The following is a 45,098-nucleotide window of genomic DNA, read 5'->3' as shown; positions in this document are numbered from 1 at the left end:
GGCCGCGCATCGCGCGGCTGCTTCTGCTGTGCCGGAGCGGAGAGCAGCCGACCAACGGTCGGCTCTACCTCGGTGGGGCGGCGCGGCGATGTTTCCCGGTAGAGCCGGTGAGGGCGTTGTGTGGCCCCCACCGGTTCGGCTGCGCGTGGCCGCCTGCCGTTATTCCCCGGTGGTCTTCGCCTCATCCGGCTTCACCCGGAACCAGGCCGCGTACAGGGCCGGCAGGAACACCAGGGTCAGCACGGTGCCGACGATCAGGCCGCCCATGATCGAGATCGCCATCGAGCCGTAGAACGCACTGCGCGATAGCGGGATCATCGCCAGCACCGCGGCGAGCGCGGTCAGCACGATCGGGCGGAAACGGCGTACGGTGGCGTCGATGATCGCGTGCCAGCGGTCGTGGCCGGCGTCGATGTCCTGCTGGATCTGGTCGATCAGGATCACCGAGTTGCGCATGATCATGCCGGCCAGCGCGATCGTACCGAGCAGGGCCACGAAGCCGAACGGGGCGCGGAACAGCAGCAGGAACAACGTGGCGCCGATGATGCCCAGCGGCGCGGTGACCAGCACCATCGCCGCGCGCGAGAAGCTGCGCAGCTGCAGCATCAGCAGCGTGGCCACCACGATCAGGAACAGCGGCATGCCGGCCTTGATCGAGTCCTGCCCGCGTGCCGAATCCTCCACCGTACCGCCGGTTTCCAGCAGATAGCCGCTGGGCAGGTCGGCACGGATGCCGTCCAGGGTCGGCAGGATCTGCTGCACCACGTCCAGCGCCTGCATGCCGTCGCCGATGTCGGCGCGCACGGTCACCGTGGGCAGACGGTTGCGGTGCCAGATGATGCCGTCCTCGAAGGCGTACTCCAGGCGCGCCACCTGCGACAGCGTCACCGGGGTACCGCTGCTGGTCGGAATGGCCAGGCTGGCCAGCAGATCCAGCTGGGCGCGTTCGTTGTCCGGCCCGCGCAGCAGCATCTCGATCTGGCGGTTGCCTTCGCGATACGTGCTCACCCGCATCCCCGACAGCGAGCTGCTCAGGAACTGGCCCACCTGGGCACTGCTCACGCCCAGCGCGCGAGCGCGGTCCTGGTCGATCACCAGCCGCACCACCTTGCTCGGCTCGCTCCAGTCCAGGTTGACGTTGATCACGTGCGGATTCTCGCGGACCTTGGCCTCGACCTGCCGTGCGATCGCCTGCACCTGCGCAATATGCTCGCCGGAGACGCGCATCTGCACCGGGTAGCCGACCGGCGGGCCGTTCTCCAGGCGGGTCACGCGCATCTGCACGTCCGGGAACTGCTTGATCACGTCCTTGATCAACCAGTCGCGGGTTGCCTCACGGGCCTTGGCATCGGCAGTGAGCACCACGAACTGCGAGAAGTTGGTGGCCGGCAGCTGCTGATCCAGCGGCAGGTAGAAGCGCGGCGAACCGGTGCCGACGTAGGCCACGTAGTTGGTGATGCCGTCGCGGCCCTTCAGCAGCTTCTCCAGCTTGGTCGCCTGTGCCTGGGTGGCGGCCAGCGACGCGCCTTCGGCCAGTTCGATGTCCACCATCAGCTCGGGCCGGGTCGAGTCCGGGAAGAACTGCTGCGGCACGAAGCGGAACAGCATCAGCGAGAACACGAACAGCGCGATGGTCGCCGCGATCACCCACCAGCGATGGCGCAGGCAGCGATCCAGGAACCGGCGGAAGCGCGTGTAGAACGGGCGCTGGTACGGATCGTGGTCGTGCGCGTGCTCCTTCGGCGCGATCCAGCGCGCGAAGGCCGGGTGGCGGTCGGCCCACTGCACGCGCCGCGCGCGCCAGCGTCCGGCCAGGCTGGTCGGCTTGGGCGGCTGCGGGTTGAACAGGTCCGGCAGCATCTTGTCGCCGAGATAGGGAATGAACAGCACCGCGGCGATCCACGACACCACCAGCGCGATGGTCACCACCTGGAACAGCGAGCGGGTGTATTCACCGGTACTGGACGCGGCCGTGGCGATCGGCAGGAAGCCGGCGGCGGTGATCAGCGTACCGGTCAGCATCGGGAAGGCGGTCGATTCCCAGGCGAAACTGGCCGCGCGCAGGCGGTCGTAGCCCTGCTCCATCTTGGTGGCCATCATTTCCACCGCGATGATCGCATCGTCCACCAGCAGCCCCAGCGCCAGCACCAGTGCGCCGAGCGAGATCTTGTGCAGGCCGATGCCGAAGTAATGCATGACGAAGAACGTCATCGCCAGCACCAGCGGGATGGTCACACCAACCACCAGGCCGGTGCGCAGGCCCAGCGAGAAGAAGCTCACCAGCAGCACGATGACCACCGCTTCGGTGAGCACCTGCACGAACTCGCCAACCGATTCTTCCACCGCATGCGGCTGGTCGGAGACCTTGCGCAGCTGCATGCCGGCCGGCAGCGTCTTCTGCAGGCGCTCGAACTCGGCATCCAGCGTGCCGCCGAGCTTGAGGATGTCGCCGCCGTCCTTCATCGCCACTGCCAGACCGATCGCGTCCTGGCCCATGAAGCGCATTTTGGGCGAGGCCGGGTCGGCGAAACCGCGCTTGACCTCGGCGATATCGCCCAGGTGCAGGGTGCGGTCGCCGGCCTGGATCGGGAACTGGCGGATGTCCTCGATGCTGTTGAACTGCCCGGTCACGCGCAGCTGCACGCGGTCGGTGGGGGTTTCGAAGAAGCTGGTCCCGGTCACCGCGTTCTGGTCGGCAAGGGCCTGCTGCACCTGCTGCAGCGACACGCCCAGCGTGGCCAGCTTGGTGTTGGACAGCTCGATCCAGACCTTCTCGTCCTGCAGGCCAACCAGATCGACCTTGCCCACGTCCGGCACCCGCTGCAGTTCCAGCTGGATGCGATCGGCGTAATCGCGCATCACCGCGTAGTCGAAGCCTTCGCCCGTCAGCGCGTAGATGTTGCCGAAGGTGTCGCCGAACTCATCGTTGTAGAACGGCCCGACGATCTCCTGCGGCAGCGTGGCGCGGACATCGCCCACGCGCTTGCGCACCTGGTACCAGAGGTCCGGAATCTGCTTGGAGCGCAGGCTGTCGCGGGCCATGAAGATCACCTGCGATTCGCCCGGACGCGAGTACGAGCGGATGAACTCGTACTCGCCGGTGTTCATCAGCGCCTTCTCGATCGGCTCGGTGACCTGGCGCGAGACCTGCTCGGCGGTGGCGCCGGGCCACATCGTGCGCACCACCATCGCCTTGAAGGTGAAGGGCGGATCCTCGGACTGGCCCAGGTGCTTGTAAGACCAGGCGCCGATGACGGCGAAGGCGAGCATGGCAAACAGCACCAGCGGGCGGTTGCCCAATGCCCACTCGGAGAGATTGAAGCGGCGCACGGGGTCAGTGCCCCTTGGCCGGGGCGGTCGGCGCGGCGGCCTTGGCCGGCGCCAGCACCGGGCGGTTCTGGCGATCCACCGCCGTCACCGCCTGGCCCTCGCGCAGCAGATGGCCACCGGCGGCGACCACCCAGTCGTTCGCGCCCACCCCCGACAGCACCGGCACCGATTCGGCACCGTAGGCGCCGACGGTCACCGGCACCGCCTTCAGCGTGCCCTTGGCCGCATCCACCACCCACACACTGCCCTTGCCGTCGGCACCGCGCTGCACGGCCGCCAGCGGCAACTGCAGCGTGCCGCTGCGGCCGGCGCTGGCAAACACGCGCGCGCTCTGGCCCAGCTCCACTTCACTCAGCGCTTCGGGTGCCAGACTGACGCGGGTGGAATAGGTACGCGCCTGGGCATCGGCGGCCGGGGCGATTTCGCGGATCGTGGCGGGCAGCAGCTGACCGGGGCGGTTCCACAGCTCGACCTGGACCGCCTGGCCCACCTTGTAATCGCGGATGGTGCTTTCCGGCAGCGCGATCAGCACTTCGCGGCCACCGTCGGCGGCCAGCGTGAACACCGTCTGCCCGGCGCTGACCACCTGCCCGGCCTCCGCCTGGCGGCTGGCGATCACGCCATCGGCCGGTGCGCGCAGCTGCGCGTAGTCGGCCTGGTTGCGCGACACCGCCAGGTTGGCGCGGGCGGCGTTGGCCTGGCCCTGTGCGGCCTTGAAGGCGGCGGTCTGCGCATCCAGTGCGGAACGGCTGACCAGCTGCTGCTCGGCCAGTGCCGCATAGCGCTTCTGATCGTCGCGGGCACGCACCAGATCGGCCTCGGCAGCGGCGAGCTGCGCCTGCGAGGCGGCTGCCTGGGAGGCGTAGTCGGCCGCGTCCAGCTCGGCCAGCACCTCGCCCTTGCGCACGCGCTGGCCGGCATCGACATGGCGCTTGACCAGATTGCCGCCGACCCGGAAGGACAGCGGGCTTTCCTCACGCGCACGCACCTCGCCCGGATAGGCCGCCACACCCTGGCCGTTGACCGTGCCCGGATGCACCACCAGCACCGGGATCGGCGCCACCGGCTCGGCATCCTGTTTGCCACATGCCGCCAGCATCACCGCCAGCAGCCCACCGCCCATCCATCGCAAGTTGTTCATGAGGTCCTGGACCTTGAATACCGGGGAAGCCGCACGGAAGAGACACTCTATTCCATGACGGCCAATAGTGAACCAGCCGGTATAGTATAAATATCGAACCGATTGGTCTAGTATTGTTTGCATGATCGATCCGACGTCTTCTGCTGCCCCGTCCAAGCTCCCCGCCAAGGCCGCCGGACCCGGCCGCCCGAAAGATCTGGGCAAGCGCGCGGCCATCCTGGAGGCGGCCAAGGCATTGTTCGTCGACCAGGGCTACAGCGGCGTCAGCATGGACAGCATCGCCGGCCAGGCGGGCGTATCGAAGCTGACCGTTTACAGCCATTTCGGCGATAAAGAAACGCTTTTCGCCGAAGCTGTGAAGTCCACCTGCAACGAGATGCTGCCCGACGCGCTGTTCGTCACCGATGCCGACGGCGCGCTGCGCGAGCAGCTGGTGGGCATCGGGCAGGCCTTCTTCACCATGATCACCTCGCCGGCCGCCGTGGCCGTGCAGCGGGTGATGATGGCGCCGGACACCGACGACCGGATCCGCGAGATGTTCTGGCTGGCCGGCCCACAGCGCACCAGCGACGCGCTGGCAGAGTTCCTGCGCGCCCGCACCGAACGGGGCGAACTGGAGATCACCGACTTCCAGACGGCGGCGCTGCAGTTCTTTACCCTCATCAAAGGCGAGCTGCATACGCATATGATGTGCGGGCTGCGGCCGGCTCCGGCCGAGTGCGACGCCGACGCCCACGTGGACGCCAGCGTTGCCTTCTTCCTGAGGGCGTACGCCACCCGCCACGGGCGGTGACAACAACATGAATGGACCGGAGGTCGCGGTGACTTCCGGCACTGCGACCCCGGCGCGACGGCAGCGATGCTCTCAGCGCGCCGCCGGCTCCCGGCACCGGTAAAATGGCCGGCCCACTGCGCTGGATTAGAACCTCATGACGATCGATTACGCCCACGCCCGCGAACTGATGGTTGAACAACAGATCCGTCCCTGGGACGTACTGGACATTCGCGTGCTCGATGTACTGGCACGTTTGCCGCGGGAGGCGTTTGTCGCTGAATCGCACAAAGCCCTGGCCTATGCCGACATCGAACTGCCGCTGGGCTTCGGCCAGAAGATGATGAAGCCGGTGATCGAAGGCCGCACCCTGCAGGCCCTGGATCTGCAGCCGGGCGACGAAGTGCTGGAAATCGGCACCGGCAGCGGTTACCTGAGCGCCTGCATGGGCGAACTGGCCCGCGAAGTGCTGAGCCTGGAAATCGAACCGGCGCTGGCTGCCACCGCGCGTGCGCGCCTGGATGCTGCGGGCCTGGGCAACAACGTCCGCATCGAAACCGCCGACGCGCTGAGCTGGGATACCGAGCGCCGCTTCGACGCGATCTGTGTCACCGCCGCGGTGGACACCGTTCCGGCGCGCTTCACCCAGTGGCTGCGCCCCGGTGGCCGCCTGTTCGTGATCCGCGGCCATTCGCCGGTCATGGAAGCGGTGCTGGTCAAGGCCGATGGCAGCATTGATTCGCTGTTCGAAACCGATATCGACTACCTGCGCGGTGCCGCCCCGGCGCCCCAGTTCCAACTCTGAGTCCAAGGAAGCCGCAATGATCCGCCGATCCCTCGCTATTGCGCTGGCCGCCGCCCTGCTGCCGATGACCGCCTCTGCCGCCGACCTGCTGCAGGTCTACGAAATGGCGCGCAACGGCGATCCGCAGCTGTCCGCGGCTGAATCGACCCGTCTGTACGACAAGGAAGGCGCCGTGCAGGCGCGCGCGGCGCTGCTGCCGCAGATCAACGGCGAGGCCGCGCTCAACCGCACCCGCACCGATGACCAGGGCTTCAACACCGGCAGCACCACCAGCAAGCGCCGCACCTACACGGTCACGGGCAGCCAGACGCTGTTCAACTGGTCGCAGTTCGCCAACCTGCGTTCGCAGCGCGAGCTGAGCAAGGCGGCGGACTTCACCCTGGACTCGGCCAACGACGATCTGATCGTGCGCACCTCGGCGGCGTACTTCAACGTGCTCGTGGGCATCGAATCGCTGTCGGCCGCACAGACCAACGAAGCGGCCGCCAAGAAGCAGTTCGACTTCGCCGACAAGCGCCTGGAAGTGGGCCTGGCACCGATCACCGACGTGCACGAAGCGCGCGCCCAGTACGACCAGGCCCGCGCCAACACGATCATTGCGCAGAACACCCTGGCCGACGCCTACCAGGCGCTGACCGAACTGACCGGCCAGCCGGTCACCGACCTGCGCGCGCTGCCGGCCGACTTCCGTCCGGAACTGCCGGCCAAGTACGCCACCGTGGACCAGCTGGTCGGCGAAGCCGTCGCACAGAACCCGGCGCTGAAGGCGCAGGAACTGAAGGTCAGCGCCGCCGAATCCGGCGTGTCGGCTGCACGCGGCGGCCACTACCCGACCCTGTCGCTGGGCGGCAACTACGGCAAGAGCGCCACCTGGGGCGATGCCGGCGTCGGCAGTGGCAGTTCCTTCAACCCGGACCTGCGCACCAACAGCGTCGGCCTGACCCTGAGCGTGCCGATCTTCGCCGGCGGTGCCACCCAGTCCGGCGTGCGCCAGGCCCTGGCCCAGCGCGACATCGCCCAGGACGGTTACGAGCAGCAGAAGCGCGCCCTGGACCGCAACACCCGCAATGCCTACCAGACCCTGGTGGCCGGCATCAGCGAAGTGGAAGCCCGCCGCCTGGCCGTGGTCTCCGCCCAGAGCGCCTACGACGCCTCGCAGGTTGGCCTGGAAGTGGGTACGCGTACGGTGCTGGACGTGATCCAGAACCAGCGCATCCTGTTCTCGGCCCAGCTCGATTACGCCAACGCCCGCTACACCTTCCTGCAGAACCGCCTGCAGCTGGGCCAGGCGATCGGCACGCTGGACATCGCCGAACTGCAGGACGTCAACCGCCTGCTGACGCTGAAGGCGGCCACGCCGAGCACCACCGTCAACTGATCGACGGCGCAGGACGGAACAGAAAACCACCCGCTCGCGGGTGGTTTTTTTTGCGCGCATCGTGGGCAATGGCTTGACCCCTCTGCAGGGGCCGACTATGGTCTGCCCCGCACTGCCTTCCCTTTCCCGCCAGAGACCCCCTCCTTGGACAGTCATAGTCGATCTCGTTGCTGCTCCTGAGCCGACGGACCCACTGACCCCAAGGTCGGTTCCGTCCGCACAGGACGGGGCCCACCGGCGCAGCTGACACGCTCGCCCGCTCCGCATCATCCGTATCGCCGTTCCACCGACCCCAGGAAGGGTGCCGCTGGCGTTTCCGTTTGCCTGGAGATTGCCCATGCACTTTTTCCGTACGTTCGCCCTGCCCCTCGTGGCCGTGGCGATGCTTCCGTTCGACAGCCGCGCCGCCGCCAGCCTGATGGTCGACGATGCCTCCACCACCGATGCCGGCCGCTGCCAGCTGGAAAGCTGGGGGCGCCATACCGATGCGGGAGGTGAGTGGACTGCCGTACCCGCCTGCACCCTCGCCGGTACCGAGTGGTCGCTTGGCATCACGCATCAACAGGCCGCCTCGTCAACGCAGTGGGCGCTGGGGGCCAAGCGCGTGCTGCGCGACATCGATCAGCGTCGCTGGGGCCTGGCGCTCAGCGCAGGCGTGGGCAGCGACCGGCAGCATCTGCGCAGCGACGACTGGGGCATCAACGCTCCGGTCACCATCGCCCTCGGCGCCACTGACCGCGCCCTGCTTCACCTCAACGTGGGCTGGGCCCAGGCCGATGGCGCCCGCGGACGCACCGACGGGATCGGCATGGAGATCGCCACCGCACCCGGCTGGTCACTGCTCGCTGAAACCGCCCGTGATGCAGCACGCCAGCGCAGCAGCCAGTTCGGCATGCGCCGTGAACTCTGGCCAGGCGCCAGCGTGGATCTGCTCGCCGGTCGTGTGCATCACCAGCGCGACGGTCACTGGATCACGCTCGGCGTCAATTTCGCCGCGGCACCGTGATGCCCTGCGTGCGCGCTGACAGCGCTGTTTCCCCGGCGATCAGGCTACCGGCGGCGGCAACTGCGGCGCGATCAGGGCCACAGTGCGCTTCAACGCCCCGCGGCCGTTGCTGACCAGCGCACAGCCGGCGCGGGCCATGTCCTCGCGTGCATCCGGATCGCGCAGCAGCGTCAGCAGCGCGTCGCCCACGCCCTGCGCGTCCTCGGCGATCACCACCGCACCGGCTTCGCGCATGCGCCGGGAAATCTCGGCGAAGTTGTGCAGGTGCGGGCCGGTCACCGTGGCGGTACCCATCGCGGCGGGCTCGAGCAGGTTGTGCCCGCCGATCGCCTGCAGGCTGCCGCCGACGAACGCCACCTGGGCGCAGCCGTAGAAGGACATCAGCTCGCCCAGCGTATCGATCACGAACACGTCGGTATCGGCCTGCGGCCACTGCTGCTGGCGCCGCGTGGCGACCTTCCAGCCCTGCTCGCGGGCCAGCGCGTCCACCCGCGGAAAACGCTCGGGATGCCGCGGCGCCCACAACAGCAGCAGGCCCGGCACGGCCTCGCGCAGGCGGCGGTGCAGATCGATGGTGGCCTGCTCTTCGCCCTCGTGGGTACTGGCGGCAATCCACACCGGGCGCGTGGCGGGCACCAGGTCGTGGAAGCGCGCGATGAAATCCTGCACGTTCGGCGTGGCGATATCGAATTTCAGGTTGCCCAGCGCCTGCACCTGCTCGGGCGTGGCGCCAAGCTGGAGGAAGCGCTCGGCATCGTCGGCCGACTGCGCGGCCACGCAGGTCACGGTGCGCAGCGCGCGGCCGATCAACGGCCGCAGCAGGCGATAGCCGCGCAGCGAACGTGCCGACAGGCGTGCATTGAGGATGTACACCGGAATGCGGCGGTCGCGGCAGCCGAACAGCAGGTTCGGCCACAGTTCGGTTTCCAGGATCAGCGCCAGGCTGGGTTTGAAGTGGCCCAGAAAGCGCCCGACGCTGCCCGGCACGTCGTACGGCAGGTACACGTGGTCCACCGCATCGCCCCACAGCGCGCGCACGCGCTCGGAGCCGGTCGGGGTAATGGTGGTGATGACCCAGCGGATGTCCGGGCGTTGCGCGCGCAGCGCATTGACCAAGGGGGCGGCGGCGTTCACCTCGCCGACCGAGACCGCGTGCAGCCACACCCGCGGCTGGCCACTGGAATGCGGGTAGGACGCGTAGCGCTCGTCCCAGCGCTGGAAATACTCACGCACCCGGAAGCCGCGCCAGACCAGGTGGTACACGGTGATGGGCAGCAGCAGGTACAGCACGACCGAGTACAGGCCGCGCAGGATCCATTCGACAGGGCTTTTACGCATGCGCAGAGGATACGGGAGCCCCCCGCGAAAGACACGCGCAGCGGCCACGTGGACGCACCCGCAAGGGCGTATCCATTAGAATCGGGGCATGTCCGATAACGCGTCCACCGCTACCCGCCCCTCCCTGCGCAATCCCCGCCACTGGCCGATGTTCGCCGTGATGCTGGGCGCCTTCGCCATCGCACGGCTGCCGTGGTGGCTGCAGCGCGCACTGGGCCGCGGCGTCGGCACGGTGGCGTACCGGCTGGCCGGCAGCCGCCGGCGGGCCGCCGAGGTCAACCTGAAGCTGTGCTTCCCCGAAAAGGACGACGCCTGGCGCCAGCGCCTGCTGCGCGACAGCTTCGACGCGCTCGGCGTGGGCATCTTCGAATTTGCCCGTGCCTGGTGGGGCAGCATCGACAGCATCCGGCCGCAGGTACGGATCGAAGGCCTGGAACACCTGCAGCGCATGCAGGCCGAGGGCCGTGGCGTGCTGCTGGTCTCCGGCCACTTCATGACCCTGGAGATGTGTGGGCGGCTGCTGTGCGATCACGTCGACCTGTCCGGCATGTACCGCAAGCACCGCAACCCGGTGTACGAATGGGCGGTAAAGTTCGGCCGCCTGCGCTACGCCAAGGCGATGTACGCCAACGAAGACATCCGCGCCACCGTGCGTCACCTGAAGAAGGGCGGCTTCCTGTGGTACGCGCCCGACCAGGACATGCGCGGCAAGGACACCGTGTTCGTACCGTTCTTCGGCCACACCGCGTCCACCATCACCGCGACCCACCAGTTGGCGCGGATGACCGGCTGCGCCGTCATTCCGTATTTCCATCGCCGTGAAGGCGGGAAGTACTTCCTGAAAATCGGCGCACCGCTGGAGAACTTCCCCAGCGACGACGTGGAAGCCGACACCGCGCGCGTGAACCAGGCCATCGAGGCGATGGTGCGCGAGGCACCGGACCAGTACCTGTGGATCCACCGCCGCTTCAAGCGCCAGCCAGGCGGCCGCAGCGACTATTACCGGTAGAGCCGACCGTACCGTTGGTCGGCTGCTCCTGCCGGGGTCCGCAACAACAACGGCAGCCGACCAACGGTCGGCTCTACCGTGCTCCGGCGTCCGTCTCATCCCGCGCCAGCAGGCTGCCGGCGTACAGCGCCGCGAGCAGCAGGGTCAGGCCACCCCAGAAGGTGGAATAGAACGCCAGGTGGGTGTTGAGCGGAAACACGGTGACCGCCAGCGCCAGCATGGCCGGGCGCGCGCGTTCGCGTGCGGCCTGCGGTGCGAAGCGCCAGGCACGCCACGCCTGGGCGACCGCGGCCAGCCACAGCAGCAGGCCCAGCACACCGGTTTCGGCGAGGATCTCCAGCACGATCTGGTGCGCATGCAGCGCCGGGCCATCGCCCCACACTTCCGGTCGGTCCGGGGTCGGGTTGCAGTCCGGGTAGGCATCGCGGAACCCGCGTGCGCCCACGCCATTGAACGGATGTTGCTGGATCATGCAGCCGGCGGCGCTCCAGATCTGTTCGCGGCCGGACAGGGCCTGGTTCACGCCATCGCCCTCGCCTTCCCAGGCCATTGCGGTGCGTGCGACCCGCTCGCGTACCTGGGTCGATCCCAGGCCAAGCGCCACCGCACCCACCAACCCGACCGCCAGGCATGCCACCAGCGCACGCGCGCCGAGCAGCCGCCAACCGGAGAACACCAGCACCAGGCCATAGGTCACCCACGCCGCGCGCGAACCGGCGAGCACCAGCACCGCACCGACGGCGGCGGCCGCCACCGCCCAGCCCCACACCCCCGCACGCCGGGCGGCGGCGAACAGCAGGAACGGCGACAGGCTGGCCAATACCTGGCCAAATTTCAGGTTGCACGGGCCCAGCACGCCACTGAGCCGGTCTACCGCCGCCATCTCCTGCGGCGAACACAGGCCGTGGCCACTGACCGCCCACTTGAGCTGGTCCAGCGACCAGAACAGCGGACTGGTGCCGAACGCTGCCTGCGCCAGCGCATCGAGCGTCCACACCGCCGTGATCGTGGCGATGCCGCCCAGCGTCAGCGCACGGCGCTGCGGCGACGCCACCGCGATCGCGACCAGCCACATGAAGGGCAGATAGCGCAGGCCGGCTGCGGTCTTGCGCCAGGCCGTGCCCGGATCGATCGCATCGAATGCCGAAAAAGCCTGCGGCAGCCAGTACCCCAGGAACAGGATGCTGGTCAGCGCCCACGCCGGGCTGCTGAGCAGGCGCTGCTTGCCGGCCAGCCGCAGCTGGACCATGCGCACGGCGGCATACAGCGCGCCGAGCACCAGCACGCCTTCGGCGACGCCGGGCAGTGGCCACATCGCCACGAAGGCGATCACCCACCACGGCGCCCAACGGCCCGCGCGGGACGCCGGCGAACCGGGGATCAGGGCCGGCTCAACCGGCGAGGGAGGCATAGAGCTGGAGCGTGTCACGCTGCATCGCCTGCAAGGTAAACGGAATGCGCGACGGCAGCGTGGGCGGCTGCGCCAACAGGTGGCGGGCCTGCGCCAGCAATGCGTCGCTGTCGTGCAAGGGTACCGCGCCGGACGGCTGCAGGTGCTGCAGCAGCTCGCCAACGCCGCCGTGGTTCCAGCCCAGTACAGGTCGCCCCACCGACACCGCCTCGACCACGGTGCGGCCGAACGCTTCGGGTTTGTCGGAGAGCTGCAGCACCAGGTCGCTGGCCGCATAGGCCTGCGCGATCTTCGCGGTGGGCGCGGTGATCAGCACCGCATCGGCCACGCCGAGGCTGCGTGCCTGCTGTTCCAGCTCGGCCACGTACATCTCACGCCCCGGCTCGCGGGTGCCGGGCATCCACAGCCGGGCCGGCACGCCGGCGGCATGCAGGCCGGCCAGCAGTTGCAGCGCATGGCGGTGGCCCTTCAGACGGGTACCGCGCCCGGGCAGCAACAGCAGCGGCGCCTCGCCGGCCAGCAGCGGATGCGCCTGCGCCACGGCCAGCCGCGCGCGGCGGTCCTGGCGCGGCACGCGCGGGAACTGCGCCGGGTCCACGCCACGCGGGATCACCTGCAGGCGCTGCGGGTCCACGTCCGGGTAATGCTGGCGAACGAAGTCACGCACGCACTGCGAGACGCAGATCACCCGCTCGCCGCTGGTCATCACCGCGCTGTAGCGGCCGGGCGAGTTGAGCCCATGCACCGTGGTGACCCAGTGCGGGCGGCGTGCGGCGGGCAGGTTGCGCACCGCGTACAGGCCCAGCCAGGCCGGCAGGCGCGAGCGCGCGTGCACGATGTCCGCGCCGACCTCGTTGAACAGGTTGCGCAGGGTCAGCACGTGGCGCAGCGTCAGCAGCGATTTGCGGCCGATGTCCAGGGTGAGGTGTTCGGCGCCGCTGGCCAGCAGCGGCTCGACCAGGCGCCCGCCGGCAGACACGACGATGGCCCGGTGGCCGGCGGCAACCAGGGCGGAGGCGATCTCAAGGGTGGAACGTTCGACCCCGCCGGAGTGCAGCGCCGGCAGCAGCTGCACCACGGTCATTCGGCGCACGGACGCTGGCGCCGGTCAGTCGGCGAGCACGAACACCGCGCCGCAATACGGGCACGCGGCCTCGCCATTGGGCTCGTCTTCGATCGGCAGGTACACGCGCGGGTGCGAATTCCACAGGGCCATTTCCGGCGTCGGGCAGCTCAGCGGCAGGTCGCTGCGGTGCACGGTGTAACGCTTCTCGGCGTTGGCGGGCGCGGTGGCGGTATGGCTCATGGCGTGGACACACAAAGGAATTGCGAGGCCCGCGATTCTAGCACCTGGAACGCGGCGGGGCCGCTGGCCGCGGTGGCGGATGGCAAGGCGCCGGTGACGGCCGTGACGATCCGACCGACCTTTTTAAATCGATCCAAACCCGCTGTCAACGCTGCACCGATCCGAGTGGAATTCCCGATTTAGATCGAACTAATTTCACTTGTCAGGGCGGGTCCGCCTGTTGCAGCATCGGACCGGTTCCGATCCACCACCCGATCGCATGGCCCGTCCCCCGCCGGACATGCATCGCTTCCTCGACCGCCCCCGTGGCGGCCGGTGCGATGCTGTCTGCCGTGGTCGCCGATGCGGGCCCTGCCTGCCGCCTGCCCTTTCGGGAGACCCTTGCATGACCCTGTCCGACCCCCGCCACGCCCTCCTCCCCCTGGCCCTCGCCGTGGCCTGCGCCGCCGTGGCGTTCCCCGCCGCCGGCCAGGGCCTGCAGACCTCGTTCGAAGCCGGGCAGCCGTCGCCGTCGGCCAGCGCGGGCGCGGGCGCACTGCGCGTGGCGGTGGGCAATGGGCCGCGCGCGCCGTATGCCGCCAAGCCCGGCGTGGGCTACAGCGGCCTGCGGGCGCTGCACTACACCGGCACGGGCGGTGCGGCACGCGCGCGGCTGTTCGCCACCGACCTCACCATCGACGCCGACACCACGCTGTCGTGGCTGGTGCTGCCGGAAATCGTCGACAAGGACACGGTTGCGTCCACCTATGTCTCGCTGGACCTGGTGCTGGACGATGGCCAACGCGTCTCGGCCAGCGCCGCGCGTGACCAGCACGGCGTAGCGCTGGGTGCCCGCGCGCAGGGCGAATCGAAGACCCTGTATCCACAGCAGTGGGCGCGCAAGGCGGTCCGGCTCGGCGATGTCCCCGCACTGCGCGGGCGCCGCGTGGTGGCGCTGGAACTGGAGGTGGCCGCTGCAGACGGTGCGCCGGTGTCCGGCTGGATCGATGACATCGTGCTGGATGCGCAGCCGCGCACGGCGCCGCAGCGACCGTCGGACTGGGTGCTGACCACGCGCGGTACGCAGGCCAACGGCACCTTCTCGCGCGGCAACAATTTCCCGGCCACGGCGGTACCGCACGGCTTCAACTTCTGGACCCCGGTGACCGATGCCGGTGCACTGAACTGGCTGTACCGCTGGAACGAGCAGAACGACGCGGCCAACCGCCCGCAGCTGCAGGCGCTGGCCCTGAGCCATCAGCCGAGCCCGTGGATGGGTGACCGCCAGACCTTCCAGGTGATGCCGTCCACTGCACGCGGCGTGCCCGTCGCCGACCGCGCCAAGCGGGCGCTGTCTTTCTCGCACGACAACGAGCGTGCGCGGCCGTACCGTTACGACGTGCGCTTCGACAATGGTCTGTCCGCTGCGATCGCGCCGACCGACCATGCCGCGCTGTTCCGCTTCGAGTTTCCGACCCAGGGCGACGCCAACCTGCTCTTCGACAATGTCGATGCGCGTGGCGGTCTGACGCTGGACGCCGCCAGCCAGACCCTGTCCGGCTACACCGACACGCGCAGCGGGCTGTCCAATGGCGCCACCCGCATGTACGTGGTGGCCCGTTTCGACCGCCCCTGGCGCAGCAGCGGCCGCATAGAGACCGGCCGCCCCACCGGCTTCATCAAGTTCGATGCCGGCCACGATCGTCGCGTCAACATGCGCATCGCCACCTCGCTGATCTCGCTCGAACAGGCGCACCACAATCTCGCGCTGGAACTGGCCGCCGATGACGATCTGGAGCGGGTGGCCGCACGCGCGCAGGAGGCGTGGGACGCGCGCCTGGCCCCGTTCGACATCGGCGATGCCACCGACGATCAGAAAACCACGCTGTATTCCAGCCTCTATCGTCTCTATCTGTACCCCAACTCCGGGCATGAGAACGCCGGCACCGCCGCCGCGCCCGACTGGCGCTACGCCAGCCAGGCCAGCGCGGCCGACGACAACACCGATGGCAGCGCGGTGCGCAGCTTCGCCCCGGTGCGCGACGGCAAGGTGTACGTCAACAACGGTTTCTGGGACACCTTCCGCACCACCTGGCCGGCGTACGCGCTGTTCACCCCCGACGATGCCGGTGCGCTGGTGCAGGGCTTCCTGGAGCAGTACCGCGCCGGTGGCTGGGTCGCCCGCTGGTCCTCGCCCGGCTATGCCGACCTGATGGTGGGCACCAGTTCGGACGTCGCCTTCGCCGATGCCTGGCTGAAGGGGATCGGTGGCTTCGACCCCGAAGAGGCCTACGCGGCTGCGCTGAAGAACGCCACCGTGGTGCCGCCGGACCGCCATGTCGGCCGCAAGGGCATGGACCGTTCCACCTTCCGCGGCTACGCCAGCGCCGACGTGCACGAGGGCATGTCGTGGACGATGGAAGGCGCGCTCAACGACTTCGGCATCGCCAACATGGCCGAGGCGCTGGCCAAGCGCGCCGGCACCACCGCCGCACGCGAACGCTACGCCACCGAGGCCGACTACTTCCGTCACCGCGCCGGCACCTACGCCACTCTGTTCGATCCGGCCGCCGGTTTCTTCCAGGGCCGCACGGCCGACGGCGCGTGGCGGCTGGATGCCAAGCAATACGACCCGCGCGTGTGGGGCCACGACTACACCGAATCCAACGGCTGGACCTTCGCCTTCACCGCCGCGCACGACGGCGAAGGCCTGGCCGCGCTGTACGGCGGGCGCGACGGGCTCGCCGCCAAACTGGATGCGTTCTTCGCCACCCCGGAAACCGCCGACCCGGCCTTTGCCGGCTCCTATGGCGGCACCATCCACGAAATGACCGAGGCGCGCGATGTGCGCATGGGCATGTACGCGCACAGCAACCAGCCGGCGCACCACATCCCGTGGATGTACCTGTACGCCGGGCAGCCGTGGAAGACCCAGCAGCACGTGCGCGAGATCCTGTCGCGGTTGTACGTGGGCAGCGAGATCGGCCAGGGCTACCCGGGCGACGAGGACAACGGCGAAACGTCGGCGTGGTACGTGCTGGCCTCGCTGGGCCTGTACCCGCTGCGCATGGGTGCGCCGGAGTACGTGATCGGCTCGCCGCTGTTCCGCCACGCGAAGGTGACGCTGCAGGGCGGCGCGGTGCTGACCGTCAACGCGCCGGAGAATTCGCGCGACAACGTCTACGTGCAGTCGCTGAAGATCAACGGCCGGCCGTGGACGAAGACCTGGGTGCCGCACGAGGTGATCGCCAAGGGTGCCACGCTGGACTTCGTGATGGGCCCGGCACCGTCGACGTGGGGAACCGGCCCGGACGACGCGCCGCGCTCGCTGACCGCACGTGGCCAGCGCCCTGCCCTGCTGCACAACCTGCTGGGCACCGGCGCGCGCGCGCAGGCCGCCGATGGCACGGCATTGCCGGCGCTGGTCGATGACGACGCGGCCACCACGGTACCGGTCGGCGCGGGCACGATCGCGTTCACCGGCGTGGCCGACGGTGCCGCCTCGATGTACACGTTGACCAGCGGTACCGCCCCGATCCGCGGTGGCGCGTGGACGCTGGAAGCACGTCGCAGCGGCGGCCGCTGGACCACGCTGGACCAGCGACGCGGCGAAGACTTCGCCTGGGCGCAGCAGACCCGGCCGTTTGCGATCGCGCGGCCCGGCCGCTATGCCGAGTACCGGCTGCGCATCGCCGCGCCGGGGCGGATGCAGCTGGCCGAGGTGGAACTTCTGGCACCGATGGGGGAGCACTGAGCATGGGCATGACCGGTTTTCTGAAGCAGGCAGCGGCCGGCACGACCGTGCTGCTGGCGGCGTTGGTGGCGTTCGATGCCGCCGCATTCGACGCGACCCAGCAGCGTGACGGCGTGACCCTGGCCTACAGCGACCCGTCCGATGCGCTGGCCGCCCCGGTGCGGTCACGCATCATTGAGACGTTCTTCGCGGCCTATGTGCGCGAACGGGCCGACTTCCATCCCGGCGCACCGGCACAGGTGCGCATCGTGATCGATCCCGGTTACGACGGTATCGCCTACGTGGGCGAGAAGGAGAAGGCGGCCACCATCACCATCAACCCGGCCTGGCTGGCCAAGCACCCCGACGACATCGATCTGGTCACCCATGAGGCGATGCACATCGTGCAGGGCTACCCGGAGTACGCCAACGAACGCGTACCGGGCTGGCTGGTGGAGGGCATCGCCGACTACGCGCGCGACCGCTATGGCCGGGAAAATGCGGCCGCGGGCTGGGCGCTGCCGACGACGGTGAAGGACGGGCAGAACTTCGATACCGGCTACCGCGTGACCGGCGCGTTCCTGAAGTGGAGCGAGGCGCGTCACCCGGGGCTGGTGAAGACCCTGGACGGCGCGTTGCGCGACGGCCGGTATACCCCGGCGTTGTGGGAGCAGCACACCGGCCTGGCGCTGCCCGCGCTGTGGGCGCAGTACGCGCGGATCGACGGATGAAACGCAGCTAGTAGCGCCCACCGTTGGGCGATGGGGCGCATCCGCGCGCCAGGGTATCGGTGGCGGTGTGGAGGGCAGCCGACCAACGGTCGGCTCTACCGGTGCGGGGTGGAGGAGTGCGGGCACCCCGCCGGTAGAGCTGACCGTTGGTCAGCTGCTCTCCGTTCCGCCACCCGTCATGCCGGCGAGACCGCATCACCTTCGCCGCGCGTGCGCGCGGCAGCCGACCAACGGTCGGCTCTACCGGGTCAGCGCGCGCCGACCAGGCCGGCGTACAGCGCGAACAGCTGTTTGAGGTAGCGGTGGGTCATTCGATGGCGCATGGCACGGCTCCGGACACTCAGGGGGATCTGGTCGGGCCCAGGGCGGCGGGAGCCAGTAGCCCACCGCCGCGGCCGGGCCGCGTGGGGGTATTGGGCCCTTGGGAGGTTGCAGGGCGGTGACCGGGGTGCGTACGCCTTGTGGCATATGGTCGCGAAGGTCAGATGCAAAACGGGACCGCCGCTGTGCGCCGGTCCCGTTCTTCAATGCCTACCGACCAACGGTCGGTAGCTACCCGATCCGCGTTTCGCTGCGCGAAACCAGAACGCGCCCCGAGGGGCGCGTTCTGGCAACCGGTCGTGAGAAGAACGTCTTACGCGTTCTTCTCCGCCTCCAGCTGCTTGCGGATCTGCGCATCCACGGCCGCGATGGCGGTCATGTTGAGCACGCGGCGCGAGGTCGCGCTGGTGGTCAGGATGTGCACGGGCTTGGCCACGCCCATCAGGATCGGGCCGATCGCCACGCCGTCGGTGAACACGCGCACCAGGTTGTAGGCGATGTTGGCCGCTTCCAGGTTGGGCAGCACGAACAGGTTGGCGCGGCCCTTCAGCGTGCTGTCCGGCAGCAGCTTGTGGCGCAGCGCTTCGTCCCACGCGGTGTCGCCCTGCATTTCGCCGTCCACGTTCAGGCGCGGGTTGCGCTTGAGCAGCAGCGAACGCACGGTACGCATCTTCAGCGCGTCCCTGGAATCGTGGCTGCCGAAGTTGGAGTGCGACAGCAGCGCCACCTTCGGCTCGATCCCGAACAGCTTCATGCGGTAGGCCGCCTGCAGGGTCGCTTCGCAGATCTGCTCGGCGGTCGGATCTTCCTGCACGTGGGTATCCACGAAGAAGAACACGCCCTGCTGGTTGATCACACCGGTCATCGCCGAGGTCGAGGTCACCTTCGACTCCAGCGGCAGCACGCTGCGCACATAGCCCAGCTTCTTGTGGAAGCGGCCGACCACGCCGGTCAGCATCGCGTCGGCTTCGCCGCGTGCCACCATCACCGCCGCGATCAACGTCGGGCGCGACCGCATCAGGTTCTTGGCAGCGGCCACGGTCACACCGCGACGGCCGGTGAGGTTGTGGTAGTACTGCCAGTAATCGTTGAAGCGCGGGTCGTCGTTGATGTTGGTGATGTCGAAGTCGACACCGGCCTTCATGCGCAGGCCCAGGCGCTCGATACGCGATTCGATCACGTCCGGGCGGCCGATCAGGATCGGCTGCGCCAGGCCTTCGTCGACCACGTTCTGCACCGCACGCAGCACCACTTCTTCTTCGCCTTCGGCATACACCACGCGCTGCTTGTCCGAACGCGCGCGGTCGTACACCGGCTTCATCATCAGGCTGGTGCGGTAGACGAACTGGGCCAGCTTCTCGCGGTAAGCGCCCATGTCGGCCACCGGACGGGTGGCCACACCCGAATCCATCGCGGCCTGGGCCACGGCGGCCGACAGCTCCACCAGAAGGCGGCGGTCGAACGGACGCGGAATCAGGTAATCGCGGCCGAAGCTCGGGGTCTCATCGCCATAGGCCGAGCCCAGGTCGCTGGCCTCGCGGCGTGCCATCGCGGCGATCGCGTGCACGCAGGCGATCTTCATTTCCTCGTTGATCGCGGTGGCGCCGACATCCAGCGCCCCGCGGAACAGGTACGGGAAGCAGAGCACGTTGTTGATCTGGTTCGGGTAGTCCGAACGTCCGGTGCCGATGATCGCGTCCGGACGCACCGAACGGGCCACTTCCGGCATGATTTCCGGGGTCGGGTTGGCCAGTGCGAAGATCACCGGGTCCTTGGCCATCGTCTTGACCATGTCCGCGGTCAGGATGCCCGGGGCCGACAGGCCCAGGAAGATGTCCGCGCCGTCGACGATCTCGGCCAGCGTGCGCTTGTCGGTGTCACGCGCGTAGCGCGCCTTCTCCGGGTCCAGATCGCTGCGGCCGGTGTGGATCACGCCGTCGCGGTCGAAGGCGAGGATGTTCTCCTTCTTCAGGCCCAGCGACACCAGCATGTTGACGCAGGAAATACCCGCCGCGCCCATGCCGGTGGTGGCCAGCTTCACCTCTTCGATCTTCTTGCCGGTGACGACCATTGCGTTGAGCACTGCGGCGCCGACGATGATCGCCGTGCCGTGCTGGTCGTCATGGAACACCGGGATGTTCATCCGCTCGCGCAGCTTGCGCTCGACGATGAAGCACTCCGGCGCCTTGATGTCTTCCAGGTTGATGCCGCCGAAGGTCGGCTCCAGGGAGGCGATGATGTCGACCAGCTTGTCCGGGTCGTTCTCATCGATCTCGATGTCGAACACATCGATGCCGGCGAACTTCTGGAACAGCACGCCCTTGCCTTCCATCACCGGCTTGCCGGCCAGCGGGCCGATGTTGCCCAGGCCGAGCACGGCGGTGCCGTTGGAGATCACGGCGACCAGGTTGCCGCGGGCGGTGAGCTCGCTGGCCTGCTGCGGGTCGGCCATGATCGCCTCGCAGGCGTGTGCCACGCCCGGCGAGTACGCCAACGACAGATCACGCTGGGTCAGCATCGGCTTGGTCGCTGCGACGCGGATCTTGCCCGGCGGCGACATGCGGTGGTAATCGAGGGCAGCCTGTTTGAAATCTTCGTTGGACATCGCTTTCTGCAGATGAATGGGCGAGAGGAACAGGGGATCATACCCCCGTTGGCGTGGGCGGACCTGTCGCTACGCTGTCGCGGTCATGCTGCAACCGCACATAATCCAGCGCCGCGCAGGGGCCGTTCGCCGGCGTATGCAGGCAGCCTGCCGCGCGCAGATGACAGCGCGCATCAGGCGTTCGGAACAAAACATGGCCGTGCCGCCCCGGCAGGAACGGCACGACCATGCACCACACACTCAGACCGGCAGGGTCAGTGGGCCGGGGCCGGCAGCGTGGCCGGCAGGTCGTCCACCACCAGCGGCGGCAGCTCCGACTCGCGGCCATCGAGCACCATCGCCAGGCGGTCGCGGTCCAGCGCGTTCTCCCAGCGCGAGACCACCACGGTGGCCACCGCGTTGCCGATGAAGTTGGTCAGCGAGCGGCATTCGCTCATGAAGCGGTCCACGCCGAGGATCAGCGCCATGCCGGCCACCGGCACTTCCGGCACCACCGCCAGGGTGGCGGCCAGGGTGATGAAGCCGGCGCCGGTGACGCCTGCAGCCCCCTTGGAGCTGAGCATCGCCACCAGCAGCAGGGCGATCTGGTGGCCCAGGGTCAGTTCGGTATTAGTGGCCTGGGCGATGAACAGCGCGGCCAGGGTCATGTAGATGTTGGTGCCGTCCAGGTTGAACGAGTAGCCGGTCGGGACCACCAGGCCCACCACGGACTTGCTGCAGCCGGCCTTCTCCATCTTCTCCATCAGCGAGGGCAGTGCCGATTCCGACGAGGACGTGCCCAGCACCAGCAGCAGCTCGGCCTTCAGGTAGCGGGCCAGCTTGAACACCGAGAACCCGCACAGGCGGCAGACCACGCCCAGGATAACGGCCACGAACAGGAAGGCGGTCAGGTAGAACGACCCCACCAGCCAGGCCAGGTTGACCAGCGAACCCACCCCGTACTTGCCGATGGTGAAGGCGATCGCGCCAAAGGCGCCGATCGGGGCGGCCTTCATCAGGATATGGACCAGGCGGAACACCGGGGCGGTCAGCGCCTCAAGGAAGGTCAGCACGGGGCGGCCCTTCTCGCCGGTCAGGGCCAGCGCGATGCCGAACAGCACCGCCACGAACAGCACCTGCAGGATGTTGCCCTCGACGAAGGCGCTGACCAGGGTGGACGGGATGATGTCCATCGCGAACCCGACCAGGGTCAGTTCGTGCGACTTCTCCACGTAGGTGTGGACCGCGGTCTGGTCCAGGTCGGCCGGGTTGATGTTCATGCCGGCGCCGGGCTGCACCACGTGCGCCACCACCATGCCCACCACCAGCGCCAGGGTGGAGAAGAACAGGAAGTAGGCCATCGACTTGGCGAACACCCGGCCCACGGTGCGCAGGTGGGTCATGCCGGCGATGCCGGTGACGATGGTCAGGAAGATCACCGGGGCGATGATCATCTTGACCAGCTTGATGAAGGCATCGCCGAGCGGCTTGAGCGATTCGGCGAAGGCCGGCTCGTAATGGCCGAGGATGGCGCCCAGCACGATCGCCACCACCACCTGGAAATACAGCTGGCGGTAGAACGGCAACGGCTTGGCCGCGAGCGGAGTGGAAGTGGGAACGTGCATGGGAAGCTCCGGCTGTGTCACGAAGGAGGCCGGCCGCAGACGGCGGCATCGGGCGTGGCCTTTTTACGCCGCCGTCCGCGCCACGCAGATAACCTATTGGTACTAGCCCCCCGGTTCAGCTCCCGCCGCTGCCTACACTGCACCGGCACCGCACCCCCACGGCGGCGGGTGGCCGTACCCGCCGGAGACCCTCCCCCACAGTTTTCCGGTCCGCGGCCGTTGTTGTTCTGCCCCATTCCCTCCAGATTGCCGATGCCCATGCGCCCGACCCCCCTGTTCCTCGCCCTGACCTGCCTGACCGCCGCGCCCGTGGCCGCCACCGCGGCGGACTGGGACAACTGGCCGACCAAGGTCGCCTTCAGCGACGGTACCGAGCTGGCCGCCACCGCCAACATCGCCTACGACCTCAACGACTTCTCCGGCGCCAGCGGCATCGAGGATGCCGATGCCGTCCGGCGCAAGGAGTTCGGCGCGACCCTGAAAAAGAAGGGCGTGTACGACGCGATGGTCTATTACGACTTCCAGGCCGATACCTGGCTGGACGTGTTCGTGCGCGTTGAGAGCAAGGCGTTCATCGGCCGCGACATCGGCCGTTTCCGCGTCGGCTACATGAAGACCCCGGTCGGCCTGGATGCGGGCACCTCCTCGCGCGCCGGCAGCTTCCTGGAGACCGCCCTGCCCGTGCAGGCGTTCTACGAAGGCCGCCGCACCGGTGCCGAATGGGTGCTGGAACGCCCGCAGTACCTGCTCCAGGCCGGTGCCTACGGCGGCAAGGACCTGCAGGGCGACAACCCCGGCACCACCCAGGCGGTGCGTGCGCTGTGGACCCCGGTCAAGGCCGCTGGCGACGTGATCCACCTGGGGCTGGCGTATTCGCAGGAAAACCCGCGCGGTTACCGCGATGGCCGCGACGTGCACCATGCGGCCAGCGCACGCCTGCGCGCGCGCCCGGAAGCCGGCCTGACCGACATCCGCCTGGTCGACTCCGGCGCCCTGACCACCGCCGACCAGATCCGCCGCACCGGTCTGGAAGGCATCTGGATCCGGGGCCCGTTCTCGGTGCAGGCCGAAGCCCTGCAGACCACGGTCACCCGTGACGGCAAGCCGGACTACACCGGCCACGGACAGTACGCGATGGCCAGCTGGGTGCTGACCGGCGAATCGCGCCCGTACAGCGCCGGCGCGGTGGCCAACGTCAAACCGGCCCACGATTACGGCGCGGTCGAACTGGTGGCGCGCTACAGCCGCCTGGACCTGGACGATGCCGATGTGTTCGGTGGCCGCCAGCACGACTGGACGCTGGGTGCCAACTGGTACCTCACCAGCCACTTCAAGTTCCAGGCCAACTACGTGAAGGCCGACGCCAGCCGTCGCGGCGTGCGCACCCAGCCGGAGATCTTCGAGCTGCGCGCGCAGATGCACTTCTGATCGGCCTGCGCAGGGTGGGCGTGCACGCCGCGCCCGCCCTGCAACCGTAGACTGCCGCCATGTACTGGCTCGGCCGCCACCGCACCCTGTTGCTGACCCTGCTGCTGATGATCGGCGGCACGCTGCTGTGCGCGGCCGCCGCCGGGCACTACGCCTGGCGGCGCGCGTTGAACGATGAAAGCGGCCAGGTGCAGCGCCAGCTGGCGCTGTACGGCCAGGGCCTGCAGCAGCGCGTCGACCGTTTCGGCACCCTGCCGCAGGTGCTTGCGCTGGACCCGGACCTGCGCCGCGCGCTGCTGCAGCGCCCCGATGCTGCCGGCGCGCAGCGCCTCAATCTCAAGCTGCAGCGGGCCAACCAGGTCACCCGCGCCTCCACGCTGACCCTGGTCGGGCACGACGGCGTCGCCGTGGCCGCCAGCAACTGGGACCAGGCCAGCAGCAACGTCGGCGAGGACTACAGCTACCGCCCCTACTACCGCCAGGCGCTGGCCACGGGCCACGGCCGTTTCTACGGCATCGGCATGACCACCGGCGTGCCCGGCTACTACCTGTCGCAGGCCATCGAGGACAACGGTCGTCGTATCGGCGTGGTGGTGATCAAGATCGAACTGGCCGCGCTGGAGCAGGAATGGCTGTCCAGCCCCGACGTGGTGCTGGCCAGCGACGAACACGACGTGGTGTTCCTGGCCAACCGCGATGCCTGGCGCTATCGCCTACTGCGCCCGCTGGGCACGGCCGAGCGCCGCGAGATGCTCGACAGCCGCCAGTACGCCGACCGCTCGCTGCAGCCGCTGCGCGTGCGCACCGGCAGCGTGCTGGACGACGGCGGCCGCATGGTGCGCCTGCTCGATCCTGTGCTGCCGGGCGAGATGCTCTGGCAGACCCTGGCGCTGCCGGAGGAACAGTGGAACCTGCATCTGCTGCACGATGCCGGCGCGGCCACCAGCGCCGGGCGCAGTGCCGCCATCGGCGGTGGCGCGGCCTGGCTGGCGCTGGGCTTCCTGGTGCTGTTCGTGCAGCAACGGCGGCGTCTGGCCGCGCATCGCCAGCGCAGCCGGCGCGAGCTGGAAAGCGTACTCAAGCAGCATGCGCAGGAGCTGCGTACCGCGCAGGACGGCGTGCTGCAGGCCGCCCAGCAGGCCGACAGCGGTCTCAGCCGCAGCCTGGCGCACCTCCCGCAGGGCGTGGTGGTGATCGACAACGAACAGAAGCTGGTGGCGTGGAACGCGCGCTACCTGGAGCTGTTCCGGTTTCCGTCCGGCCTGATCCAGGTGGGACGGCCGATCGAAGAGATTTTCCGCTTCAACGCGCGTCGTGGCCTGCTCGGCCCGGGGCCGATCGAAGACGCGATCGAGCGTCGACTCAACCATCTGCGCAGCGGCCGCCCGCACATGCGCGAGAGCGAGAAGGACGACGGCACCGTGCTGGAGATCCGCGGCAATCCGCTGCCGGACGGCGGCTTCGTCACCAGCTATGCCGATATCACCAGCTACAAGAACACCGCGCGCGAGCTGCGCTCGCTGGCCGACGCCCTGGAGCATCGCGTGGCCGAGCGCACCCGCGATCTGGACGAGGCACGGCGCGAGGCCGAGCGCGCCAACCGCTACAAATCGCGTTTTGTGGCCTCGGCCGTGCACGACCTGCTGCAGCCGCTCAATGCGGCGCGCATGTTCGTCTCGGTGCTGCGCGGCAAGCTGGGCGGCGATGCGCGGGAGCTGAGCGAGCATGTGGATGCCGCACTGGCCGCCCAAGACGCCATCCTCAACAGCCTGCTGGACATCTCGCGGCTGGAATCGGGCACGCTGCAGACCCGCGTGCAACCGTTCGCGCTGTCGCCGCTGCTGGAAACGCTGGCGCGCGAGTTCGGCATCGCCGCCGACGCGCGTGGCCTGCGGCTGCGCTGGGTGGACACGCGTGCGGTGGTGGTGAGTGATGAGGCGCTGCTGCGGCGCATCCTGCAGAACTTCCTGTCCAATGCGCTGCGCTATACCCCGCGCGGCCGCGTGCTGCTCGGGTGCCGCCGGGTGGGCGACCAGCTGCGCATCGAGGTGCACGACCAGGGCCCGGGCATTCCGGAGAGCCTGCAGGGCGAGATCTTCGAGGAGTTCCGCCGGTTGGATGACGGCGTGGACCAGGAGCGCGGGGCGGGCCTGGGCCTGGCCATCGTGGAGCGCATCGGACGCCTGCTCGGCCATCGCATCGCGCTGCGCTCCACCTTGGGACGCGGCAGCGTGTTCAGTGTGGAGGTGCAGCTTGGCGATGCCGGCGACGTGGCACAGACGCTGCCGGCGCCGACAGCCGCCGCCGCGCTCGACCCCGGCGACGACAGCCCGTTGCGGCAGTGCCGGGTCTGGAGCATCGATGACGATCCGCGCGTCTGCACCGCCACACGCACCCTGCTGGAGCGCTGGGGCTGCCGCGTTGACCTCGCCGACGGCCCGCAGGTCGCGCTCGACGCGGCCACGCCCGACAGCGTGCCGCACCTGGTGCTGCTGGACGTGCGCATGGGCGAGTTCGACGGCCCAACCCTGTACGAGCAGCTGGTCGAACGTTGGAACGCCCGCCCGCCGGTGATTCTGGTGACCGCAGAACGCGATGAGGCGCTCAAGGCCAGCGCCGCCGCCAAGGGCTGGGGATTCCTTTCCAAGCCGGTCCGCCCGCCTGCGCTGCGCGCGTTGATGACACAGCTGCTGGTGCGGCACCGCCAGCGCGATTGAATCCCGCCCTTGTAGAGCCGACTTCTAGTCGGCTATCGCGCGCAGCGCGGGGTTTTCGGTGGCGGGACGGAGGGCAGCCGACCAACGGTCGGCTCTACCGAATGTCGGGGTGTTCGGTGGCGGGACGGAAGGCAGCCGACCAACGGTCGGCTCTACCGGATGTCGCGCGCAGCGCGGGGGTGTCGGTGCAGCCGACCAACGGTCGGCTCTACAGGTCGGTGGCGTTGCCTTCCGGCTCCAGGGCCTTGACCAGCACGGCCGCCTGGGTGCGGCTGTGGCATTCGAGCTTTTTGAGGATCGCGGTGACGTGCACCTTGACGGTGTTCTCGGCCAGGCCGAGTTCGTAGGCGATCTGTTTGTTGAGCAGGCCGTCGGCCAGGCTCAGCAGCACGCGGAACTGCTGCGGGGTGAGCTGGGCCAGGCGCGCGGCCAGCAGGGCATCGGATTCGGAGCGTTCGGCGGCCATTGCCGGGAACCACACACCGCCGTCCAGCACGGCCGACACGGCCTGGCCGATGGTCTCGGCGGGCGCCGATTTGGGAATGAAGCCGGCCGCGCCGAACTGCTGCGCGCGGCGGATCACGCGCGGGTGGTCGTTGGACGAGACGATCACGACCGGGATGTCCGGGTGCGCACCGCGTACATGCAGCAGGGAGGAAAAACCGCGTGCGCCGGGCATGGTCAGGTCCAGCAGCACCAGCTCGATCTCCGGGTGCTGGTCCAGCGCGGCTTCCAGCGTGGCGGCGCTGGCCACTTCGATCACCTGCGCCTGCGGCAGCGACTGGCGCAGGGAATGGACGACCGCGGCGCGCAGCAGCGGATGGTCGTCGGCGATCAGAACGGTCAGTGCACTCATGCGGCCATTGTAGTGAGGTTGGCGGTTCGCGGCGGTTGCCGGCGGGGGCAGGCCGCGCGCGACGGCATTACGGGTCCTGCTGGAGCATGCTGCCGCGCCAGGCGTCGAGGAACTGGCGGCGCTTCAGCCCGTCCAGGTACACCAGCAGCCCCGGGCCCAGCTGGATCGGCCGGTAGCTGCGCTCGGGCGAGCGCCCGCGCTGCTGCCCCTGCGCCGGCAGGATCGGCATCAATCGTGCTTCGCGCGACAGCACCTGCTGTCCACGCGGCGAGAGCAGGTAATCGAGAAAGCGGCGCGCCTCGTCGGCGTGGCGTGCGCTGCGCGGGATCACCGCCGTGCGCAGCACCACCAGCGTGTAGTCCTCCGGCTCGACGATGCCCAGCGGCGCGCCGGCATCGATGCGTGCCTGCGCATACGACCCCAGCACGTTGTAGACCAGCGAGAGCTCACCCCGGCTGACCTTGTCCAGCAGCACGCCGGTGCGCTCCTCCAGCTGCACCCGGTTGTCGCCCAGCGCCCCCAGCAGTGCGCCGGCCATGCTGCCGCGCTGCCCATCCTGGGTGGCCAGCAGGTAGCCCACGCTGCTGCGCTGCACGTCGTAGGTACCGACCCGACGCAACAGCGGCGCGTCCGGGGCGCGCAGCAGTTCCAGCAGCTGGCGGCGCGTGCGCGGCACCCGGGCCGCCGGCAGCGCGCGGGTGTTGTAGACGATGGCGACCGGCTCGTAGCTGATTCCGAACGCCTCGTGCCGCCATTGCGCCCAGCCGGGCAGCGCATCGGTCTGGGGCGAGCGGTGCGCCAGCGCGTGGCCGTCGTTGACCAGCTTGGTCTGCAGGTCCATGCCCGAACTGATCAGCATGTCCGGTGCCGCCGGCCCCGCGCGGTCGCGCAGGTAACGCGCATACATGTCCTGGGTGATCACGTCTTCGTAGACGATCTCCGTGCCCGGGTGCAGCCGCTGGTAATCGGCGATCACGGTGGCGAACACTTCGATGTCGGTCGAGCCGTGGATGCGCAGCTGGGCCGTGGGCGTGCCCTGCGCGGGGAAGCGCTGGACATCGCCGGGCGCGGCCGCGGCAGGACCGCAGACCAGGCAAAGCAGGAGCAGCAGGCAGCGCAGCGTCATGGGTGCATCCTCGGCAGGCGGATGGTGGCGATGAGGCCACCGCCGCCCACGCGGTTGGACAGATCGATGTGCCCGCCGTGGCTGTCCACCACGCGCTTGACGATGGCCAGCCCCAGGCCGGCGCCCCCTGCGGGCGCGCTCTCGCCACGAGCGAAACGCTCGAACACGCGCTCGGCATCGGCCGCCGCGATGCCCGGGCCGTGGTCGGCCACGGTCAGCACGCAGTACTCGGGTGCTTCGGTGAGTGCGATCTGCAGCGGGCCGTCGCCGCCGTACTTGAGCGCGTTGTCGATCAGGTTCTTGATCGCTTCGCGCAGCAGCAGCGCATCGCCGTTGACCCAGGCCGGCGCCGGGCTCACCGCCAGCTGCACGCGCGGGGCAGGCAACGCCTGCGGCAGCGCTTCGTGCAGCGCCTGGTGCACGGTCTCGGCCAGGTCCACTGCGGCGAAACGCTGCAGATTGGCGCGGTGGATCACGCTGGCATCGCTGAGCAGCTGGTTGAGCAGCCGGCTCATGTGGGTGGCATTGCGCTCGATCGCCTGCAGGCTGCGCCGCATGTCCTCCGGGTCTTCATCGTCCAGCGCCAGCTGCGCCTGGGCGCGCAGTGCGGCCAGCGGCGTGCGCATCTGGTGCGCGGCCTCGGCCATGAAGGCGCGCAGGGTCTCGTTGCTGCTCGACAGCCGCCCCATGAAGTGGTTCAGCGCGCCCACCATCTTGTCCATTTCGCGCGGGACCACCGCATCCAGCGGCCTCAGGTCGGACGGCTCGCGGCGGGCAAGCTCGCGCTCCACCCGCACCAGCGGACGCAGCGCGCGGTGCACGCCGATGCCCACCAGCGCCAGCGACAACAGCGACAGCACCACAATCGCCACCAGCGCGCGGGTCACCATGTCCTGGGCCAGCACTTCACGTGCGCGGCGGGTCTGCCCGACCTGCACGCGCACCTCGCCCTGCGCCGACGGCGAGGACACCCGCCGCGACACCACTACGAAGCGCACCGTCTCGCCGCTGTAGGGCGCATCGAACAACTGCGCGCGGTCGCTGGGCGCGCGCGGCGGGGCCGGCAGGTCGCCGTAGCCGGTCACGGTGCGGTTCTGCGCATCGGAAACCCGATAGAACACGCGGTCCTCCGGGGCCATCGCCAGCAGGTCCAGCGCCGCGTAGGGCAGATCCACCTGCCATTGCGCCTCCACCAGCGCCACCGAATCGATGATCGACAGCGCCGAGGACACCAGCAGGTGATCGTAGGAGCGGTTGGCCGCGCGCTGACCGTAATCGCGCGCGCCGAACAGCAGCGCCACCGCGAACAGCGCCATCAGCCCGCCCAGATACAGCCACAGGGTGTGCCGGATCGAGCGAGGCGCGGCGGCCGCCTCAGTGGCCATCGTCCGGCTCTGCCGTTCCGGGGTCCACCACTTCCAGCAGGTAGCCGCTGCCGCGCACGGTGACGATCCGCAGCGGCGCGTCGGCGAGCTTGCGGCGCAGGCGCCCCACATACAGCTCGATGGCGTTGGGGCCGGCCTCGTCATCGAAGCCGAACAGCCCGTTGCCGATCTCGTCCTTGCCCACCACCTGCCCCAGCCGCCCCATCAGGATCTCCAGCAGGCGGAACTCGCGGTTGGGCAGATCGATCGGCTGCCCGTCCAGGCTCACCCGATGCGCGGCATTGTCGAACTGGAAGCCACCGATCTGCACCACCTCGCTGGCCTGGCCGCGCGCGCGCCGCAGCAGCACCCGGCAGCGCGCCTCGAACTCGCGGAAATCGAACGGCTTGCCGAGGTAATCGTCGGCGCCCACGTCCAAGGCCTGCACGCGGTCTTCGATGCCATCGCGCGCGGTGAGCATCAGCACCGGGGTGCTGTCGCCGCGCTCGCGCATGCCGGCCAGCACCCGCAGCCCGTCCAGCTTGGGCAGGCCGATATCCAGCACCACCAGGTCGAAACGCTGGTAGCGCAGCACGCTGGCCGCGGCCAGGCCGTCACTCTGCCAGTCCACGGCATGGCCGCTGCGGCGCATGCGACGGACGATCGCGTCGGCCAGGTCCGGGTTGTCTTCCACCAGCAGGATGCGCATCGGTCGGGATCGGGAACGGTGCGCGAATGCTAGCGCGTACGGCCGCCATCGTGCGACGCGCTGCGGTGCAGCAAACGCTGACAGGTGGATGACAGCTTCCCCGCACTAGGCTGCGCGCTCGCATCACCCCGTGCCGATGTGCCTGTCGTCACCCCTACGCAAACGTGTACCTGGGAGGGTCCGTGGAACTGAATTCGCTGCGCTGGCGCGCGCCTGTCGCCTGCACCCTGCTGTTGCTGGGCGCCCCCACCTGGGCCGCCGAGGGCAGCGACGACGACCGCCCGGTCACCGCCAGCGTCGGCGGCCGACTGCACCTGGACTTCGCGGACTTCGACAACGACGGCCGCGGCACCCCGAACAAGGACGACACCGAGATCCGCCGCGCGTGGATGGACGTGTCCGGCCGCTTTTTCGCCGTGGACTACAAGCTGGAAGCGGATTTCTCCGGCGACCGCGTCGAGGCCAAGGACGTCTATGTCAGCCGCGACTTCAGCGGCGGCAAGCTGACCGTCGGCCAGTTCAAGCAGTTCTTCTCGCTGGATGACCGCACCAGCTCCAACTACGGCACCTTCCTGGAGCGCGGCAACGCCGGCACCACCCTCGCCCCGCTGTACCGGCTGGGTGCCTCCTGGCAGGCCGCCAAAGGCGACATGACCTGGGCCGCCAGCGCCTACAGCCTGGAGAGCATCGATGCCTGGCAGGTCAAGGGCCGCGCGGCCGGCGGCCGGGTCACCTGGGCGCCCGGCGCCACCGCCGGCGACGTGCTGCACCTGGGCCTGTCGCTGGCCCACGAGCGCTACGACAACCCCGGCGCCAACGGCGTGCCGGGCCTGAAGATCCGCCCGCGCCCGGCCGGCCACCTCTCCGACAACAGCCGGCTGACCCTGGTCGACTTCTCGGCCGGCCGCGATACCGACGTCAACAAGTGGTCGATGGAGTACGCGCAGGTGCGCGGCCCGCTGTCCTGGCAGGGCGAGTTCAGCGGCGCCACCTTCGACGATGGCAGCCAGCGCGGCCGCGTGATGGCCGGCTACGGCCTGGTGAGCTGGTTCGTTACCGGCGAATCGCGCGCCTATGACCGCAAGACCGGTCGCTTCGCACGGGTCAAGGACCTGCGCCACAAGGCCGGTGCCTTCGAGCTGGCGCTGCGCTACGACCAGATGCGCGGTGACCAGCACCTGATTGGCCAGCCGGACCTGATCGATGCGCGCACCGAGGCCTGGACGCTCGGCGGCAACTGGTACATGCGCCCGAACCTGCGCTTCATGCTCAACCTGATCGAAAGCCGCAACCGCGACCGCCTTGCCGACGCCACCGTGGACCGCACCCGCGCGGTCACCGGCCGCCTGCAGTTCGATTTCTAACCCCACCCCCACGTTGCAAGGAGTCCGCAGATGATGCTGAGCATCCTCGGCTTTGGCATGGTCATTACGTTCATGTACTTGATCATGAGCAAACGACTGTCGCCGCTGGTCGCCCTGATCACCATCCCGATCGTGTTCGCGCTGATCGGCGGCTTCGCCACCGGCATCGACGACATGATGCTGGACGGCATCAAGAAGATCGCGCCCACCGGCGTGATGCTGATGTTCGCCATCCTCTACTTCGGGGTGATGATCGATGCGGGCCTGTTCGACCCGCTGGTGCGGGTGATCCTGCGCATGGTCAAGGGCGACCCGATGAAGATCGTGCTCGGTACCGCCGTGCTCGCGATGCTGATCTCGCTCGACGGCGACGGCTCCACCACCTACATGATCACCGTGTCGGCGATGCTGCCGCTGTACCAGCGGCTGGGCATGAATGCGTTGAACATGACCTGCGTGACCATCCTCGCCGGCGGTGTGATGAACCTGACCCCGTGGGGCGGCCCCACCGCGCGCGCGGCCACGGCGCTGCACGTGGACCCGGCCGACGTGTTCGTGCCGCTGATCCCGGCGATGGTGCTGGCCTGCGCGTCGGTGCTGCTGCTGGCCTGGTACCTGGGCCTGAAGGAGCGCCGCCGGCTCGGCGTGGTCAGCCTGCCCAAGGGCGGCTCGTGGATGGACGCCAGCGTTTCCGACGATGGCGCGCTGCCCACCCTGGATGATGCCGAAGACACCAAGCGGCCGAAGCTGCTGTGGGTGAACCTGGCGCTGACCCTGGCGCTGATGACTGCCCTGGTGCTGGGCGTGCTGCCGATGCCGGTACTGTTCATGGTCGGCTTCGCCATTGCCCTGGTGATCAACTATCCCAACCTGGCCGAGCAGCGCCGCCGCGTGGTCAATCACGCCGGCAACGTGCTGTCGGTGGTGTCGCTGATCTTCGCCGCGGGCATCTTCACCGGCATTCTCAACAACACCGGCATGGTCGAGGCGATGTCGCACAGCTTCCTGGCGGTCATCCCGGATGCCTGGGGCCCGTACCTGGCGGTGATCACCGCGCTGGCGTCGATGCCGTTCACCTTCTTCATGTCCAACGACGCGTTCTACTTCGGCGTACTGCCGATCCTCTCCGAGGCCGCCGGCAACTACGGCATCACCCCGGTGGAGATGGCACGCGCCTCGCTGGCCGGCCAGCCGGTCCACCTGCTCAGCCCGCTGGTGCCGTCCACCTACCTGCTGGTGGGCCTGGCCAAGGTCGAGTTCGCCGACCACCAGAAGTTCACGCTCAAGTGGGCGGTGATGGTCTCGCTGGTGCTGATGTTCGGCAGCCTGCTGTGCGCCCTCTACCCCCTCGCCGCCTGACCCTTACCCCGGAGATTCGCCATGACCCTTCGCATCGCGTACGTGACCAGCGGCATGGGCAGCGTGGGCACCGCCATCTGCCAGAAGCTGGCCCGCAACGGCCACACCGTGGTGGCCGGCTGCGCCCCCAACTCGCCGCGCAAGTCGGGCTGGCTGCGCGAGCAGCGTGAGCTCGGCTTTGACTTCATCGCCTCCGAGGGCGATGCCACCGACTGGGCATCGACCGTGGCCGCCTTCGCCAAGGTCAAGGCCGAAGTCGGCGAAATCGACGTCCTGGTCAACAACGCCGGCGGCAGCCGCGACGTGCTGTTCCGGCAGATGACCCAGGACGACTGGAACGCGGTGATGGGCTCCAACCTGCATGCGCTGTTCAACATCACCAAGCAGGTGATCGACGGCATGAGCACGCGGGGCTGGGGACGCATCGTCAACATCGGCTCGGTCAGCGCGCACAAGGGCCAGATCGGCCAGGTCAACTTCGCCACCGCCAAGGCTGCCATGCATGGTTTCAGCCGTGCGCTGGCCAATGAAGTGGCCACCCGCGGCGTCACCGTCAACACCATTTCGCCCGGCTACATCGCCAGCCAGGCGATCAGCAGCTTCCCGCCGGACGTGCTGGACCGCCTGGCCGGGTCCGTGCCGATCCGCCGCCTGGGCAAGCCGGAGGAAGTGGCCAGCCTGTGCGCGTGGCTGGCCTCGGATGACGCGGCCTATGTGACCGGTGCCGACTACGCCGTCAACGGCGGCCTGCACATGTTCTGAGTCCATACGAACGTCGCGGTGCGCGGCACCGTGGCGTTCGTGGGTCGTGCAGCAGTGCATCATGCGGAATGATGCACATCGCTGACAGCATCATTCGCGTTTCTCATCGGTGTTGATCGCACACACCTATAGGAATCTACGCCATCTTTTGAATCTCCCCTGCGTATCGACGCTATTGCCTCTGTCGGCGGCGGCGGGGCATTCATAGACTCGTTGCACGGCCTTCAACGGCGTAACAACGAGCACCCGATGACGCAATGGAACGCATCGTCCGAGCAGTGGACGTCCCTACATCGTCTGATCGACCTGCACTGGGGCAGCGCAGGCGCACCGTTCTCCCTCCTCGCACAGCGCATCGATTTCCGCGATGCGCTCAATACCGATTTCACCCTGACCGTGCACTGCCTTGTGCCCGGTACGGAGAGCGACATCAGCGCACTGCCGGGGCGGGTGGTCGGTGTCGGCGTCACCACGGCGGGCGGCGAACGGCGCTGGCTCAACGGCATCATCCATGCCGTCCGGCGCACCGGCACGCACGCGGGCCAGACCCGCATCGTGCTGCAGGTCGGCTCGGCACTGGCACTGCTCGAGCAACGTCGTGCCTGCCGGATGTTCCAGGACCTGAGCGTGCCGGAGATCGTGACCACGCTGCTGGATGAACATCGGCAGCGCAACGCCTGCCTGGCCACCGCCTTCGACTGCACACAGCACCTGCTGCGGGCGCATCCGGTGCGTTCCTACTGTGTGCAGTTCAACGAGAGCGACCGGGCGTTCATCGACCGGCTGCTGGCCGAGGAAGGCATCAGCTACCGCTTCCGGTTCGACATCGCACAGGGGCAACCACGCCACGTGCTGTGCCTCACCGACACCCCCCTGTTCGATCCGGACCGCACCGTCGCCCTGCCCTACCGTGCCGAGCGCCACGACGACGACCGCGACACCCTGCAGCACTGGCAGGCCTGCCAGCGCCTGGCCCCCGCCGCGGTGGCCCTGTCCAGCTACGACTATGCCAGCGCACAACCGCTGCACGGCAGCGACGACAATGCACAGCCGCTCGATGATCCGGCGCGCACCGCCACAGCCGGTCTGGAAGACCATCGTGCCGAGACGCTGTACTACGCCGGGAGCACGCAGGAACTGGCGCGCTACAGCCAGCTGCGCATGCAGGCACGCGAACTGCGCTCGCGCACCTGGCTGGGCGAAGGCGCACTGCGTGGCCTGGCCACCGGCGATGCAGTGATCATCGAGGGCCATCCGGCGCACGCGGTCCTGGACGTGGGCGCGCGCAGCTTCCTGGTCAGCGGCGTGCACCTGCTGGCATGCAACAACCTGCCTGCACTGCCGGAGGTTGATGCTGACGCATCGCCCGGCGACCCCCTGCAGCCCGGCCAATGCCGCACCCGGTTCCGGGCGCTTCCGCACGACCAGCCGCTGGTGCCCGACTATGCCGACCGCCTGCACCACCCCACCGCCACCGGGCCGCAGACCGCCACCGTGGTGGGCCCGCCGGGCGAGACCGTGCACACCGATCCGCTCGGCCGCATCCGCATCCGCTTCCATTGGCAGCGCGCCCAGGATCGCGCCGATGGCGATGACGCCGATCTGGCGCATGCATCCACCTGGATACGGGTCGCCCTGCCGAGCGCGGGCGACGGGTTCGGCCACCAGTTCCTGCCACGCATCGGCCAGGAAGTGCTGGTGGACTTCCTCCACGGCGACATGGACCGCCCGGTGGTCGTGGGCGTGCTGCACAACGGCCGGCATGCGCCACCGCAGTTCACCGGCGTCGGCCAGCTGCCCGGCAACCGTGCGCTGTCGGGCATCCAGTCGCGCGAGCATGGTGGCACCGCGCATGCCGAGCTGGTGTTCGACGACAGCCCCGGTGAGGTCGGTGCCCATCTGCGCGCCAGCCCGCACGACAGCGCGCTGCACCTGGGGCAGCTCACCACGCCGCGCCAGGATGGCCAGGCGCAGCCGCGCGGCAGCGGTGCCGAGCTGCGCACCGACGCCGCGCTGGCCCTGCGTTCGGCGCACGGCCTGCTGCTGAGCAGCCACGGCCGCACGCAGGCGCAGGGCCATCAGCTCGACCAGCAGGAGCTGCTGGGGCTGCTGGACACCTGCCGGCAGGTGTTCGAGCAGCTGGCCACCCTGGCCACCGAACAGCAGGCCGGCACCGCCAGCGCGACGCCGCAGCACACCCTCGCAGAGGCGCTGCAGGCGTGGACCGGCGATGGAGACGGCGGCCAGGCGCCGGTCATCGCCGTGTCCGCCGCTGCCGGGCTGGTTACCGCCACGCCGGCATCGCAGCTGCACGTCAGCCGAGGCCAGCACGACGTCGTGGCCGGCACCAACCTGCAGCAGACCAGTGGCGAACGCATGCACCTGCAGGCGGGCCAGGGCCTGTCCCTGTACGCCCGCGACGGTGGCATCACCGCCATCGCCAATGCCGGCCCATTGCAGCTGCAGTCGCGCGGCGACCAGATCCAGGCGCACGCGCTGCGGGGCATGCAGCTCAGCGCCGAGAACGGCGAGATCGTCATTGCCGCGCCGGTGATCCGGCTGGTCGCCGCCGACGGCAGCTTTCTGCGCATCGGCGGCGGCGTCACCGGCGGCAGCGAGGGGGCCATCCGCCTCCACGGTGCCCGCCATGACTGGGACGGCCCGCAGACCGAGCAATGGTCGCGCGCCCTGCCCCAGGCAGCGCCCCCGGTCTGTCTGCCCTGCCTGGCCCAGGCCGCGCTGCTCGGCACCTACCGCGTGAACCTGACGGAGGCCGCATGAACCCGTTGCCGCCGGCCTGCCACGCGCTGGTCGTGAATCCCTCCCTGCACGCGTACGTCCTGATCGACGGCGCGGCACAGCGCGATCTCGCCGGGCGCTTGGCACGGTGCGCGCCGCAGGCCATCCCCCTGTTCGCCGACCTGTCCGCCGACGCGCAGTCGATGGGCCCGTGGCTGCTGCCTGCCAGCGGCGCCGGCGCGCACGGGATCGACGGCAGTGCGCCGGGCGTGAACTGGCTGGCCAGCAGGGCACCCGCAGACGAGATCGCCGATCACCTGCGCTACTGGATGCGTGAGGGTGATCGCGACAGCCTCCACTACACCCGGCTGGGCGACGGGCGCGTGCTGCGCGCGGCGATGGACGTCTGGACGCCCGCCCAGCGCTCAGCCTTCTGCGCCCCGTGGCGCGGCTGGTGGCTGGCCGACCGCGACGGCCGTGCGATGGCGTTGGACCTGCCCGCCGCATCGTCGCCACTGGCACCCGGCGATGCCGGCCGCCCCGGCTGGAGCGACGCGCAGCATCACGCGATGCGGCAACACGGCCTGGCCGACGCGCTGCTCCAGCCGCTGAAAGGCGTGATCCGTCCTGCCCACACCCTGCGCGGCCGGGAAGCCCGCCACGCACTCGCCGCGCACACCCTGGCGCTGGCCGTCGCGCATGGCTATACCGACGCAACCGACCAGAGCAGCTGGATCGCCTGGGCGCTGCAGCGCGGCCACTGCTCTGGCGGGATCACCACGCATCCCGTACACGCGCAGGGGCTGCGTGGAGAGGCGCTATGGGAGGCGTTGACCAGCGACGCGGACGCCGCCGCACCTCCGCCGTCGGATGCCGCTGAAAGTGCTGCGGCGGCGACACCCGCCGAGGAGGTTCGCGATGACGCATGACGCCGGTCCGGATAAGCCGGGTGGAGCCGGCGACGGTAATCTGCGCGCGCTGCTGTGGTTCGTCGCCGACTGCGTGGTGACCGTGCTGTTCACTGCTGCGCTGTGGCAGGCAAGCTATGCGGGAAGCGAAGAGCTGCTGGTCCGAGATTCCTTCCTGCGCATCGTGCCACTGATGATGTTGCTGTTCGTCAACGGCGCCCGACGCCTCATCCGCAACTACCATCGCAGGTGTTTCCAGCGCCTTCCGGTAGTGCAGTGTGTGGCCGCTCCCTGGGTGGTGGCGATGTCCTACATACAGGTCTGGTGCGTTGCGTCTACCGGGTCGGATCTGCCGGACAATCCCAACGCCCTGTACTTCATTGCCGCCCCGATGACCGTAGGCGCAGGCCTTGCGTACACCATGCTAGCCGGCAAGCTGCGCGGGGTTGCCAACCCGGACAAAGAGGGTGATGCGCAGCGGTCCAGTTCCCAGTCGTGGCAAACCACGCCTCAGGAACCGATTTCCAGAGAGCCGGATGACGTCACCGATGATCAGCCCAGCAGCCATTCCGCTGATCAGGATGCGGAGGCGTCCAACGGATCCGATGACGGCGATCCATACGCAGTGGTCTGGTTCGTCGCGGACTGCGTGCTTACGGCACTGCTCACGACCGCCCTATGGCAGGCAAGCTATGCGAAGGGCGACGACGGGGTAGGACCATCCAGTTTCCTGGGGGTCATGCCCCCTATGCTGCTGCTCCTCGTCAATGGCCTCCGACGCGTCGTCCGCAACTACCACCTTATGACGTTCCAGGGCTCCCCACTGGTCCAGTGCGTCGTTGCCCTCTGGGTGGCTGTGATGTTCTACCTGTACGCCTGGAGTGTTGACTCGACAGGCTGGGGCGCAATGATCGCCCCCATGCTCGTCTATGTCGCTGCCTTACCACTGGCAGTATGCGCAGGCCTTCTCTATGCGTCGCTTGACGCGACGCTGCGGCGCGCCGTCAGGGTGACGCCCGTCGTCGATGTCGAAGCAACGGACGAAGCACGTGCCACGGTAGTCGAGCGCGTATCGCCGTCAACGAAAGCAGATTCATCCTACCAGCGGTACTCGCTGACCCGACGCGCGAGACGTCGGGATTCCATTCGGCGTATTCCCGCAACGCTTGATACTGATCTGCACTCGCCCTCATCCAGGGAGCCAGGCCCTTCTGCGGACAAGGCAAGGAGCCCGACCCAATCAACCAACCTGCGTGCAACCATTCAAAGCTACTTCTGGATAAGTGTTGTACTGCTTTTCGTCACGTCAAGTGCGATGTACAACCGGGCCAGCACCGCTGCTGAAGAAGGCAAGGGCACAACCGCGCGGTTCAATATCAGCCTGACCCCGATGGACTACGAGCCCACAGACACCTACGTGCAGTCGGTGTATATCGACGGGGGTGGGGTCGAGAGCGCGGGCACCGGGGGCAGCACCGTCCTGAGTGCCTTCAGCTTGCCGGTGCGCTGGCACCCGGGGCTCACCGTGCGTGTCAAGTGGCAGCGGTGCAAGGCTTTTTACGCGGACAACCCTCAGACAGAAGAACAGGCGTGCCGTTGGGTGGAAAAGGACGTTCCCGTCCACCCCTATACCGACGTCGGCTCACCGACCGTTCACCTGTTTGCCGACGACGAGGTTCTGGTGATTCCCTCAATGATGACTCCGCGCCACGAGGACTATGCGGGTGCTCCGTATCCCTACAAGAACTTCTACGAAAAACGGGGCATTGGCCACGATGAGTGAACCTTCGCCCCTGCAGGAGTCGCGTCATGACGCATGACCCCATCCCGGACAAGCGCGATGCACGCGACACGCGTAGCGGCCATTTCACTGATCAGGATGCGGACACGGCAAACGTTGCCGATGACGGCGATCCTCGCGCCTTGGCGTGGTTCGTCGCGGACTGCGTGCTGACGGCACTATTCATCGCTGTCCTGTGGCGGGCGGGGTATGTAGATGGCGACACAGGCTTGCGGGCGTCCAACTTTCTGGGCGTGGTTCCGCTCACGATACTTGTCTTCATCAATGGTTTCCGCAGGGCCGTCCGCAACCACCATCGCGTGACATTCCAGGCGCTGCCACTGGTTCAGTGTCTCTTCGCCATCTGGCTGGTTGTCATGTACTCCCTGTTCGCTTGGAGCGACAACTTCGAAGGCTGGGACGGGATGACCGCCCGCACAGTCGCCTATGTCGCCGCGTTCCCGCTCGCGATATGTGCAGGCCTCATCTATAAGTTGTCCGATGTACTGCTGCGACCGCCTGCCGAGAACACATCCGCTGTCGATGTCGAAGAAGCAGAGGAAGCACGCGCCAGGAGCGTTGAGCTTGAGAACGCATCAAGCAGCGCTACCGAGTCAGACGACCTGCGCCCATTCGTTCAGAGCTATCTCTGGCTGTGTGTCCTGCTGCTCGTCGTGGCGGCCGGTGTGTACAGACTTGCCCACTCCCATCCTACAAAGAGGGTGTCAACCTGGGTCGGTGGCAGCCTGACATCGATGGACTACGAGCCTACCGACACCTTCGTGCGGCCGGTTTACGTCAACGGTGGCGGAGGCGACAGCGCAGGCACGGGCGGCAGCACGGTACTCACTGCGATCGGCCTACCCGAGCGGTGGTATCCCGGCCTGGAAGTACCGGTCAAGTGGCGACGCTGCGCCCGCGGGACTTACTACATTCCCGGAGAGGTCCAGGACGAAGGATGCCGCTGGGTAGAGAAGAACGTACCTGTTCACCCGTACACCTACGTTGGCCGGACGTGGGTGCACATCTATGCGGATGACCAGGTGCTTGTGATTCCAACCATGATGGGGCCCAACCACCCGGACTACCCAAGCAGAGACTTCCCAGACAAGGATTTTTACGAGAGGCGAGGTATTGGCAATGATTAATGAATATTCGTGGCTCCCTACGGGTGCACCTCTCACTCGGGCACTCAATCCCGCAGGGTCGGTTGCTCACCAGACCACTTCCACTTGCTGCTTCGCAATCCAGTTTTCAATCTTCTTTGACGGCACGCGGAACCATATGAAGGAGGATGCGCCGAGTGGCTCACACAGCAACATTGCGCGCCTGTTTGATGTGTGCCGGAATAAGACTGCTCAGGGGCAGTTTCGCCTGTACGTGCAAGGCGTAGGAACGCCGTTCCCCGAGATTGGCGAACACGAGCCCCATGAGGATGGCGCCAAGAAGGGCAAGAACGGTGATCTGCGGATGCGTTACGCATCCCTGTTCATGGCAAATGAAATTGCCCGCCTTCTTCGCGGCGACGTCCTTGTGGAAAACACCGCCCCAGAGATCACCCGCGCCGTCAAGGATGAGGCCAACATCAGAATTTGGCGGCGACAACTCGAGCATATGCTCGCCAATCCAAAACCTGCAGCCCCCCAGATATCGGCAATCACGCTTGACCTGTTTGGCTTCTCCCGTGGCGCGACTGCAGCGCGGGCGTTTCTGAACCATCTTGTCGAGTGGGCAGGCGATGGGCTTCCACAGGTCTGCGGAATTCCACTGCGGGTGCGTTTCATGGGGTTGTTCGACACCGTGGCGTCAGTGGAGATCGCCGACTCCATGCCAAGACCTGGAGACGGTCACTTGGATTGGGCGAAGCCCAAATACATGGTAGTTCCCGCATTCGTGGAACAGTGCGTGCACATGGTCGCCGGGCATGAGGCGCGGAACTCGTTTCCGCTGACCAGCATCTCGGCCTCCCGCGAACAGGCGCCAAGGCGCTTGGAGATCATCTACCCTGGTGTCCACGCCGATGTCGGCGGCGGCTACGGCACAGCGTCCCAAGGCAAGGGAACCCACAAGGGCAGCCAAGGCATCCAGCAGCAGCAGGGCGACCTCCTCTCCCAGATCCCTCTCAACGACATGTACATGCGCGCTCGGGCCGCAGGCGTTCCACTGCTTGAGCGCGATGACGTTGGGTACGGTCAAGTGTCTGATTTCTTCAGCATCTCAGGAGCGTTGCAACGCGCCTACGACGCCTACCAGAGGTCAGTGGAGCAACACGGCCCAGGCGGCCCCCTGCTTCACCTTCTGCACGTTCACTATCTTTCATACCTTGGCTGGCGGCGGCAGGTTCTGCCACGCACCACGTTTATCGCCCAACCGTTCATGACGCACTGCAAGCAGACCCGGATACAGGACCACATCAATCTCGATCAGGCGAATGTTGAACTGCTTGTTTACCTGGAAAACTTTAGGAATCCATCCAGCCGATTTCGCATTTCGCGAAACAAGGCACTGCTCGTGATGGAGCACCTGACACGTGAGCATGCCTGTATGCGGATGTACGATCTTTACTGGGAAGGCGCTCCACAGCCAGGCGCAGCCATGAGGACAATGTTCGAACAGTACGTGCATGATTCACGTGCGGGCTTTGTGCTGACCGACCCGCAATGCGAGCGTGATTACAACGTCATGCGCAATCGCCTCGAGACCAAGGACGCGGCTTACAGGGCTGAGATGCGTCGATACGAGGAGATACTGGTTCCGGAACACCAACGCAGGTTGGCCGAGCATGCCGCGCTCGACGAAGCCTCCCCTATTAAGCCTACCGACCCTCTCAACAGCGCCGATCGACAGGCGCTTGCCCTTTATCGAAAGGGAATCAAGCCCATTTTCACCGATGCAACGCCGGCATCCAGCATGGACGGACGGCTCGACGAAATCGATGGCATTGCGCAGATCTCCCGCCGGGAGCCGCGCTGGAGCTATCTTCGACGGCGGCAGGTGTTCCGGCCCCACCTTATTTCCAGTGGACATGCGCGAATCGGCGTCAAGAACGTGGGCCAGTCCAAGCGCCTCCGCTACGAGGACGGCCTCACATGATTCCGCACGCGCTCCTTCGACCTGCCTTCTTCCTGCTGTGGGCACTCTGGTCGCTGCTGATGGGCTGGTATGCCCTCGACGATGACAAGCTCGCCTCGCCTGCGCAGGCGGTGGGCCCGTGGCTCGCGGGCAGCATCGCGCTGGGTGCGCTGTTCCTGCTGGTGGCGGCACTGATCAAGGTGCTTCAGGAGATGCGCGCCGGCGCGCGTGGCATCACACCGGTGCGCGTCGCGGGTTCGCCGGTGCTGCCCCTGCCCGCCACGGGCCCGGCGGCTGCGGCCACCGCCCCTGTGCTTCAGATCCGCGCGTGCTACGCGCGCCTTGCGCGGCAGGCACCCGACGCCGTTGTGGCCCTGCTGGACAACCCGCAGGCCACGCGCCCGGTACTGGCGGCGCACGCCGAGGACCCGGCGGCGCGCCTGGCCGAGCGGGGCATGGCGATGCAGGTGCGGTTGGCGCAGGGAATGGAGATGCTGGTCGCCGCCCTGCCCGATGCCGCGCCGGTGGCGATGTTCACGCTGGCCCCCACGCTCACCCGTCACAGCCGATACGCCGCAATGGAATGGCCGGGGCTGATGGCCAGCCAGTCCGACGCGCCCGGCGCGCTGCTGCTGCGCGAGCTGGACGTCAATGGCCCGTCGTTGGTGCCGGTGCTGCAGGCGCTGTTCGCCCGCTTCGCGGCGTCGCCGCGATTGTGCAACGCCGTGCTGCTGAGCCTGGAGGGCCGGTTGATCCGAGGCCGGTACCACCGTCCCCGCGATGACGAGCCGGAGGACGCGCTGGACGAGAGCATGGTGCTGATGTGGATCACCGGCACCGGGGTACCCGACGCGATACGGCGCGAGGCAGTGGAACAAGACACCCCGGCGGCGCAGCATGCGCGGCAGCCGTACGCGTGGTTCCGCGAGGAACTGGCGGCTTACACGGCGCTGGCCCCGCACGAACCCGAAGCGCAGGTGCACGCCGCTGCGTTCACCGCATCGCTGTTGCAGGTGCTCCGGGAAGAGGGTGCCGCGCCGGCCCATCGACTGGGCGACGATCCGTGGTATCCGGTGCCGTGGACCCGGCAGCAGATCACCCTTCAGGAGGCCGCGCCCGTGCTGGGCACGCTGTATCCGCCGCGCTGTGTCGCCCTGCGCACTGAGGATGGCGAGGCGTTGTCGCCGCGCGCGCAGGAGGCCGCCATTGCCGAGGCGTGGCAGGCCCTGCACGCCGCACTGCCCGAGGCCGCCCGCCCGCGCTGCGTCTGGTACGACAGCCGTGCCGATGTCGGTGCGGCCATCGCGCTGCGCATGGCATTGCGCGGGCTCGCGGACCCGCTCGATCTGGACGATCCACGCGTGGGCATCGACCTGGCCACGCGCGTGGGTGCGCTCGGCGGTGGCAGCGGCGCCGCCGCCCTGGCGTTGGCGCTGGCCAGCGGCAAGGCCGGCACGGCCGTCATCGTCGACGACGCCGGCAGTCTGCTGCTGCAGCCCGTCGTGCCCGCGCCACAGCCCGATGCCACGGACACCGCGTCCGCCCCGTCTCCCCATTCCGATCTGGAGCACCCATGACCGCTCGCCTCGCCCTGCCCCTCCTGCTGTTCTCGGTGGCCGCACTGACAGCCTGCCAGGAACCCTACGAACTGACGAACAGGTGGGACACCTGGCCCACCACGCCCGAACCCCCGCAGCCGCTGCTCGGCACGGTGTGGAAGCTGCACGACCTGCCCGCCACTGCCGACAAGGCGGCGACCGTGGTGCCGCCGGATTCGCACGTGGGCTTCATCATTCTCGAAGCCGACGGCCGGCACCTTACCGGCTATGCCGGCTGCCAGCCGATGACCGCGCTGTACCGCCAGCAGGGCATGCAGTTGACGGTGGGCGGGCTGGCACGCACCGGCTCGCGCTGCCACAAGGAGCGGTTCGATGATGTCGGCGACCGCTTCGCCGCTGCGCTGAGCGGGGCCACCGGCTACCGGATGGCCGAGGACGACGCCCTCCTGCACATCCTGCACGGAGACACCGTGACCGCGACGCTGATCTATCGCACGCCGCCCAAGGGCTACTGGTGACGCGGGCGGGCCGCAGGCTGCGGCGGGCATGAAGCACCCTGTCTGCCTGGGGGATCCCACCAGCGGAGGTGGCGAGGTGGTGCAGTGCCAGGGCAGCGGCCGCATCGACGGCGCGACGATCGCGGTAGTGGGCGACCTGGCCACCTGCGCGCTGCACCCGGGCCGACATGCCTTCGTGGAAGGCTGCGCGCGTGTGCGGATGAACGGCGCGCCGGTGGTGCGCGACGGTGACCGGCTGGCCTGCGGCTGTCGCGGTGTGGCCCGCCACGCGCTGCGCGTGCGGGCCTGAACGCAGCAGGGCCGCGCGGCGGGATGCCGTGCGGCCCTGGCTTGGATACCCAACGGCGGCGGAAGATCGCGGTGTTTAT

Annotated in this window: 32 protein-coding genes; 20 read left to right on the top strand and 12 right to left on the bottom strand. The window is 68.3% G+C overall.

The window, feature by feature from the left end:
* Positions 1-159: 159 nt before the first annotated feature.
* Together ACO6VK_RS10375 and ACO6VK_RS10370 are read right to left on the bottom strand one after the other, a co-directional pair.
* Positions 160-3,330, bottom strand: coding sequence for an efflux RND transporter permease subunit (locus ACO6VK_RS10375; protein WP_422506826.1), 3,171 nt, complete (start codon positions 3,328-3,330; stop codon positions 160-162).
* A gap of 4 nt (positions 3,331-3,334) precedes the next feature.
* Complete coding sequence (locus ACO6VK_RS10370; protein WP_422506824.1) at positions 3,335-4,471, bottom strand: efflux RND transporter periplasmic adaptor subunit; 1,137 nt, start codon at positions 4,469-4,471, stop codon at positions 3,335-3,337.
* Positions 4,472-4,592: 121 nt separating this feature from the next.
* Here ACO6VK_RS10370 and ACO6VK_RS10365 point away from each other — a divergent pair, with 121 nt between their 5' ends.
* The 4 genes from ACO6VK_RS10365 (at position 4,593) to ACO6VK_RS10350 (ending at position 8,432) form a co-directional block, all read left to right on the top strand.
* Complete coding sequence (locus tag ACO6VK_RS10365) at positions 4,593-5,264, top strand: TetR/AcrR family transcriptional regulator (RefSeq protein WP_422506822.1); 672 nt, start codon at positions 4,593-4,595, stop codon at positions 5,262-5,264.
* Positions 5,265-5,400: 136 nt separating this feature from the next.
* Positions 5,401-6,048 carry a protein-L-isoaspartate O-methyltransferase family protein gene (locus ACO6VK_RS10360; RefSeq protein WP_422506820.1) on the top strand — a complete coding sequence of 216 codons (648 nt, stop codon included), beginning with the start codon at positions 5,401-5,403 and terminating at the stop codon, positions 6,046-6,048.
* A gap of 16 nt (positions 6,049-6,064) precedes the next feature.
* Positions 6,065-7,426, top strand: coding sequence for a TolC family outer membrane protein (locus tag ACO6VK_RS10355; protein WP_422506818.1), 1,362 nt, complete (start codon positions 6,065-6,067; stop codon positions 7,424-7,426).
* Between the two features lie 337 nt (positions 7,427-7,763).
* The gene (locus tag ACO6VK_RS10350) at positions 7,764-8,432 is read left to right on the top strand and encodes a hypothetical protein (protein ID WP_422506816.1); all 669 of its coding nucleotides are present in this window, start codon (positions 7,764-7,766) and stop codon (positions 8,430-8,432) included.
* A gap of 39 nt (positions 8,433-8,471) precedes the next feature.
* On the opposite strand, the gene waaA is transcribed toward ACO6VK_RS10350, so the two are convergent.
* Positions 8,472-9,770: a lipid IV(A) 3-deoxy-D-manno-octulosonic acid transferase gene (gene waaA / locus ACO6VK_RS10345; protein WP_422506814.1), complete on the bottom strand. Its 1,299-nt coding sequence runs from the start codon at positions 9,768-9,770 to the stop codon at positions 8,472-8,474.
* 88 nt (positions 9,771-9,858) lie between these two features.
* Here waaA and ACO6VK_RS10340 point away from each other — a divergent pair, with 88 nt between their 5' ends.
* Positions 9,859-10,779, top strand: a complete 921-nt coding sequence (locus tag ACO6VK_RS10340) for an LpxL/LpxP family Kdo(2)-lipid IV(A) lauroyl/palmitoleoyl acyltransferase (RefSeq protein ID WP_422506812.1) — start codon at positions 9,859-9,861, stop codon at positions 10,777-10,779.
* Between the two features lie 73 nt (positions 10,780-10,852).
* Here ACO6VK_RS10340 and ACO6VK_RS10335 read toward each other — a convergent pair whose 3' ends face one another.
* Genes ACO6VK_RS10335 through ACO6VK_RS10325 form a run of 3 tightly spaced genes read right to left on the bottom strand, consistent with a single transcriptional unit; the run spans position 10,853 to position 13,496 of the window.
* Positions 10,853-12,190, bottom strand: coding sequence for an O-antigen ligase family protein (locus ACO6VK_RS10335; RefSeq protein ID WP_422506830.1), 1,338 nt, complete (start codon positions 12,188-12,190; stop codon positions 10,853-10,855).
* Positions 12,171-13,283 (bottom strand): glycosyltransferase, encoded by a 1,113-nt coding sequence (locus ACO6VK_RS10330; protein ID WP_422506810.1) that lies wholly within the window; start codon positions 13,281-13,283, stop codon positions 12,171-12,173. The genes ACO6VK_RS10335 and ACO6VK_RS10330 overlap by 20 nt, the downstream gene beginning before the upstream one ends.
* A 15-nt stretch (positions 13,284-13,298) precedes the next feature.
* On the bottom strand, positions 13,299-13,496 hold the full coding sequence (locus tag ACO6VK_RS10325; protein WP_422506808.1) for a zinc-finger domain-containing protein: 198 nt from the start codon (positions 13,494-13,496) through the stop codon (positions 13,299-13,301).
* 385 nt (positions 13,497-13,881) lie between these two features.
* Between ACO6VK_RS10325 and ACO6VK_RS10320 the strand changes: the two genes are divergently transcribed.
* Positions 13,882-17,229 (top strand): GH92 family glycosyl hydrolase, encoded by a 3,348-nt coding sequence (locus tag ACO6VK_RS10320; RefSeq protein ID WP_422506806.1) that lies wholly within the window; start codon positions 13,882-13,884, stop codon positions 17,227-17,229.
* 2 nt (positions 17,230-17,231) lie between these two features.
* Complete coding sequence (locus ACO6VK_RS10315; RefSeq protein WP_422506804.1) at positions 17,232-17,939, top strand: basic secretory protein-like protein; 708 nt, start codon at positions 17,232-17,234, stop codon at positions 17,937-17,939.
* Between the two features lie 634 nt (positions 17,940-18,573).
* Here the strand turns inward: ACO6VK_RS10315 and ACO6VK_RS10310 are convergent.
* Complete coding sequence (locus ACO6VK_RS10310) at positions 18,574-20,865, bottom strand: NADP-dependent malic enzyme (RefSeq protein WP_422506802.1); 2,292 nt, start codon at positions 20,863-20,865, stop codon at positions 18,574-18,576.
* 254 nt (positions 20,866-21,119) lie between these two features.
* A complete protein-coding gene (locus ACO6VK_RS10305; RefSeq protein WP_422506800.1) occupies positions 21,120-22,469 on the bottom strand; it encodes a dicarboxylate/amino acid:cation symporter in 1,350 nt (449 codons plus the stop codon).
* A gap of 258 nt (positions 22,470-22,727) precedes the next feature.
* Between ACO6VK_RS10305 and ACO6VK_RS10300 the strand changes: the two genes are divergently transcribed.
* Together ACO6VK_RS10300 and ACO6VK_RS10295 are read left to right on the top strand one after the other, a co-directional pair.
* Positions 22,728-23,897 (top strand): OprO/OprP family phosphate-selective porin, encoded by a 1,170-nt coding sequence (locus ACO6VK_RS10300; protein ID WP_422506798.1) that lies wholly within the window; start codon positions 22,728-22,730, stop codon positions 23,895-23,897.
* A gap of 59 nt (positions 23,898-23,956) precedes the next feature.
* Positions 23,957-26,614, top strand: a complete 2,658-nt coding sequence (locus ACO6VK_RS10295) for a PAS-domain containing protein (protein WP_422506796.1) — start codon at positions 23,957-23,959, stop codon at positions 26,612-26,614.
* A 208-nt stretch (positions 26,615-26,822) separates the two neighbouring features.
* On the opposite strand, the gene ACO6VK_RS10290 is transcribed toward ACO6VK_RS10295, so the two are convergent.
* From ACO6VK_RS10290 to ACO6VK_RS10275, 4 genes are all read right to left on the bottom strand, one after another.
* Complete coding sequence (locus tag ACO6VK_RS10290; RefSeq protein WP_422506794.1) at positions 26,823-27,470, bottom strand: LuxR C-terminal-related transcriptional regulator; 648 nt, start codon at positions 27,468-27,470, stop codon at positions 26,823-26,825.
* A gap of 67 nt (positions 27,471-27,537) precedes the next feature.
* Complete coding sequence (locus ACO6VK_RS10285; protein WP_422506792.1) at positions 27,538-28,596, bottom strand: ABC transporter substrate-binding protein; 1,059 nt, start codon at positions 28,594-28,596, stop codon at positions 27,538-27,540.
* Positions 28,593-29,981: a sensor histidine kinase N-terminal domain-containing protein gene (locus tag ACO6VK_RS10280; RefSeq protein WP_422506790.1), complete on the bottom strand. Its 1,389-nt coding sequence runs from the start codon at positions 29,979-29,981 to the stop codon at positions 28,593-28,595. The genes ACO6VK_RS10285 and ACO6VK_RS10280 overlap by 4 nt, the downstream gene beginning before the upstream one ends.
* Positions 29,971-30,669, bottom strand: a complete 699-nt coding sequence (locus ACO6VK_RS10275; protein ID WP_422506788.1) for a response regulator — start codon at positions 30,667-30,669, stop codon at positions 29,971-29,973. The genes ACO6VK_RS10280 and ACO6VK_RS10275 overlap by 11 nt, the downstream gene beginning before the upstream one ends.
* Before the next feature lie 182 nt (positions 30,670-30,851).
* Here ACO6VK_RS10275 and ACO6VK_RS10270 point away from each other — a divergent pair, with 182 nt between their 5' ends.
* From ACO6VK_RS10270 to ACO6VK_RS10220, 11 genes are all read left to right on the top strand, one after another.
* Positions 30,852-32,033 (top strand): OprO/OprP family phosphate-selective porin, encoded by a 1,182-nt coding sequence (locus ACO6VK_RS10270; protein ID WP_422506786.1) that lies wholly within the window; start codon positions 30,852-30,854, stop codon positions 32,031-32,033.
* A 33-nt stretch (positions 32,034-32,066) separates the two neighbouring features.
* Entirely contained in the window at positions 32,067-33,392 is a 1,326-nt protein-coding gene (locus ACO6VK_RS10265; protein WP_422506828.1) for a CitMHS family transporter, read from the top strand.
* 21 nt (positions 33,393-33,413) lie between these two features.
* Entirely contained in the window at positions 33,414-34,154 is a 741-nt protein-coding gene (phbB, locus tag ACO6VK_RS10260; protein ID WP_422506784.1) for an acetoacetyl-CoA reductase, read from the top strand.
* Positions 34,155-34,403: 249 nt separating this feature from the next.
* A complete protein-coding gene (locus ACO6VK_RS10255) occupies positions 34,404-36,935 on the top strand; it encodes a type VI secretion system Vgr family protein (RefSeq protein WP_422506782.1) in 2,532 nt (843 codons plus the stop codon).
* Positions 36,932-37,822, top strand: coding sequence for a DUF4123 domain-containing protein (locus ACO6VK_RS10250; RefSeq protein WP_422506780.1), 891 nt, complete (start codon positions 36,932-36,934; stop codon positions 37,820-37,822). The genes ACO6VK_RS10255 and ACO6VK_RS10250 overlap by 4 nt, the downstream gene beginning before the upstream one ends.
* Positions 37,812-39,584: a DUF3304 domain-containing protein gene (locus tag ACO6VK_RS10245; protein WP_422506778.1), complete on the top strand. Its 1,773-nt coding sequence runs from the start codon at positions 37,812-37,814 to the stop codon at positions 39,582-39,584. The genes ACO6VK_RS10250 and ACO6VK_RS10245 overlap by 11 nt, the downstream gene beginning before the upstream one ends.
* 26 nt (positions 39,585-39,610) lie before the next feature.
* A complete protein-coding gene (locus tag ACO6VK_RS10240; protein WP_422506776.1) occupies positions 39,611-40,729 on the top strand; it encodes a DUF3304 domain-containing protein in 1,119 nt (372 codons plus the stop codon).
* 136 nt (positions 40,730-40,865) lie between these two features.
* The gene (locus ACO6VK_RS10235) at positions 40,866-42,674 is read left to right on the top strand and encodes a T6SS phospholipase effector Tle1-like catalytic domain-containing protein (RefSeq protein ID WP_422506774.1); all 1,809 of its coding nucleotides are present in this window, start codon (positions 40,866-40,868) and stop codon (positions 42,672-42,674) included.
* Complete coding sequence (locus tag ACO6VK_RS10230) at positions 42,671-44,230, top strand: hypothetical protein (RefSeq protein ID WP_422506772.1); 1,560 nt, start codon at positions 42,671-42,673, stop codon at positions 44,228-44,230. Before ACO6VK_RS10235 ends, ACO6VK_RS10230 begins: the two co-directional genes overlap by 4 nt.
* Positions 44,227-44,730, top strand: coding sequence for an META domain-containing protein (locus tag ACO6VK_RS10225; protein WP_422506770.1), 504 nt, complete (start codon positions 44,227-44,229; stop codon positions 44,728-44,730). The genes ACO6VK_RS10230 and ACO6VK_RS10225 overlap by 4 nt, the downstream gene beginning before the upstream one ends.
* A 28-nt stretch (positions 44,731-44,758) precedes the next feature.
* Positions 44,759-45,019, top strand: a complete 261-nt coding sequence (locus ACO6VK_RS10220) for a PAAR domain-containing protein (RefSeq protein WP_422506768.1) — start codon at positions 44,759-44,761, stop codon at positions 45,017-45,019.
* Positions 45,020-45,098 lie beyond the last annotated feature (79 nt).

The organism is Stenotrophomonas sp. GZD-301 (assembly GCF_049310345.1).
Taxonomy (GTDB): domain Bacteria; phylum Pseudomonadota; class Gammaproteobacteria; order Xanthomonadales; family Xanthomonadaceae; genus Stenotrophomonas.
Note: the sequence above shows the minus strand (reverse complement) of the source record. Positions and strands in the feature narration are given on the sequence as shown.

Bases quoted from the DNA above. Each gene is read 5' to 3' on its own strand.
- waaA (WP_422506814.1), bottom strand. From the start codon at position 9,770: ATGCGTAAAAGCCCTGTCGAATGGATCCTGCGCGGCCTGTACTCGGTC.
- ACO6VK_RS10280 (WP_422506790.1), bottom strand. From the start codon at position 29,981: ATGGCCACTGAGGCGGCCGCCGCGCCTCGCTCGATCCGGCACACCCTG.
- ACO6VK_RS10325 (WP_422506808.1), bottom strand. From the start codon at position 13,496: ATGAGCCATACCGCCACCGCGCCCGCCAACGCCGAGAAGCGTTACACC.
- ACO6VK_RS10365 (WP_422506822.1), top strand. From the start codon at position 4,593: ATGATCGATCCGACGTCTTCTGCTGCCCCGTCCAAGCTCCCCGCCAAG.
- ACO6VK_RS10305 (WP_422506800.1), bottom strand. From the start codon at position 22,469: ATGCACGTTCCCACTTCCACTCCGCTCGCGGCCAAGCCGTTGCCGTTC.
- ACO6VK_RS10285 (WP_422506792.1), bottom strand. From the start codon at position 28,596: ATGACGCTGCGCTGCCTGCTGCTCCTGCTTTGCCTGGTCTGCGGTCCT.
- ACO6VK_RS10310 (WP_422506802.1), bottom strand. From the start codon at position 20,865: ATGTCCAACGAAGATTTCAAACAGGCTGCCCTCGATTACCACCGCATG.
- ACO6VK_RS10240 (WP_422506776.1), top strand. From the start codon at position 39,611: ATGACGCATGACCCCATCCCGGACAAGCGCGATGCACGCGACACGCGT.
- ACO6VK_RS10320 (WP_422506806.1), top strand. From the start codon at position 13,882: ATGACCCTGTCCGACCCCCGCCACGCCCTCCTCCCCCTGGCCCTCGCC.
- ACO6VK_RS10370 (WP_422506824.1), bottom strand. From the start codon at position 4,471: ATGAACAACTTGCGATGGATGGGCGGTGGGCTGCTGGCGGTGATGCTG.
- ACO6VK_RS10225 (WP_422506770.1), top strand. From the start codon at position 44,227: ATGACCGCTCGCCTCGCCCTGCCCCTCCTGCTGTTCTCGGTGGCCGCA.
- ACO6VK_RS10350 (WP_422506816.1), top strand. From the start codon at position 7,764: ATGCACTTTTTCCGTACGTTCGCCCTGCCCCTCGTGGCCGTGGCGATG.
- ACO6VK_RS10355 (WP_422506818.1), top strand. From the start codon at position 6,065: ATGATCCGCCGATCCCTCGCTATTGCGCTGGCCGCCGCCCTGCTGCCG.
- ACO6VK_RS10220 (WP_422506768.1), top strand. From the start codon at position 44,759: ATGAAGCACCCTGTCTGCCTGGGGGATCCCACCAGCGGAGGTGGCGAG.
- phbB (WP_422506784.1), top strand. From the start codon at position 33,414: ATGACCCTTCGCATCGCGTACGTGACCAGCGGCATGGGCAGCGTGGGC.
- ACO6VK_RS10340 (WP_422506812.1), top strand. From the start codon at position 9,859: ATGTCCGATAACGCGTCCACCGCTACCCGCCCCTCCCTGCGCAATCCC.
- ACO6VK_RS10275 (WP_422506788.1), bottom strand. From the start codon at position 30,669: ATGCGCATCCTGCTGGTGGAAGACAACCCGGACCTGGCCGACGCGATC.
- ACO6VK_RS10250 (WP_422506780.1), top strand. From the start codon at position 36,932: ATGAACCCGTTGCCGCCGGCCTGCCACGCGCTGGTCGTGAATCCCTCC.
- ACO6VK_RS10235 (WP_422506774.1), top strand. From the start codon at position 40,866: ATGAAGGAGGATGCGCCGAGTGGCTCACACAGCAACATTGCGCGCCTG.
- ACO6VK_RS10230 (WP_422506772.1), top strand. From the start codon at position 42,671: ATGATTCCGCACGCGCTCCTTCGACCTGCCTTCTTCCTGCTGTGGGCA.
- ACO6VK_RS10255 (WP_422506782.1), top strand. From the start codon at position 34,404: ATGACGCAATGGAACGCATCGTCCGAGCAGTGGACGTCCCTACATCGT.
- ACO6VK_RS10300 (WP_422506798.1), top strand. From the start codon at position 22,728: ATGCGCCCGACCCCCCTGTTCCTCGCCCTGACCTGCCTGACCGCCGCG.
- ACO6VK_RS10290 (WP_422506794.1), bottom strand. From the start codon at position 27,470: ATGAGTGCACTGACCGTTCTGATCGCCGACGACCATCCGCTGCTGCGC.
- ACO6VK_RS10295 (WP_422506796.1), top strand. From the start codon at position 23,957: ATGTACTGGCTCGGCCGCCACCGCACCCTGTTGCTGACCCTGCTGCTG.
- ACO6VK_RS10315 (WP_422506804.1), top strand. From the start codon at position 17,232: ATGGGCATGACCGGTTTTCTGAAGCAGGCAGCGGCCGGCACGACCGTG.
- ACO6VK_RS10245 (WP_422506778.1), top strand. From the start codon at position 37,812: ATGACGCATGACGCCGGTCCGGATAAGCCGGGTGGAGCCGGCGACGGT.
- ACO6VK_RS10360 (WP_422506820.1), top strand. From the start codon at position 5,401: ATGACGATCGATTACGCCCACGCCCGCGAACTGATGGTTGAACAACAG.
- ACO6VK_RS10265 (WP_422506828.1), top strand. From the start codon at position 32,067: ATGCTGAGCATCCTCGGCTTTGGCATGGTCATTACGTTCATGTACTTG.
- ACO6VK_RS10335 (WP_422506830.1), bottom strand. From the start codon at position 12,190: ATGCCTCCCTCGCCGGTTGAGCCGGCCCTGATCCCCGGTTCGCCGGCG.